Genomic DNA, 57,671 nt, shown 5'->3' with positions numbered 1-57,671 from the left:
AGCTTTATCGACGACAACCTGCTTCAGTTTGGAGCTGCGAATGTCGATGGAGTGGCTTCCTCCACCTTTTATAATGACACTTCCCGTAACCGTCACACCATCCAGCGTCACTCTGCCTTCGCCAATACCTTCGGTGAGCAGCAAATTGCCGCTAACGGTCATATCCTTGAGCGTGACGTCAGATGATCGGATAACCAGATTGCCATCAACACTTGATTCATACGTACCGGGAGCACTTTTCACATCCGTGATCATGTTGGACATCAACGTTGCTGCCTGTGCTCTTGTAATATCCGACTGTGGAGCCAGTTTTCCATTGTATCCGTTTACAATTTTCTCCTGAATCAAATAACTGAACGCTTTTTTGGCGTAGTCTGCCACTTCTTTCTCATCTTTGAAACCGGTTAGCGCTTGTTCGTCCTCTTTGCCTGTCGATAGTTGGAACGCCCGATCTGCCATGACTGCGGCATCCTGCCTTGTGATAGGCAGGTCTGGTGACAGATGTGCAGCATCGGTTCCCTGAATGATTCCCGATCCATTCGCTCGAACCAGGGCATCATAGTACCACTCCTTTTCGCTCATGTCTGAAAATGCTGCTGACGCTGATTGCTGCCCGCCGGCAAAACCAAATATCCGGTCCAGCATCACAACAAACTCGGCGCGGCTGATGCGTTCATTCGGTTTGAACGTGCCGTCGGTATACCCTTTGATCAAAGCCAGATTCTGCATCCGCGTCACGGCATTTTCTGCCCAGTGTCCCGTCATATCCCGATATGGGGCGGAATGCAGGCTGCCCGCCTGCACCTGTCCCGCCTCCGCTTGCTTCGATGTGCTTTCTGCTCCGGCAACCGCCGGACAGACCAGGGAAACCATCATGCTTCCTGCCACGAGACAAGCCAATCCTTTTTTCACTCGTATTCCTCCCCTAATGTATGTTGACATGCAGGGCAGTGCTATTCCTTCACTGCCCCGATGACGATGCCTTTTACGAAAAAGCGTTGCAAAAATGGATAGATCACCAGAATGGGCAGTGCCCCGATAAAGATCTGAGCGGCCCGAACCGTACGCTGGGAAACGTTCTCCAGCATGGACGGGTCTACATTGATTTTGCTGAGATCCTGCTGCACAATGATCGTCTGAAGCAGCGAAGCAAGCGGATAATTTTTAACGTCCGACATATAGATCATGCCGTCAAACCAGGAGTTCCATTGACCTACCATGGTGAAAAGTGACAGCGTGGCAATGGCCGGAAGAGACAGCGGCACGTAGACCAGCGCCAGCGTTTTGATATGACCTGCACCATCCAGATAGGCAGCTTCCTCCAGTTCCTTGGGCAGGCCCCGGAAGAAGTTCATCATCAGGATGACATTCCACACAGACAGTGCTCCCGGCAGAACCAGCGCCCAAATGGTATCCATCAGACCAAGTTTTTGAATCAGGATATAACTTGGAATCAGGCCGCCGCTGAACAAAATGGTAAATACGAAGAACCATGTGTAGATCGAACGGCCCCTAAAGTTGATATCCTCCTTCGATAACGGAAATGCCGTAATCAGCATGATCACCATACCGAGGATGGTAGCGATGACGGTCCGTTTCACCGAGACCCAGAGGGAGTCAATAAAGTTCGAATTGCCAAACGTCTTTACGTAGGCGTCCGTCGTAAAGCCGACCGGCCAGAAGCTGACCAGATTCGAAGAGGCTGGAGCCATGCTGCTGAACGAAACGGCCAAAATATGAATGATAGGCAATATGCAGAGCAGCGATAATACGCCGAGAAAAATATAATTGGCAACGCTGAATATTCGATATCCTTTTGTTTTGTAATACAAGCCCTATTCTCCTCTCTAGAACACGCGATAGTTAGCCAGTTTGTAAGCGAGTCGGTATGAGATAACGATCAGAATGGTCGCAACCACGGATTTGAACAAACCTACCGCTGTGGCAAAACTCATCTTGCCGTTCAAGATACCGAGTCGATATACGAAAGTATCGATAATGTCTCCTTTGTCGTAAACGAGCGGATTGTACAGGTTGAATACCTGATCGAATCCTGCATTCAGAATGTTTCCGATGGAGAGTGTCATAAGTACGATCGTAATTGGCATCAGCGCAGGGATGGTGATGTGCAGCGTCTGCTTGAACCGGTTGGCTCCATCCACTTCGGCCGCTTCGTACAACGCCGGATTGATGCCCGAGAGAGAAGCCAGAAATACGATCGTGCCGAAACCAAATTCCTTCCAGACATCACTGACAATCAGTGTTATGCGAAACCACGTTCCATCCCCCAGGAAAAATATGGGGTCCCCGCCCAGCGCAACGATAAGTTTGTTCACCATGCCTCCTTGCGGAGACAGGATATCCAGCAAAATTCCGCCGAGAATGACCCATGAGAGAAAGTGCGGCAGATATACGAGCGTTTGGCTGACCCTTTTAAAAGCGACCAAGCGAACCTCGTTTAACAAGATGGCGAACAAAAATGGAGCGATCAGCCCTGCAATGATTTTGAAAAAAGCAATCACCAGGGTGTTCCAGATCACTTGCCCAACATCCGGATACAAGAACAAATATTTGAAATTATCCCAACCAACCCATTTGGATTCAGTAAATCCCAAGTAAGGCTTGAAATCCTGAAAAGCGATGACGATGCCGCCCATTGGTATGTACTGAAAAATGATCGCCAGCAAAACAGCCGGTACAAGCATCATATGCAAGGACCAGTTTCGCCGCATATTCCAGCGTTTTTTCGTCTTGGCGGCACGCCGTTTATGCGGCGTTTCCAACGTATGTTCCTTCACCCCAACATCCCCCATGTTCTAAATTTTGTATTTTACAAGTCCGCATGAACTTGTATATTAAAATTATAGCAACGGCCATTTGCGATCTATATCCTAATATTGCAACAACGATAACAATATTTAAATGAGTTGAGGAGGTTGAACGTTGTTCGCCCGTCTGAATGTCTTTACCAAAATCACCCTGCTGTTCATCGTATTGCTGGTACTGGTGCTGTTTCTGTACACGTACTCGAACAGGGAGAGCGTACGCGTGATCGAACATGAAATCCAGAATAATTCGATGAATCATCTATCGACTTTTGCCGATTCGGTAGAATCCAATATTTACCAATTGTCTCTTTACGGCATGTCCATTGGCCAGGATTCCAGCATTCAGGAATACCAGCGTCCGGACTATAAAGATAACCCTTATGAACGTGTCAAGGTAGGCAGCGCCATTCTTGAAAAGTTGAACCTGTACAATGCGGCCAGCAAATGGCATTCAACGATTACGTTGTATTTTCCGCGTTTGCAAAAAGTCATCTCGACGGATTATTATGCTTCTATTCCGTACCGGGAAAACGAATTCACGAAACCGCTCTCGAAATCATGGACGTATGCGCTTAACCAGTTTGAATGGTACACCACGGACCCGACCACAGCGAGCATCAAACCGGACAAAGCCAGATTAATCACAAAGATCAGCTTCCCTGTTCGTCATTTGACGGCGATGCTGGATCAGAACAAGTTAAATAACAAGGGCGATCCCTTCATGTTTCATCCAGAACTCGGCCTGATCAGCAACAGCAGCGGCAATGACACCTTGAAAGCGGTTCAAAGCAAACTGCGGGAGATGGACTTGCAAGGCAAAGGCGGCTTTACTACCAACCTGGATCATACCGAATACTATGTTTCCTATATTCAATCCGGCAGCCTGGGATGGTATTATGTCGATTATGTTCCCATGCAGCAAATTCTGAGACCGATTACGAGCAGCCGCAATCTCTTTTTTGCTTCCATCACGGTACTGATCGCCATGAGCGTTGTTGTGTTGTATGTCTTGTACCGGAGCGTTCAACTCCCGCTTCTTCAACTGGTGAAAGGTACGAATCGCTTGTCGACCGGGGACTTTTCCGTTCGTTTGCAGCATTCGTCACGGAACGAGTTCAGTCTGCTGTTTGCACGATTTAACATCATGGCCCAGCGCATTCAGGAATTGATCGAGAATGTGTACGAGGAGCAGCTGAGAAGACGCGAAGCTACGCTGAAGCAATTGCAGTCGCAGATTAATCCGCATTTTCTTTATAACTGCCTCTTCTACATCAAAAACATGGCCAGGATGAAAAACGAAAAAGCCGTGGTCGCCATGGCTCTGAATCTGGGTGAGTATTATCGATACATAACAAGGTCGGAGAAGGATCAAGCCACGGTCAAGGAAGAACTGACAATGGTCAAAAATTATTTGGAAATCCAGTCGTTGAGACTGGAACGGATGCATTTTACGATCGACGTACCTGATGATATTTTGGACAAAACCGTTCCAAGACTCACGCTTCAGCCTATCGTAGAGAACGCTATCATTCATGGCATTGAGCCTCGATCCGAGGACGGCCATATTACCATTTTTGCAGATTGCAAGGATGACAAGTACAAGATTACCGTTGAAGACAGCGGACTTGGCATGACGGATGAACAGCTGAATCAATTGAAGAGCAATCTGTTGAAACCACTGGATGAACATATGGGTTGCGGCACCTGGAACGTTCATCAACGTTTGTACTTTTTGTATGGTGACGGGGCCGGACTACATTATGAACATTCGCCAACCGGCGGCGTTAAAGTAAGCATCACATGGAACGACAATATCAAAGAGTAGGTGATACGCATGTTACAGATTTTATTGGTTGACGATGAAAAATCGGTCGTGGAAACGTTAGCCGAAACGATTCCATGGGAGAGCTGCGGAATCGGCACGGTTCACGAAGCCTTGTCCGGCGCGGTAGCGCTTGAAATCATGGAAAATCACGATATTGATATCGTTATTACAGACATTCGCATGCCGGAGATGTCCGGCATTGCGCTGATTTCAGCCATTCACGAACGCTGGCCGCATGTGCAGACCGTTCTTTTATCGGGATATGCCGATTTTGAATATGCCAAACAGGCGATGGCGCTGGAAAGTTTCGACTATTTGCTCAAGCCTGTTAGTGATGAAGACCTGATCGAGACCGTGCAGCGACTCGTGGACCGGATCAAGCAAAAATGGGAAACTGCTGCGTCATATCAACGTGCCTTGCATGCTTTTCAGGAGAACCTGCCTCTATTGCAATCGACCATGCTTCATGAACTCCTCACAGGCAAAACCTATTCTCCGCAAGCCCTGTCGGACAAGCTTGAATTGCTGGAGCTGCCCTACTCGATCGGTGAAGAACTGGGCATGCTGGTGATCCGTATGGAGGAGCATTTATCCGAGATGGGCCAGCATGATCTTTCTCTAATGGAATACGCGATATGCAATATCATCAGTGAAGTGATGCAGCATCATTTTCATATCTGGCACACACGGGATGTCCACGATTATCTTGTTGTACTGGCCAGCGTTAAACACGGCGCATCAACAGGGTTGACCAAGGATGAGAAACCGCAAGCCCTGCTGGAGCAGTATGCAGCCCAGATTCAAACGAATGTACAGCTCTACTTGAAAGGCGCCATCTCCATCTCGGTCTCCCATTGGGGCAAGTTTCCTTACGAGATCGGTGAAATTTACGAGGGAGCCGTACGTTCCATGCGCAAGCGGATGGGTCAGGTACGAGGCCTGTTCGTTACGGCTTCGGATGATCCGGATGTGCATCCGGTGCCGGCGATCCGTTCCTTGTACAAACCGCCTACGCTGATCAGTTTGCTGGAAGCCGGACGTTTTGACGAAGTGGAGCAGAAAATCGAGGTAATCTTTGATGAACTGCTGCATTCAGGCGAGCATCATGACATTGCGGAAACGACCATCGAAGTGTATCATGCCTTGGCGGGGGCGTTTGCTTACATCATTCACAAGAACGGCAAACAGATCTCTTCCGTGCTTCCTGCCGAAACGTATCGATACTTTCATGCACCGAGTTATGCCACCGCGCAGCAGCTGAAAGACTGGTCCATCCGGACGCTTCATTCGATCAGTGAGGATGCGGAACAAGAGCTGAAGGACAATCACAGCACGATCGTGCGCAGTGTCAAAAGCTTTGTAGACCATCACCTCGCTGGTGACGTTTCCTTGCCCGCTATAGCAGAGCATGTTCACCTTCATCCGGTGTATTTGTCCAAGGTATACAAGGCAGAGACAGGAGAAGCTCTTACCGCCTATGTGTATCGGTTGCGTATGGAAAAAGCAGCGTATTACCTGCGTTCATCCAGTGCAAAAGTATTTGAGATTGCCGAGCTTGTCGGGTACAACAATACCGCCTATTTTATCCGGGTGTTCAAAAAATTCTATGACGTGACCCCGCAAGAGTACAGGGAGAATCTGCCCGTGTGATACAACGCGGAATCCAAAGGCTGGCTGTTCGATTGCCCGAACCTAGAGATGTGAGACGCGCTTGTTCCAACGCCCGTACAGCCAAAAGGCATTGCCGGAATGATCTCCGACAATGCCTTTTCAATTTCGTTTGCTTCTTGGTCCAGTTGTTCACACGACTTAGTCTATTCATACGAACAAGACTGCTCATGCAGCTGTTGTAATTAATCTTTCGCTTTATTTTCCGCTTGTTACGGATTGATACCACTCGTTTACTTCCTGCGTAATCTGATCCCCGCCGGAAGATTTCCACTTCTCGACAAAGCCGTCAAACGCGTCTACCGGAGCTTTGCCATAAACGATCTGCGAGAACAAATCCTTCTCCATCTTCGACAGAATATCGTTGTTCATTTGCATCGTCATGGTTGGAGCGCCTGTGAACATTTGGTTATAGACGATATCTTTTTGATCCATAACAATTTTGGCTGCTGCAAGCATCGGTTCCGGCACGCCGGATTTCATTTTTTTCTCGAAAGGCGTTGTTGCTTCTTCCCCGCTTGCAAGCTTCGCGAGTGTGGTCATGCTCAGACTTGGAATCCGTGCACCGTCAAATGTCAACGTGTACTTCTCAGGCAAATAACCGCCGGTCGCACCGGCATCTGTAGAAGGTTTGCCGTCAACCATAGCCCAGTCATATCCTTCAGCGAAGCCGTGTTCGAATTCATCGCCTTCTGTTGGATTCGCATAGTGGTCAAAGAGATAGTTCTGGTAGGTGAAGAAGGCTTCCGGGTTCTTCATGTCCTTGTTAATCAGGATCACGCCATTACCGTTCGATGTACCACGTCTGCCTGCTTTGCCGTCTGGTCCGGCCGGAATGGGATAAGCTTTGTATTCAGCTTCCGGATTATTTTTCTTCACATCCTCCAGCGGCCATGACGGCATCCAGTGAGGTCCTACAACAATGCCTGCTTTACCTGCCGTAAATTCTTCCGCAGCTTTGGTCTCGTCATAAACGCCCGCTTCTTCCGGGATATACCCTTTGCTCATCCAGTCCTGCAATGTGGCAAGAGCCTGTTTTGCACCAGGTGTGACGGAGCCATATTCAAGCTTGCCATCTGCATTCAGGTTCCATTGATTCGGCATCGTGCCATACGCTCCGAAAATCCAGCCTGCATCAGACATCCAGGTGTTCAACCAATTTTTGAATCCGATCGTCAGACCATACGTATCTTTTTTGCCGTTTCCATCCGGATCTTTGTTTGTAAACGTTTCCATGATTACTTCAAGATCACTTAATGTTTCCGGTGCTTTCAGATTGAATTTTTTCATCCAGTCTTCCCGAATCCACATCACCGGATCTCCGTTATAGGCATAGTCGAGAATCGGAATGCCGATTCGTTTGCCGTCCTGCATGTACGGGTACCATACGGAAGGATCTTCATTAACGGCTGCTTTCCACGTATCACTCGCATATTGATCAAACAATTCGCCAGCATCTGCAAATTTGCCAGTTTCGATCAACTCGCGCACCAGATTGAACTCCCCGCGATACGAGATAATGTCTGGCATCTCCGCATTGGAAGCAAGCGAGAGGCGCAGCTTGGTTTCGAATGCATTATTGGTGGACGGTGAAACCCACTGATTTTTCAATTCAATGCCGAGCTTGTCTTTTGCCCATTTGGTGTGTACGTTGTTGTCCTGGTCCTCACCTGATTTGAACTTCACATCCGGACCCCATGGCCGCAAATACGTGATGCTGACAGGCGGATCATATTTACCATCCTTCATCTCCAGTGCAGCACTTGGTGTGCTCGACGCAGCTTCTTTACTCTGTCCACTGCTGCCGCACCCGCTGAGTACAGCGGAAAGCGCGAACACTCCGGCGAGCGCCAAACTGCCTATTTTTCTTTTTTTGCTCATGTCCAACCTTTGTTCCCCCTGTCTATGTAGTAATGTTGTTTACAGAGTCCATCATAATGAATGATCCGTATGTATGCCCATACTAATATTACAACATTTATTGCATTAATTTAGGATATTGGAAAATGGATATGAATGTTGTATTAGTGCAATGTTCCTTGTAAAAATGCAAAAAAACAGCCGTTTTTTCGTTTAATCATCTGTATTTTTCGCTTCCGGACTCCCTTTTTTATGCAATTAAAAAGAGGGAAAGCGGAGAGCATACCTCTCCACTTTCCCTTTCATGATTTTACTTTATTGTGCTTTGGCCATTTTAGTTGCTTGTATACTTCACCCAGTCGTATTCGGCATACAGCGGATTGGCTCCATTGTACGGTCCAAGCCAGTGATCCACGCCAGTTCCGTTCCACAGGTTCATCATAATTTTACCCGGCGTCTTCGGAATGTTCGTTGTGGCCGTATGTTTCAGAACACCGTCGACATACCACTTGATATAACCGGGCTGCCAGTCGAATGCATACGTATGAAAGCCTTGGGACGCATCAAAGCCCAGATTGATGATTTTTTCATGACCGCCGACGCCGTTCGTGTAATAATTGAATTGCACTTTCGTCGTGTCTTTTCCCAAAAATTCAATATCAATCTCATCCCACTGCGTCCCGTCCGCAGGCCCTGTATAGGTGAAGAAGGAAGACACGACTCCCGTATTTTTGGCAGGCTTCATGCTCACCTCGTACAGACCATACCCATGTTTGTTGGTTGTTCGGTATTCCCCGCAATCGAATTTGTTGTATGCAGAACTTGTCAAACCCAGCCTCAGTTTGCCGTCACTCGTAAAATTAACATTATTCGCCCTCCAGGTGCAGTTAAACATCGAACCATTGGAATAACCATCAGCCTTTTGCCATGTGCTCGGGTTGTGGTACGTTAGCGGCTCCCAAAATACATACCCCGCGAAAGCGCTTACTGAAAATAATAATGAAACCACTCCCGAAACCATTAACGCAACCCATGTCTTTCTTTTCATCATACACCTCCATTCAAATTCACCCACTTAATTTAAAGCGCTTACATGGGTGTTGTCCCCATTTTATACACTTCTCCTTATTCGAACTATAACAAACTTGAAAGAACAGATATTCATTTTTAAAGATGATTGGTTCAAAATGATCTTTTTAGTTTCAAAGGAAAGAACCCTTCTCTATTGAAGGGACCCCCTTTATTTTCCTCGTACAACCCTCAAACCCTGATCGGGCCCTAAGCCATTAGCATCGAATTTGCCTGGAAAAGAGATCTCCAAATTGTTCATCCCGCTGACCCAGCCTCCGCCCTTGGTTACTCGCCAAGTATTCTCCGGGCTTTCCGGGTGGCTGTGCCATTCCCAGCACCATTCTCTTACATTGCCGGACATATCATGAATGCCCAACTCATTGGCCTTCTGTGTACCGACAGGTTTCGTTTGTGTGCGGTTGTTCTCAATGACCGGCCAGCTCCATTCTCCGGTTAACGGCTTGTCCCCCGCATTCATCCAGTACCAGGCCACTTCATCAGCATTGTTGCTGCCGCTATACGTATAATTCTTGCTTTTCTGCCCTCCGCTTGCAGCATATTCCCACTCCGCCGCTGTAGGCAGGCGATAGCCGTTTGATCCTTCGTTGATGGTAACGGTCCATTTCAGGTTATCATATTCATTTTTATTATTTGGATCGGTTGTATTCTTATCAATTGTATAATAAGGTTTCAAACCTTCTTTGATGCTGCGCTTGTTGCAATATTCCACCGCGTCATACCAGCTTACCCTCTCAACCGGCCGGTCTTCTCCTTTGAAGCCGGACGGGTTATTGTCCATGACCTCCATCCATTGCTTCTGAGTCACTTCGGTTTTCCCGATATAGAAATCAGACAGGGTAACGTCCTTGCCGCTATAAGCGGACTTACTGCTCTTAAACGTACCACCCTCAACCAGAATAAGATCATCACTCACCGTGGAGCCGGCGGTTGAACAAGCACTCAAAGCAGCAACAGCTAGAATTGAAAGCAATATCATCCACTTTCCCATTCAACGACCTCCTTCGAAACTGAAGCTGAGAGCAAGACAGATCGTGGACCTGTCCTGCCTAGGTTCAGTTCAGGAATTCAGGATACGCCTGCTTCCGATTGCCTTCACAAGGAAAACGATTACCAGACGGTTACGTTTGAGCTTCCGCTACTTTGATATCCTTCGGTTGCCATAACCTGATAAGACCAGCTGCTGCCCAAGTACATGCCTTTGCTTGCCCATGCATTCACGTGATTGCTGAACGTGATCGTGGAGTTGACTCCGATGGGACGTTTGGACTGTCTGACACTCCAGTATTGCGGGAACGTTTGATAGCCGTCAATCGAAGGAGCATTGTATCTCATCGTGGTATAGATGTCATACGTGCCGCCATCGCTGTTTACGGTGCCTTTATACGTACCTGTCGGACGGTATGTTCCCCAGTTATCTACCACGTAGTACTCGATCAGCGAATTTCGGGTCCAGCCATAAAAAGTCAGGTATCCGTTACCCGAAGGTGAGAATACACCAGCGTTATAATTTACTACACGATTAGGCGTCCCGTACGTCCAGCCTTTACCCACAACGAAATTCCCCGTATTCTGCCAGGTTACGCTGTAGTTTCCGCCTGAACCGTTCACGGCATTGACCGTACCTCCACCATCTGTCCAGTTTTGCCAATAATCCGTCGCGGCTCCGGAAGTTGCGGCGAAGACACCAAAGCTCATGGAAGCTGCAAGAACAACGGTCATCAATTTTTTCCCAAATTTAAACATATCGGAATACCTCCTGATATTTTTGATGGATTCTGAATTAACATCGTCACAGCAACCTTTACGGACTTCTTTGAACGAGTGATTGAATGCGGGCAATCATTTGAAAAGGCGTTTCGAAAACAGATACAGATCGTTCTTCCACACCGGCCAGTCATGCCCTCCGCTCTCTTCATACCAAATGTGAGGTACTTCTTGCTGCTCCAGGTATTGATGTACGCCGATGCTGATCCGGATGAGATTGTCCTGATCGCCGCAGGAAAGCCATAACAACGAGAGCAGCGAAGACGCTTTGGCCGGATCGGGCACGAGCAGCTCCGGGGCTTTGGTATTCGGAGCTGCCGAAAAGGCGCCGACCCAAGCAAAATGGTCAAGATGGCTGAGTCCGATGTTCAAGGACTGTCCACCCCCCATGGACAAGCCGGCGATTGCCCTGTTTTCCCTGGCTGTGCTTGTAGGATAACTGGACTCGATATAAGGGATAAGGTCATGAAGCAGATCGGATTCAAACCGTTCGAAAGCTCTTATTTTCTCGGGATCAAAAAGGTCTCCCTCCGCGCGATCATTAGGCATGGCGCGGCCGTTGGGAAATACCACAATCATCGGTTCAAGCAGACTGTCGTTGTAGAGATTGTCGAGAATGGTCTGTGGAGCGCCATGGTTGTGCCACTCCGTCTCGTCCCCGCCTATCCCGTGCAGCAGATAAAGGACAGGGTACGTAAGTGCCGAAGAAAATCCTGGCGGCTTGTACACCAATGCTTTACGTACATTGCCGACCGTTGCGGAGTCATACTCCACCGTCTCGACCACGCCGCGCGGTATGTTATCGCGGTATTGGTCAAATCCTTCAGGTGCCGAAGTTATCATGTACAGTGCTCCCTTCAAGGCTTGCGTTCTTCGATCGAACAGCTTTACAATGACAACATTATTCCTTCTCCCTCTGAATTTCGCTTGCAGCAGATCCCCGGTTTCCAGCTACTCCCCTGCATCGCCAAGCACGTTACGACACCACCTTCCTTTCTGCGTGAATTTACATTCCAAGAAAAGCGGGCTAAAGGAGCATGAAACTCGAATGGCCTTGGTTTCGATTCGCTCCTTCTCTCCGAGTGTAGCGCTTACATATTTTAACAGCAACCGGATAAAGTATAGGACTTGGCTGTATCGCTGCAAAACCGGTATGATGATGCCGAGTCCCTGCAACTTGACCCATGATTATAAACCATGTTAAGTTTTCTCTATTGAAATACAGAACTTTTAAAGGGGGGACCAGAGGATGACCGAATTAGAGGTTGTAGATGTTTATGTGGGCCTGTCGCTGAGGATGAACATTGACATGGTCCACCATACGGTTAAATCGGAACTCTGATTAGAAACAAGCTTATTCAGATTATCAAAAAAGGGATCCATGTCATGGTCATTTCCTCTATCATTTAGCCATCTAAATTAAATGAAAAGGATGATCCCTTGTGTCATTAATAAACGTCTCTAACCTGACTTTTGCCTATGAAGGCAGTTACGATAACATATTCGAGAATGTAAGCTTTCAATTGGATACGGATTGGAAATTGGGCTTTACGGGAAGGAACGGCAGAGGAAAAACGACGTTTCTTAACCTGCTGCTCGGCAAATACGAATATAGTGGTACGATATCTGCGAACGTTAGTTTCGAGTACTTTCCTTTCCACGTCGAAAATAAAGATGCGATGACGATCGAGGTCGTCGAGGACGTTTATCCAGAGTACCTGCATTGGAAACTTGTACGAGAACTGAACCTGTTAAAGGTTTCGGAAGATGTATTGTATCGGCCTTTCAGTTCACTGTCGAACGGGGAGCAGACGAAAATATTGCTGGCTGCCTTGTTTATGAAGGAAAATCGGTTTTTGCTCATTGACGAGCCTACCAATCATTTGGACATTCATGCCAGAAAACTCGTCAGCAATTACATCAGCAGCAAAAGCGGTTTTATTTTGGTATCCCACGATCGCTCCTTCCTGGATCATTGCGTAGACCACATCCTTTCCATCAATAAAACCAATATCGAGATTCAGAAAGGGAATTTTTCCGCTTGGTGGGAAAACAAACAAAGACAAGATCAATTCGAGCTCGCAAGCAACGAAAAATTAAGAAAAGACATTAAACGTTTATCCGATTCCGCCAAACGCACGGGAGGCTGGTCGCATGAAGTCGAACGGACGAAAAACGGCACCCGAAATTCAGGCTCCAAGGTGGACAAAGGATATATCGGACATAAGGCTGCCAAAATGATGAAACGCTCCAAAAACTTGGAGCAAAGACAGCAAGCAGCCATCCGCGAAAAATCCAAACTCCTCAAAAATATCGAGAGTGCGGAACGTCTGCAGATCCATCCATTGGATTTTCACAAAGATGAACTTGTGCAGTTGGAACATGTATCGATATCGTATGGCTCCAAGACGGTTTGTAAAGATGTGAATTTCACGGTCAAACAGGGGGATCGCATCGCTCTTTTCGGCAAAAACGGATCTGGAAAATCAAGCATCCTGAAACTGATCTGTGATGAACGGATCACGTATACAGGCCATCTCCGAAAAGATCCCCAAGTTAAAATTTCGTACGTATCCCAGGACACTTCAGGTCTTGAAGGAAGCTTATCCGAATTTGCCGCCGCCCGGCATATTGATGAAAGTCTGTTCAAATCCATATTAAGAAAGCTTGATTTTTCAAGGCTGCAATTGGAGAAGGACATTTCGACGTTTAGCGCAGGCCAAAAAAAGAAAGTGCTGATCGCCAAAAGCCTTAGTGAGCAGGCTCATTTGTACGTATGGGATGAACCGCTCAATTTTGTGGATGTTATTTCCCGAATGCAGATCGAAGAATTGCTGCTCGAGCACGCCCCTACCCTTCTTTTTGTGGAGCATGACAGCGAATTTTGCGAAAATATCGCCACGGATATCGTTGAGCTGTGAGCGCGCAAGACACGTGACATACAGGAAAAAGTCGCTAATTTAGCGGCTTTTTTTGCTTTTGAAATTCCAAGTCATAACACACGTACTGATTTTCCAGCTCATCACATATTGTATAATCGGACATTTTTCAAACCGAATTTTTTGACTTCAATGTCCGGTAACTCTTGGCGATTCAGCATCGCAGCTTTCTTATACATCAGCTTATACAAACTTTAACCATTTACGTGGAGAGGATGAACGAAATGAGTCAAGAGGTATTCAACATCGAAGCCGCAGGAGGCAACAATGTTCTGGCTTTCGTGGATTTGACGATTCTGAACTGTAGTCTCAAAGGCGTCTATCAGTATGAGGTGACCAAGGACGAAAAGAAAACGAAAATCCTCGTCATGCCTACTGATCCTGAAGCCCAGAGCATGACGCTGACGGAGCTGGTCACCGAAATCAATAACATTATCCAGTCGTTCGGCGGCGGTCAGAAGGTCAACGAAGAGAGCATGAAGTCTACGTTGGAATCGCTGGGCCTGAAAAACCTCGCGGATATTCAAGTGCAAATCCGCCAGCTCTTCGTTTACGTCGATTCGTCCAGCATCCAGGCCAATTCCAAGCCTTGCGAGTATGCATTTAACTTTGTCATCTTAAATCCGGTTCATCCCGATGAAAGCTTGAAGCTCTTTAATATCAAATCTCTCGGCATTGCCGTCTATAACACCAACCGCCAAAAAATTATAGAGCGCATGCAGCTTGAAGATATTAACCAGCTCTTAACTTAGACTAAGGAGCCGTCAATAAAATGAAAGCTTACGATGCTGAATCCGTCAAATCACTGACCGCCGTGCTTCACAGCGAGTTTTACATCGGGGAAGCCCTCTTTCAAATTGTTTTTATCAAGAAAAAAGAAGGCCTTGTCGTTGCAGGGAAATGGGTCAACCCGGACATCTCTTTTGAAATGAGTGAGGTGGCCGATAATTTTGGCATCCTGCTTCCGGAGTTTTTGAACTTCGAATTGGTTATCGAATCCATCGGAATCGATTATTTATCCGACGAAAACAAAATCGTCTTCGATGGTGGCATACGTCATTTTGGCCATTTGTTGCTGGAAGCATGGAAAAGTCCGAATAAACCGGCAGATAGTTATAAGCTGGCTTTGGACTTTGACCGGAAACTGGAGCTTTCCAGTCTCCCGATCATCGGCCGGTTCTGTAATCCCGGAGACGGCTTTATCTTTAAAGGGTTGAATTTGAGTTACACGGAAAATGTTGAATTTAAATTTACTTTTCTTGCCCGGCTAGTCATTAAACAGCTTGCCGTTAACCTCGATATAGATTATATCCAATCCTTGAAAAACAAGCTTGCACTTCCTCAGCTACCGGGGAATGCTTCGGAACTTCCGACAAACACCATCCATTGGCTTGACATCCATAAAGGCTTCGGCGTCCTGTACTTCTCCAAAATCGGAGTCAGTCTGATCGAATCCGAGCTTACGTTATATCTCGACGCAAGCTTTACGATCTCGTTCATCCGGCTGGACTTTTTTGAACTTAACGTGTCGACTTCTTTAAAAGACCTGAGCGACTTCGATTTTGGACTGAGCGGTTTGATGGTCACGCTGGAGAAGCCCGGGTTCAGCCTGACGGGCGGATTATATAAATCACCCGAAGAAAAGACGCTTTACAATGGGGTTTTAGGCTTAAAAATCGGTCAATACAGCCTGCAGGCCCTCGGTTCCTACGGCGAGATGCCCGGCAGCGGAGAAATGACCTTTTTTGCTTACCTGATGCTTGGCTTGCCGCTCGGGGGACCGCCCTTCTTCTTTGTTAATGGCCTGGCATTTGGGCTCGGGGTGAATCGGTCCTTAAAGCTGCCCGACTTGACCCAGGTCCGGTCCTTCCCTTTGGTGGAAGCGGCTATGGGAGACAACACGGGACTTCGGCCGGACACACCGCCGATGGTGGCCTTAAGCGCTTTGAGCAAGTCGATCGTTCCCGCCTCGGGCCAATATTTCATATCGGCAGGGGTTCGATTTACGACGTATGGCGTGTTGGAAAGCTTTGCGCTGCTCAATATCGAAATGGGTAATCGACTGGTCATTTCCCTGCTCGGTTTATCCAATGCATCGATGCCGCCAAAATTAACCGGAGTAAGCCCGATTATGCGGGCTGAACTTGCGCTGAAAGCCGTATTCGATCCGGGAAATGGCCAACTGCTGGTCATGGCAGCTTTGACAGACCGTTCTTTCCTGTTTGACCCGGCTTGTAAGCTCCAGGGAGGCTTTGCGATCGGGTTTTGGTTCAGCGGAACCTATCAAGGAGACTTCATCATCACCCTGGGCGGATGCCACCATCCGGCATTCCATAACATCCATTATCCATATATCCCGGCACTCGGTGTTTCCTGGATCATCAATCGCAATATTTCAATTAAAGGGAACGCCTATTTTGCCGTAACCCCTTCCTGTATGATGGCCGGCGTCAGCCTGCAGCTGCTGTTTGAGTCGGGAAATCTGAAAGCCTGGTTCTATGCTGCTGCCGATTTTATTTTGAAATGGAAGCCGTTCTTTTATCAAGCCAGAGTTCGGGTATCCGTCGGCGTATCCTACCGCATCAAAATATTCGGCATCGGCAAAACGTTCAAGGTAGAGATGGGAGCAGATTTGTCGCTTTGGGGACCCAAATTTTCAGGAAAAGTCAGAATCAATTGGACCATTATCTCCTTTACCATCGGTTTCGGGGATGACAATCCGCATGAGACCCGAACCATCGGCTGGGATGAATTCGCGGACAGTTTTATTCCCGGATCCTTCGGAGACGGTAAAGCCAGGCTTGCAGCGTCGGCTTTTGCGGCAGCCGGAGCAGCCAGACTGGGCAGCATCTCCATTACCAGCGGACTTCTCACCCAATATCAAAAAGCGGATGGCAGCGTCGTTTATATCGTCGACGGTTTTAGAGCCGGAATTATGATCGAGCAGAAAACGCCCTGCTCCGATTTGTACTTTAACGGACAAAGGCTGCTGCAGAACAAAACGAAATTCGGGATCGTGCCCATGGGTCTGAGCGATGTTCGAATGGAACAGCACGTCACCATCAAAAGACTGGAAGATGATCAAGCTGTTCCGTTTCTGCAAGCCGTTCCCGAAGTAAGAAACATGCCGTCCGCCTTATGGGGAAACCAGGCGCCGGGACCGGATGCTTCTTTGATGAGGGATATGCCCGTAGGCATGTCCATTACCGTTCATAATCCGGTTTCGTTAATTCATATCCTTCCCCGGGAAGGCAGCTATGCAGAATCGGTTCTAAGCTCATCAGAGCTGATCATCAGAACTGCCGTTTATCACCCTCCCGTATATGAACCGGCAAAGGTGTATCCCGCCGAGCCTGAAACCGTATTGAATATCGTAAAAACCACGATTGGCAGCAATCCCAGACGAGACCGTCTTCTAATGGATACAGCGGAAGCCTTTGGAACTTGGAATCAGGTACAGACGCGAGCTTTGGCCGATAATCCGCAGGCCGTGCTTTTCGCGGTTCCCGTTCTTCGTACCACAGGCAGCCAGGGAAGCTAGATCATGCCAAGAAACAAAGAAAGGAGCCTGTCCATGGGAGAATCCATCCGCTTCGCGCAAAGAAGTGAACCGCCGCTGAAGGCCGGAACCTACCGGGTTCAGGTTGAGCAGGTTACCAATATCAACTGCCGGCTCTCTAGTGAAACAACCGACTTCAAGGTTTCATCCGAAAGATTTTACTTGTCTCCGGATCAAATCTACTCCGTCTATCCCCCTAGGGAAGCTGTGGGCAACTATGCGGAATGTCTTCCCCATATCGTGCTGAACCGCAGAACCCTTCCCTGGGAAAGGGCTTTGCTGAAGGGCCAGTCCCATATGCCCTGGCTCGCCCTCCTTGTGTTCGACGAGACGGAAAGCATCCAGCTCCACGAAAGCACGGTGGGAAACGCGCTGCAGCCGGAAGCCGGCGTTTTTGTTCCTTCTCTCCCGCTGGAAGACCATGAGAAGCCGGAAGATCCGTGCACCTATGTACATATTCCGGCGAATCTTCTAGCAGAAATATTACCTTACCCTGAAGCATTATCGCTGCTGGCTCACGGAAAAGGCGTAAGCCTGGATCGGAAGGTGACCGACGCTTCCGTCAATGACGACTGGTTTGCAACGGTCGTCTCAAACCGGTTCTGCCTGGCCCCCGGCGACGACAGCCAAGCCATTCGGCACACCGCCTGCCTCGTATCTTTGGAAGGATACGAGGTCTGTCTCAGCAGCCAGCAAAGCCGCCGTGACGCATTGGCACATGTCCAAACGGCCAGAATGATCGTGCTGGCAAACTGGAGCTTCTCCATGGCAAAAGCCGCCTTTGATTTCGGATCGGCATTCGCATCCCTGGATGCCGACATGCTGTCTACCCCTTACCAGGGAAGCAGCGAGCAAATTCAGAAGCTGTGCAAGCTCGGGTACTTTCCGATGAATCATGTTGTACGGGACGGAAGTCAGGTTGTTTCCTGGTACCAGTCTCCGCTGATTCCTTATGAGGATCCGAGGACCCCAGTCAAGTGCGCGCGCTTCGCCGACCAGCTGCTGGCCTATGATCCCGATATAGGAATGATGGATATTCGCTATTCCAGCGCATGGCAGATCGGAAAATCGATGGCGCTGGCGGATCAGTCTTTTGCCCAAAAGCTGTATTCGTGGCGCCAGAGCAATGAAACACTGGCCAGGACTTCGGTCTATCAAGGGCTCTTAAGCCTTCACCTTTCTTCACCGTCCAATGAAAAACGGGTTCATGATTGGAAGGATGAGAGCTCCATCGGATATTCTTTTGTCAAAACAGCCCGGTCACCAGAAGGAACTGACCCTCAACCCGGATCCAGCGGAAAACAAATCCTGCTGGAACAGTTGAACGATCGATACAAAACTTTGCTGAATGAGGTGATTTCGGATGCAAGCCCGGATGGATTGGGATAATTCGCCTCAGGTCGTCCGCACGCATATTCGCCGTGTGTTTGGCGAGCTTGCTGCGCTCACGAAAAATCAGCCTGTACGCCTGGAACATCAGGACGATGAATTGATCGGCTGGCTGAGCCAATTAGGTCTGCTGGTGAACCTGCCTTTTCATTACCTGATCCCTACGGAATCGATGCTGCCGTCAGACTCCATCCGTCTGTTTTATGTGAACCCCAACTGGCTTCAGGCGTTGATTGACGGAGCTTGCAGCCTGGGAAGAAACGCTTCCCTGGATCTGACCCATGATCAGGAATTAATCGATGCGGTCATATCCCAAATCGGCAAACGAATGAAGGCTGTCCGTCCCCTGCTTCAAAACAAGTCCGTTACGGCAAAGGAATTGGACGATGAGGTACAAGCCATCGGGGGATTTCTCCTTCGTTCGCCTTTGGTCCCCGGCTGGCGAGGGCTGGAGTTTAGAGCCCTTTCCTCTCAGGGCACCCCCCTGCGGGCACTCCGGATTGAAACTTTGTCCGATGATGTGTTAATCGGTTTGTTTGAGGGGGTCCCGTATACGCTTGAAATGGCTCAACCGCCGGAAGGATTTTTTTTCGGGTTTAATCAGATCAACGGCAGGTACATGAAGCGGATGAGAAATTTGGACAGCGGCGAGCTGCTCCCTGAATCGGATTCGATTGAAGTCGCCGTGCAGAACGAGAATTTGCGAACCATTGATATATATCAAACGGCAAAGCATATGGAGGCTTATTTTCAAAAGGAGATCACATCCGCCGAGTTTGCACTCCAGATGATCAAAACTCCATATATCGGAAGAGTTATAAGAACCGACGAATAAAACGAATAACTTTCGCGGTGTTGAACATGGAATGAGGGCGAGGTGTAAGGGAATGGAAATCCCACGTTTACCTAAAAATAACACATTGTGCGTTCCAATCAAGGTCCAGGCGATGATGGTCGGAACAACTCCGTCGCCCACCGTTTTTGCCGATATCACCGATAATTTCTCCAAAATCGGCAGAGATCCGCTGGGAGATCAGGTTCCCGCTCCGATGATGAGTGAAAAGAACCAGGAAAAGCCAGGAATCCATCTGAGCTGGATTTTGCCTGAGGGCCTGAGACAGGGATATCAAACCCACGAAGAGCTTGAGCCCGAATATCCAAGAGTGCCTAACCGGTGGATCGTCTCCCGGCTGTGGTCATCGAAAAAGCAACCCGATCGGGTATCCTGCAAACACTGGATTGTGGAAAGCGATGCGATGGAAAAAGAAAAAGGCCCGGTTTTCTGGAATGAAGACAGCTTGACGTTTCCCAAGCTTGATGATCCCGATTTTCCATACCGGATCCTGGGCCGGTCCTTTCCGATCGACACGAACGTGAATGAGCCTTTGGAGAGACTTCAAGATCTTCACGCGCTTGGGCCGGGTAATCCCGCTTTCTCTGTCATGTATCCGTATCATGTCAATGTATTCGGCTTTTATGATGATTTATTGGCGGATGACAAATTTGGGAATCGTCTTAAAAATATCAGAGTGAGCTACGTGATACGGGGTTATTATCAAAATCAGCCGGCTTTGATCGAATCGGAGGAAATTTGCAGGTACCGGTTCGGCTGGACCCCCCCGGAGGGTCTGGTTTATCCCGCCTATCCGGTGCTGCACGGAGTTGTAACCGGCCTTCTTTGGGGGGATGACGAACAGGATTATAACGGCCACTTCATCCGCAATCTTCCGATGCCCAAACTGGCCGTTGGCAATTCATCCGTTGAAGCGGTTGCCGCTTTAAATGCGGCACATCATTTATCGAACGAGCGCTTAATGCGGGTGTTACTAAATGATCAAAGTCATAAGCTGATGAACCTGGACGGGATTTATCAGGCAGACTATATGGACCATAAAAAACGGTTTCAAATCGTTGCGGAACAGAACAGTTACTCACTTCAGAGCAAAATCAGCAACAGCGACAGTGATCATCAGGAGCTGCCGGAACTCACCCCTGACGAGGAGCGTTTGTTTAGGAGCTTGCAGCAGGGGCTTGATGAGCTTTATAAGCAGCGATTTGAAGCCGATGCAAAACGATCGTTCATCTATGATCTTTGGTGCAAATATATCATTACAGCCTACACCGTCGAACCGTTAGGAAATGACCAGGCAAGAATAAATATGAGGGAATATGAGGAGGCACTGGCAAAGGAAATCCAGGCGCTGGGCCTTACGGAGTCCGGTTTGGAGCAGCTCGCGGAACACCTCAAGATCCTTGAACAACAGCTGGTCGGTTCTATTCACAGCTTCTATGATCTGGAACAAACGGCGGACCACCGGTTCTACGAGCCGAATTCGCCGGTTCTTCTTCTCTCGGGCGCAAGCCGGGGAAATCTCTTTGATTCAAACGGATCCCAGGGAGAGCTTTTAAAATGCAGACTGCTTGGAGAGACGATCCGCTCCTTTACGATTGACTTTAAATTCAGAGAAAACGCCTATTCGGTATCCTGTCATACCGATCAGCTGCTTGCCCAGAAGCAGGTTAAAGGAAATTATCCTGAGCTGCTGCTTGAGGCGGTACTGTTTACATCGAACTGCGCGGATCTCTTGGTTAATGTCATTGCGCAGCAGCTGGATCTCTTGCCGTTGTCGGAAAATGAATATGACGATTTGCTAAAAGTCTTTAATCAGGCACTGGAGGACATTACGAAAAGAGGCATTTTGGATAAAGGGCAGCAGCTGCCCGACCCGCTGTTTTTAAATGTATGGAGTGAACCTTGGAATCCTGTGATCCTTAGCTGGCGGGCCCTCTACTATCCGGACAAAAAACTTGTCAGCAGTCACCCGCAGCTGGATCACTGGAATTTTCAAGGCACGGACTATGTATATCACAATTCGGAACCGGATACCCATGAGTCTGTGGTGATCGAGGGCAGCATTTTTTTGACCCCTCATATCGCGGAGCAGCTTTATGCGATGACGCTCAAGCAATTGGGCGCAGAGGAAACGCAGAAATTTGGGGACCTGACCCAGTTGGACTATCTCTCTCAGACCCTGGAAGGCTTTAATGAACGATTTTTAATGAGTCAGCTTGCGCTGCGTTTCCCTGTCATGGTGTTTAATATTGGAAGTGCGGAGTTGGCAGCCCGGGTCAGGGAGGCATTAGGAGAGTTTGCCGTAGAAAAGCCGCTGTTCAATACGTTCTTTTCTCCTTTAAGGGGAGGTTGGTGTAAACTGGATAAACTCAGACTGATCGATACCTTCGGTCAATTCCAGGAGGTTCAATGCAGCCAATATGCCATCGCTGAAAATATGAGAATGCTGCCTTTCCCGATTGGACAGTACATGATGCTTCCTCCGCGCTTTATGCAGCCCACCCGGCTGGATTTTAACTGGATTCAGGGCCGCAGCGGAGAAAACTGCGACTTTAATCTTCCGGATTCCCCCATTTGCGGCTGGATGATTCCGAATTATATGGATCAAAGCTTGTTGATTTACGATGAGGACGGCTATATGCTTGGAAGCCTGATCGTGACGGCCTACGACGGAGATCGGGTCCATTGGAGAAATGCGCCGGGCACACCGGAGAGAGAGCCGTCGGGAGGAGGATCTGCAGAACTGCCCGATGGAATAAATCCGGATTTGAAGGCTTTCTTAAGTGAGTTTCTGCGCCGAAGCCGTGAACATAAAGAGGATGTGCTCACCCCGTTTCTTGACCTGGTCGACTCGGCCATGTGGGAGATTCATCAGCCCGAGTCCACAGGCTCAACCGGTTTAAGCCAATATGCCGGAAAACCGCTGGCATTGGTGAAGGCACATGTCAAGCTGGTGCAGGCCGGGCCGCCTGCGGCTTATAAATTTTTTGAAACCTTCAAGGGCCCGGATTCCCCTCCGGATATCTCCATTAGTCAGTTTAAGATGCCGTTATGGATTGGCGAAACCCATCATACGGGGGATGGTATGATCGGCTTTTTTGTTCGTGACGACCAGACTGGTTATAAGCAGTTCAACAGCGCTTTTGCCGATACAGGGTACACCTCCGATTATTTCAGGCATAATCATCGGGTCGATGTTCCCGCTGGCGACCGTACGGACGGGACGGCCTTGTCCCTGATTATGGACCCTTATGCAACGATACATCTCATAAGCGGCATGCTGCCAGTCGCTGAACACCGCCTTCCGCCGGATCGGATCGAAGCTGCTTTAAACAGGCTTTATCTGACCTTTTATTTAGGTCCGCTGCTGGCCGGAGGAGAAAGCTATGTTATGCCGTTGACGCAGCTGCCTAACCGGGAATGGGAATTTATCACGCCCGGAGAGGATGGGGCATGGGTCGAAACTTCGAATCTCCATCCATCCAATGGAAATGCCTTTCTGGTTCCACCTCCATTTCGTGCAGTAGAAGGCTGGCTGAAATTAAAATTGGGGGAATCACCTGACTCAGAATCCCAATAAAGAAACCGTTTGGTATCAAGAATCCCCTCCTCCGATAAGATGGTTATCGGAGGAGGGGATTCTAATTTTTTATGGGTAACACTAACCGTTTGCTGCTTTTACCGTTTCGATTTGTAAAGCGATTTATTGAAATGAGCGCTACTTTTCCTTTGGAATTTTTTGAGAAGTTATGCAAAAAAATATTAAATAAATCCCGTCACAACAGGCAACAGTAAACACGCAACCCAATTCCGCTAATTCCGAGGAGGAAAAATCCATGAAAAAATCAAGCATTACGGCGATTGCTGCTTGTATGTTGTTTGCTGCCACTGCTGCTTCCGCTTCAGCTTATACAGTCCCTGAAGCAACGCACAAAGCAGAGCATAAGCTGCACAAGACAGAGCACAAAATGAAAACAAAAGCGCACGAAAAAGCACACAAGCTGCATCAGAAATCGGCTGGCGGAGAGCATAAGCTGCATTCGAAAAGCGTTAAAGAGGAACACAAACTGCGTGCAAAAAGCGTTAAGCCACATGCACTTCCGAAATCCGGTTACGGCGGAGTAAGCGAGTAACAGCCGACGAAAGGACAAAGGGAATCCATTTTGCCTTTGTCCTTTCAAACATTGAGGATGGGAACAATGACAAAACGATATCTTTTATGGTTTCTGTTTCTCGTGATTTGTCTTAGCCTTAGCATTGGGTTATGGTCAACAAGCCAGGGCCAATTTCAGGCTCACCATGAAGCATTTCAAGCAAAGCCTGATCCCGATCATGAGCAAGAAAACATGGATTCTACATCATGGTCTGCACTTAAACCTGTACGATTGTGTATCCCCTCGGTTAACCTTAGTGCACCAGTCGTTCCTGTCGACGTTCAAAAAGACGGCCGGCTCGGTGTTCCCAAATCAAGCGAGATTGCCGGATATTTTGCTGGAGGCGTGCTGCCAGGAGAAGCAGGCAATGCGTTAATTTCCGGACATGTGGATGATTATAAAGGTCCAGGCGTCTTCTATCCGCTCAAAAAACTGAAACCCGGCGCTTTTGTGCTTTTGTTTGATGAAAGCAATCGTTCTCTGGTATATCAAGTGGAATCCGTTGAATCCTATTTTACGGATGAAGCTCCCTTGGATCGGATTTTTGGTGAAACGTCCGACTTTCGTTTAAACCTGATTACTTGTACCGGGATATACAACCGTGCCAAAAAAGAGCATGAACAGCGCTTGATTGTTTATACGCGGCTGATCCAATAATTTATGGAAAAGGGAGCAGGCAAATGCAGTTACGTCACATCATTGGTTGGATTGCCATGTTGTTGATCTCAACATCTTTTTCATTTGCAGACTACCCGTCGTCCGCAAATGCCCAAGATGCATCCGACATGGAGACAAAAGAAGTAGAAGTGTTCCTGAACGATCTTTTTCACACGCGTTCCAAGCATCTGGCCGGAACAAGCGTCAAACTGGAGAAGGATTACGACCTCGGTTCCAGTTCTGGACGGCACGCCCTCAACATTCAGAAAATCAGAGCCACCTATTTGCATGCTTGGGCCGACCACCGCAGCATGGCCGTCGTCGATGCGCAATCGAAGGTTCGGATTGGCAGGATGAAATTTACGGGCAACCAAGTCAAATTAACTTTGGGACATTCACAACAAATCGCATATACGTATCATGATACTCCTTCCAAGATGAATTGGTTTGGTCTGGGGACTTGGCATGTAATGACGCTGACCAAAAAAGACAACCGCTGGGTTGTGGCCAAGGAATGGTTTCTTGATCCATTGGAGGAAAACCCCAAGAAAATTCCTGCAGGCGTGTTACCACCCTCTCCATCCGACCGGAGCATCCCTTCAGGCAAACAGTATAATCGCCAACGTGCAGTCGACTATGCGAATAAGTATGCCGGCTTGGCATGGGGAGCCGGAAACGAAGGAAAATATAACCGGAAATATAAAAATTATAATCATTTGGGTGGAGACTGCACCAACTTTGCATCCCAGGCTTTGGGTGATCCCGAAGAAGGAGGCGGCTTAAAGATGAGGGGACCATGGAGATATCATTATCCGAATGGAGGTACCCGTACCTGGGTGCAAACCGATTCATTCAAGCATTTTCTTCTAAACAGCGGGTATGGAACGGTTATCGCCAGAGGGCATTTCGGTGATCTTACACAGCGAACAGACAAGCGTCCATACGGAGCCATCGGTGAGCTGGTTTCAGGTGATTTGATTGCCCACGTTATGCACAACGATGTGGATCATTTCTCGATCGTCACCGGCTTTGACGATCACGGCTATCCGCTCGTTAACTCGCATACGGCCGACCGATACAAGGCTCCCTTTGATCTGGGATGGGATGACGAAACCCAGTATCTGTTCATTCATATTCGGGACTAGGTGACGCATTCCCTATGTTCTTACTTGTTCATAAAGTTCATATATTTGAACGGACAAGTTAGAACAGGAGGACCAGAGCAATGGACAAGTCGTCGCTCATGATGCAAACGGGAATGCGGCTTGGCGCCATCGCGTTGACCAAAGCCATAGGGTTTACAGGCAGAGTAGCGTTAACACGGATGATCGGTGCCGAAGGGATCGGCCTCTTTCAGATTGCTTATGCTTATTTCGGATTTGTGCTTATGCTGATCACAGGCGGCTTCCCTACATCGCTAGCGTTATACACTGCCAGAACGAAACATCAAGGATGGACATGGTTTAAGCGGCTGGCGGTTCTGCTTATGATCGGCGGAGCCCTCGCCTTCTTGCTGACCCTTGCGTTTACAGCAGAGCTTTCGCATGTTATGGGAAGCGCAGACAGCTACTTTTTTATTCGCGCATTGGCGCCAGCTTTTGTTGTTGTTCCGCCCCTTGCCCTGCTGCGGGGATATCTCCAGGGTCTGGAACATTATCAAGCGGTAGCCTTTTCCGAGGTAGCTGAGCAGTTGGTCAGAATAGCAATGATGTTAACGTTATGCTTTCTCCTGTTACCTAAAGGTGCGCACTATGCCGGCGGGATGAGTATGATGGGGACGACATTGGGGGGAATTGCCGCTTTTGTCATTCTGCTTGCCTTTACTGCAAGGAATACTGCTGAAATCGGCTCTCCGTTCTCCCCGTCGGGGACGGATAAAAAATGGTTCCTTCAGAGTTCTTTCGCGATTTGTCTGACACGTCTGCTCATACCGTTTTCAGACATGATCGATGCCATTATTATACCTGCAAGGCTTCAGAGCGCCGGGTATTCCGTCAACCAAGCTACCGCCCTTTTTGGTTTGCTGACAGGTATGGCCCTTCTTGTCGCTTATATGCCGACTATTGTTACAGCGGCGATCTCCCATACTATGACCATGAAACTTTCGGCAAGCTGGGAAAAACAACAGGAAAACCTCTTTCAGGCATACAGTTTCAAAGCCATCCGATATGCATGGAATTGGGGCTTGGTATCCAGCCTCTTTTTTTGGATATATTCAAGAGAGCTTTCATTGTTATTGTTTAATTCTACGGATGCCGCCCAGTTGATCCAATGGCTGTCCCCAATCCCGTTAATTGTCGGCCTAAGAGAAATCACGACCAGCATTCTATGGGCTCAGGACCGAAGAAAAATCACGTTCATCAGCACAGCAGTCAGCATCGCTTTTGCCGTATGCTGCCACTACATACTTATTCCCTACCTGCATTTGAACGGAGCCGTGGTTGGCATTCTGCTTATGGAGCTGATCGTCCTCTCAGCCAATGTCTTTGCGCTCAGAAGGCTGCTGAAATGCACATTCTGGAGCAAAATGGCTGTATGGGGCTTCGTCATATTATTCATCGGCATACCGCTGGGCTATTCGTCCCGGATGGCCGCACATACCTTTTTCCCGGGTACTCCCGGGGAAGTAACAGCAATGGTATTGTATGGTGTCTGCCTCCTCGTTTTGCTGCAAATGGTTAAACCGTTAGGATGAACCATAGGATGAACCAAATGAAAAGGAGCCGACGCATAAAGTTGGCTCCTGCTTGGGCGTTAACCCAAATAAATGATATCCAATTCATTACAAGCCCATATCATCGGCAAGCGTTTCAACTCCGGTGAAGATGGAATCTCCATAGCCCCAGAAATTGTTGAAATCAATAACGTAAATTTTCTTGTTTTTGACTGCATTAACGCTTTGTACCTGCTTGTTGGCTAACAGTTTTTCAATCGTTTGCTGCGGGTCGATGCCACCGGCATATTTAGAAATAATCATGACATCCGGATTAATTTCGATTAATTTCTCCAAGCTGAGCGTACCTGTTTCGTTAATAAGCATATTATGCATATTTATTAATGACATCGCACTCTCAATAAACGTATCTCCGTTTCCATTGTAAATGCCGATGGTTCCATCCCCATTATCAAAGAAAGATGCATAGTTGATCGGTTCGGCGCTTGCTCTCGCTTTGAGTGCATTCTCGCGAACTTTAAGCTTCTCAACATATGCTGCTGCATTTGCCTGTACGTTAAAGATTTCGCCTAGCTGAGCAATATCCTCATATAGACTATCTAGCGATGCATCCGTCACGCTGGTCCGCTGCACATACGTTTTGATACCCATTTCATTCAAGCTGCTTACCGTGCCAACGCCCCAGTCGGCATCCTCAAACAATCCGCCACGTCCCATGACCAGATCGGGGGAAGCGCCGATCGTTACTTCCTTGCCAACATAACTATCAGCCAATACAGGGATTTTCTTAAACTCCTCAGCAATGTCTTCAGGGACACTACCGAACAGCGCTGCCACGCCGACAATCTTGTCGGTCAAACCGAGGCGAATCAACAGTTCGGCAGCACCTTGCGTATTCGCAACAACTCGTTCGGGTGCCTTGTCAAAAGTTTGTTCGTTGGCCACCCATGCACCGTTTTCTGTTTTATAGTTTGAAACGGTTAGCGGGTACGCTGTTTGGGCCGCATCCGAACCATTCCCGCTCGTTTTTTCCTCATCCGCTGCAGCTTTTGCAGAGCTATTCGTCAATGCTTGCTGTGAGCTGCTGCTTTCAGCATCGCTGCTGCCATTATTGCTGGAGCAGGCTGCAAGCACAAAAACCATTACAGCCATTAAACTAATGAACATTCCTTGTTTGATCCTTCCCGACATTTCAATCCTCTCCTCTTTTATTTACCGACATTATGTATAGCAATCATTGTCAGTATACCGTAAATGTCGAAGTTCGTAAATGAGAATTATAATCATTCTCAAGGTTGAATAAGTGACTTACTTTTGATATGTTAAATCAAAGCGAGGCGTTCTACCTTCAACCTCCTTAAATAAAAACGTAAAGGTGATCAGGATGTCAGTAATTATTGCAACAGACGATTTGGAGCTCCCCTGCCCTAACTGTAACGGAGAAAAATATGTTGTTCTCAATGACGAAAAAGAACCTTGTTCTAAATGTGATGGCAAAGGCGTCATTTTAACAGCGTTGGGACAAACATTGCTTCATTTTATCAAAAAACACGCTTAGCTTTGGTTAAGGCAACCAATAATTTGGATAGAACGTACAGCTTGTACTTGGTAAGCAATTAACAACAATGAAGGAGTCCATTTATACTTACTACAACGGAATATTACACCTAAAATCACTTGGAGATGTGGACTTTTGTGGAGACAAATCTCCATTTTCGCCACACAAAGGCCTTATACAGGACATTTGTGTGGTTTTTTTGCATTCAAAAACAGGAGGAGACGCTGAAGGGTGTAGTTGCGGTACTTCGCCCTTACTAAACGAAATCCGATGAAACCCTCATTAACTTGTCACCCCGTCATATGTTAGAACCCAGTACTTCTCCCCCGGCTTTCCTTCTTCAACAACTTTCCTCCAACCGCATTTTTCATAAAAATTCATCGCTTTGTGATTTTCGGACACACATTTCAATGTTACAGGCGTACCCATTTTCTCTATGGCCTTCTTGAGCAACTGAGCGCCAACCCCTTTGCCGGCAAAATCGGGGTGTACAAACAAATTATGAATAAAACGATCAGGCAAATATAAGGAAGCAAATCCAAGAATTTGCGAATGTTCCTCAGCTAACAGGATATGTTCTTCGACGGTATCCCGATCGAAATCATTTAAACCCATCTCTTCTGCATTCGCCCAGTGAAAGCTCTTGCGGCGGGATTCAAGATATATTTGTCTTAACTGTGGATAGTCTGTTTTACACGCTTCTCTGATAATAATAAGATTCATCCCCTAACCCAAAATAAGTTGTTAACGACAGAGCTTTTTAGCTTTTTTCCATCATGACATAGTTAAAGCAAATTTCCAACAGGGTTACTGTAATTCACATCGCTTCTCATAGAGGCAAACACATTGCTCGCCGCTTTATCAACCGGCAAAAACACCCCGATTTATGCAGTGACACGGTAATCGAGTATAAAAAAGGAAAAACAAGCTGTCTTGAGGCAGCTTGTTTCTGTGATGATCGAATATACCTAAAAATCAAGATCAGACTGGGCATGTTGAGGGACATCCTGCGAAACCTTTTTAACGAGTACAAAATAAGTGATGATTGCAACAATACTGGTCCCCAATAAAGTCAGACCCAACGGAACCGCAGTGTCCTCGCCTGCCACCCCAACCAAAGGAGCGACCAATGCACCTAACAGGAAGGGAACGACCCCAAGCAATGCTGCAGCGCTTCCGGCACTTTTGGCTTGGCTTTCCATGGCCAGCGGGAATGCCGCAGTTGACGTAATACCAATCGAACACACAAAGCAGAACAATGGAATGACCAAAGCGAAAAGCGGGCCATGAACGATGGTTACGACCAGTGCGGCAACGCTTGACGCCAGGGCAACCCACAGTCCGGATAGCAGTAAAGTCTGCTCTGGTATACGTTGTGACATCCGCCCCACGATTTGCGAGCCGATCATCAAGCTGATGCCGTTCGATGCGAATAATATGGCAAATACAGTGGGCGTAACGCCATAAATATTTTGATATATAAAAGGCGTTCCCGCTACATAGGCAAAGACTCCGGCCGTCATGATGCCTTGAGCCAGCATGTAGCCGACAAACTTGCGATCACGCAGAAGCTGCCCGTAACTACGCAGCTGTTGTTTGAAGTTGGGGGCCACACGTCGTTCGGGTGGATTCGACTCCTTCAAAGCCCATTTGGTCATCGCTAATAAGAAAATGCCTAGAATAGCCAGTGAAATAAACACGCCCACCCAAGTCGTAAATGAAAGAACTCCACTGCCGGCGATCGGGGCAGCCAACGGCCCCAGATTGCCTACAAGCACAAGCAAAGAAAAGAATTTGGTGAGTTCATGTCCGCTGTACAAGTCACGAGCGATTGCGCGAGAAATGACGATACCAGCCGAAGCTGAAAATCCCTGAGTAAAACGAAACAGAATCAACAGCCCGATATTCGGGGAATAGGCGCACGCTACGGAACAAATGATGTAGGCAGCCATGCAAATCAGCAGCGGTGTACGTCTGCCATAAGCATCGCTCAAAGGACCCATAACAAGCTGTCCCACAGCCAGGCCCAATAAACAGGCAGTAAGACTGAACTGAACCAGAGAAGCGCTTGTATTAAGATTTTCGGCAATCTCGGGAAATGCCGGTAAATACATATCGATGGTAAACGGGCCTAACGTCGAAAATAAACCCAGCAGCAATGCCAGGCCAGCCACATTCCATTTATGGTTGGTTGTCATTAATGATTAAATCTCCAATTCCTCTTATGTTTTTAATAACTGCAGCTAATTTGTTCGGAATTCTAGGATGACTGACCTCCTTCTGCTCCTCGGCTTTCTATTGAAATTGAAATTTTGCAGCTCTCTATGCCCCTTCTTGCCAAGCTCCATCATAATCGCCAAATGATCATGAATCAAGTACAAATCCAATATGATTATCCTCCTTTTAAAATTGAAGCGTGCTATGGAACAGCCTCGATCTGACGGCAAGTGTTAAGAAAATGTATATATCCATCAACTATACTTAAAGGATCATTGTCTCTAGGGAAGGTTTGTCGTTCTCTTGGACGTGTCTGTTACATGAAAGTATGTTTATCCTGGAGGTGCTTTTCGAATGCACACAATGTATGTCAGAGATTTTAATGCTCCACCCAAAAATGACACCAAATGCCTGGACCTGCAATCTTTTAAGGAAGTAGATACCCGCGGAATCGATGGCAATGCATTCATCCGTGGCTTTTATATGAATTTCGAGAACGGCTTTACCGGCATTGTTGGCACGAAGGACGGACCGATGTATTTCTGGAGGGAAAAGTTTTACCTTCTAAGGAAGGGAAATTTTTCGTTCGGTTTGGAAAACAAAGGAATAAAGCAGCGTTTTACGTTCGAATGGAAGAACATGTATCAACATAGTGTCATGTACTCCTACTCGATCGGCAAAAACAGGCTTAGCAACGACTTTTTTTATTGGCTTGCACAGGCAGCACTGCAGGATAAATTCTTTCGCTTTTATGCCCCGCGTGCCAGTCAAAAATATGAGCAGATTATTGAGTCGCTCTCTGTTGATTACAAAAAAGTGTATACCTGAGTCCAACTGCATAAAGAAAAAGGCATTGCAGATTCATATGGGGGTCTAATAGAGTGAACATGGAAGAAGTTTTGAAAAGACGGCTGGAAAAACAGAAGCAGCTGTTCAAGCAATTAGGCATAGGCATGGACGCTCAGCATATTCACGAAAAACAGTTTGATTATAAGCTGCGCGGTTATGATACCGAGGCGGTAGACCGGTTCCTTGACGAAGTCGTCAAGGATTATGAGCGTTTCTATGCACACATCGCGGACCTGATGGATAAACAAAAAGAGTATGAAGAGCAGATTCGATCTTTGAAGGAATCCGGAGAGCAGGAATGGCGTCAACATTTCATTGAGCGGAAGCAGCTTGAAGATGTCATTGAACAGCTCGAATTCAGTGTTCGCCAGTTGAGTCGATTAACGAAATCATAACGACGATCACCCTTTGAAAAGGGTGTTTTTTTATTTTCAGCCCCTTTTCCCTGATCTTGTAGAAATCCAAGTGAAAGCTGTAATATACTTATCACCGAAATACGATGATACGGCACGTACAGGAGGAATTTATGCAGCATTATTATAGATCGCTTCACAATGCGGCTGTTCAAGGAGGCATCTCGCCCCGAGAGTGGGAATGGTTCGTGCAGCGGACTACGATCAGACATATCCCTAGCGGCTTCACTATCATTCAAGCTGATGAAGAAGTGAATCATGCCTATTATTGCGTGCAGGGATTATTTCGGCTGTACTATGCGCTGCGTGACGGAAAGGATTTCAACGTTGCCTTTACGTTGGAGGACGACTATGCCACATCCTATGGTGCAATGGTGACGGGCTCGAAATCATTATTCAACATCGAGGCATTGGAGGATTCTGTAGTTATTGAAATTCCCTATGATACGCTAAAGCTGATTATGGATCGAAGCCACATGTGGGAAAGATTTATTAGAAAGGCCGTGGAACGGTTGTACATTCGCAAAGAAGAGCGGGAGAAGGAACTGTTATGCCTGTCAGCGTTGGAACGGTACCATGCCTTTTTGGCAAAGTATCCCGGCTTGGAACACAGAATCCCCCAATATCATATTGCCTCTTATATCGGCGTCTCCCCCGTATCTCTCAGCCGCTTGCTTCATGGATAAACTGGATTAACCTATGTTAATGCCGAACGAATCGGGTCAGGGTAAAATGGGTTGGCAGCAAAGCGAAAACTTAGTTGAGCGAGGAGAATGAATATGCGTCAAATGATGATTGTATTATTGGAGTTCTACCCAACCTGGTTGGCGCTGCCGCGGGAGGAGCGAAGAACATTTGCGGGTGGCTTGCAAGAGATCATATCCAAGTACAGTCCATCTGTGCAAGTGAGGTTTTTTGATGCGGAAGCTCTGCCTGGCAAGGATTTTACTGATTTTGTAGTGTGCGAGACCGAGGACTTGAAGCAATATCACTATATGTGGGAGGAAATTCGGGATTCGGAGCCGTATACCAAAGGATATATGAAAATTAAAGACGTTATTATGGGCATAGAGAATGCGTATCAGGCCTATGAAACGGAAGCACTGCAACTGCCAGAGACGGAAGTCTGAACTGCAGGTGATCGTTGATATTCGGCACACGTACTGGCCCTCATCTCGGGTTAAGTACGTGTCCGCAACATCAGAAAGCTGTTCCATCAGCCATCTTTAATCCGAGATCCCACTCAACAGACTAAGATGTTGATTTTTTGATATGAGAAACAATTCGTTCTGCATCGTATTTTACCCAGCCTATAAGTGCTGATCCCCTGGCTGTTTGCCAAGGTAATCCGACAAAGTAAAGGCCATCGATCGGTGATACTCCCTCGTTATGTACAGCCTCACCATTGGAGTTAAGTGCTCCCTCAATATCCATCCATGAGGCGTAATTTTGTTTAAATCCCGTAGCCCAAATCACATTATCCACAACGAGTTCGTTCCGGTCCTCGAAAATGACGCGTTGTCCTTCAACATGCAATGTCCGAGGGTACACACGGACTTTCCCCTTATGCACGAGTTTTTTTAAATCGTATCCATAAACGTATTCAGGTTGTTTGCGCAACCACGCTCCCCTTAAGGTATCCGCACCCGCTCGGAGAATCCCGAGTTTTTCAAAATACCAGAATATGCTTCGTTTCATAATATAAAGAGGTTTGTACTTTATTGTTCCGGAAATCGATATGGCCACGGATTGTTTGGCATGCAATGCAATCTCTGCCGCGATTTGTGCTCCTGAATTACCGCCGCCTACAACGAGTGTGCTGCCTGGTGATAGCTGTAAAGGATTTTTGTACTCAGAGGAGTGGAATTGAATTACATTTTCGGGTAACTGTTTTGAAAAATCAGGAATGTTTGCCCTATGAAAAGGTCCTGTGGCAATGACGATACTCCGGGCCTCAAACAGGCCTTTTGTTGTTTCAAGGCAAAAGATGCCGTCTTTTTTCCACAACCGTCTGGCGAGAACATTCAAAACGACGGGAAGTTTAAAAAAAGCGGCATAATCTTCCAGATAGTCCGCTATTTCATTTTTGCTTGGGAGCGTATTTTTATGGCCACGAAGCTGCATTCCCGGTAATGCGTCATATTCTCTCGGAGTAAACAATTGCAAAGAGTCGTACCGATTACGCCAAGAGTCGCCAATGGAGGATCCTGCATCGATCATTAGATAATTCACCCCGGCTTCTTTCAAATAGTAGCCCGTTGCTAAACCCGCCTGCCCCGCTCCAACAACCAATACATCATACATCATTATCATACTCTTTATAAATATATGATCAACTATTCATATATTATAAAATGTTGCTCCTCATTTGACAATACCATCGGTTGTGCAATCAGGTAATGCTTCATGCTCTTGAAACTCTTGTTGATTAAGGATGGGAAATAGTGAACATAATATCCGGATGGCAGCAAATTAATTTATTAATTTCCAAATGGAGGTAGATCGTTTGAAAGGGGCAAATGTTGCATTTCTGTCTGTCCTGAGCAACGCCTTTGTCGTTTTATCCAAATTCGTTGTTGGGCTTTTGACGGGGTCGGTGGCCATCATTTCCGAAGCGATCCATTCTGCTTTGGATTTGGCGGCTTCCCTCATTGCATTTTTTTCGATCCGTATTTCCGGACGCACCGCAGATCAACAGCATCCCTATGGACATGGCAAAGTAGAGAACGTCTCCGGAACGATCGAAACCATACTCATTTTTGTGGCAGGCATTTGGATCATTTATGAGTGTGTTCATAAAATCATCCATCCGAGTCCCGTAGAACTTCCCTATTTAGGAATCATTGTTATGCTTATTGGAGCCGGCATCAATTATTGGGTTTCGCGAAAGCTCAAAAAAACAGCGGCAGAAATGAATTCAGTCGCCATGAAATCAAATGCACTGCACTTACTTACGGATGTTTTCACCTCCCTAGGAGTAGCGTTTAGCTTATTGCTCGTTACGATCACAGGCTGGCATATATTGGATCCGGTCATCGGGATTATTCTGGCGTTCTATATCATGCGAGAAGCTTACAAATTGATGAAAGAATCCTTCCCACCACTGATCGATGCCCGATTGTCCGAAGAGGAGGAAGAGAACATCCTTCACATTATTCAATCGTTCGAGGAAAAATACATCGAGGTTCATAACTTTCGTACCCGGCGATCCGGTCCGGAGGAGATTATTGATTTTCACCTTGTCGTCCCGTCTACCATGAGCGTGATCACTTCCCATCAACTTTCCGATGAAATGGAGCAGGCCATTAAACAAGTTTTTCATCGTGCCCAAATTTTGATTCATATTGAACCCGAGCATGAACGGATGTAGAAAAAACAAAAATTCGGATAATCCGGAAACGATACGAATGGTCACATTCCCATGTTTTCACCATATACTATCGTAATCTTTCTCACCTGAAAAAGCTGATATCAGGATACTCAACCGTTTACCTCCAGTTCCAAGCCGTTTTGCAGGAGTGAAACATTCATGATGTCGTTTTTTTAGACTGATCATGTTCCGGACAGAACTTCCCCTTGCTTATGTATCTTGTCCAGCTTGAACGTGACCACGGTTTCAGTAACCTTCATATCTTCGGTAGTTGCCGGCACCGGGATATTCTTACCAGATTTTGAGGGTTTGCCTTCGGTAACGGAGAGAGCAGCGGGCGATATGTTCTAGCTTTTTCGCCCCGCCGCTCTCCAGCCCCCGATCATTCAGACTATCTTTTCGAATAAATAGACTTATTGACCGGATAAAAGACATAATCTTTTATTTTTATGCAGACATAAACTATATTGAGAATCGAAGTTAAGGAGCCAGTTTCAGAATGGTCACAGTGGTATTTAGATTGTTATGCAACTGTACAGGAGTTGCACTCGCGTTTACAAGCTGGATCGTCGTCGGAACTGTTGTGACCGTAATAATAACTTCAGCAGATATGGGTCCTCCTCCATTACCCGTGAAAGGCACGGGTGTTATGGGCGTTCCATTCACTGTGAGGTTGAAATCAGCATTGCTCTGATTATGAATGGTGAAAGAGATCAGGTAGCTTCCTGTTTCGTTGATGGTGATCGTCGGGGATGGCGGCACGAAGGTAAATGCACCTCCAACATTAGCCAAAACGCCGGTTAAAGTTATGGGCGCGTTTCCTGGAACGGTGTCCGTACCTGTGCCCGGATCTGCCCGGAATACGCTCAAGAAATCGGATATTCCGGCTCCAGTAGGGCCGGCAGGACCGGCAGGGCCTGTTGCTCCGGCAGGGCCGGCGGGGCCTGTTGCTCCAGCAGGGCCGACGGGGCCGACAGGACCGACGGGGCCAGGAAGTCCTTGCGGGCCGGCAGGGCCTGGTATCCCTTGTGCGCCAGTGGCCCCGATTGGACCTATTGGACCTATAGGTCCTTGCGGGCCAGGAACCCCTTGTGCGCCTTGCGGTGCATTAACAACAATTTTTGGTCTAACTTTTACCACCTTAACCTTAGCACAATGCACATGTTTTTTTAATTTACGTTTACCAATCAGTTTTCCATGACGTTTTATCAATGAACTCACCTCCGTGATATTTCTCCACATACTATGTGTAAAAATCACGGGGGGGCATAGACAATTAACTATAATTCTGATAATTACAGGCCCATTATGGGAATAGTTGTCTATATTAAACCGCCCCCGCCTTCAAGGCGGGGGCTTTTTGGTAACAACCCGGACTTATCCCGGATGGGGTACATCGAGGCAGCGGTTTGGGCTTATGAACCAAAAGCCTCCGCTTCCCTGCAGTTTGACGTTTCTTTAGACGGTTCTCGGTCAACAAATTTAAAAAGCAGGTGATTCAATCCGTTTGCACCGGCAGCACCCCGGTCGCTTCCAGTTGGCCAAGCAAGACTTTCGTTCCGGCTGCCGTATTCGGCTCCTGCTTCCCGTAAACGGCAAGCGCGGAGCGCACGTTTTGCAAATAGACCATCTCGTATGGGTTCCCTAGCGATAACAACGTGTAACGCTTATTCCGCTTGTTCATCTCGTCGATCAAGGATTGAACCTCATTCCATCCGAACTGGCTGGCCACATTGCGGAATTGGTAGGAGGCCAGAATAACGTAATCAGCCTGATTGATCGCTTGCATGGCAGCGTTGGTTTGTCCTTGGTCGATCACGGAAATTGCCGTTTTGAACGACAAGTCATCTGTGGCTTGCTTCAGTTGTTTCTCCAGCTGTTTTGCCTGCTCTTCCTCGGCTGCAACGATCACAACGCGGTCGCCCTGATGGATCGGGTCCGGATGTAAACCGTCGCGGCTCGCCAATAAGGTGACGGCTTTTTCTGCAATTTTCCGCTCCACCGTGCGATGCTCCTCTGTTCCGATGACCTGTTTAAGGTCGGCTAACTTTTGAGCAAGGCTTGGGCCAGGTTCGAACAAACCATATTTCGATTTCAGCTCCAAAATTCGTTTAACGGACGCATGGATGGTTTGGGTCGGGATCGTCCCGTCCTTCACCGCGTTCACCAGCGTCTGATGAGCGGCTTCCGAATCTTGCGGCATCAGGATGATATCCACGCCTGCAGAGACGGCGCGTTCCACCGCTTTATTTTCCCCGAAATGCGCTGCAATGGCCTTCATGGTGAAGGCATCGGAAATGATGAGACCCTCATATCCCATCTCTTCGCGAAGTAACCCGGTGAGCACTTTTTTGGATAATGTGGCAGGGATCGGCACACGGCTTCCGTCTTTGAGCGAAGTGACCTGTTCATTATCGATCGCAGGAAAAGCAATATGCGCAGTCATGATCATATCCACCCCATTCTCGATCGCAGCCTGGAACGGTTTCAGTTCCACCGCATCAAGCCGTTCCCGATGATGCGTCAACACAGGCATTCCGAGATGGGAATCCACCGTTGTATCGCCATGGCCCGGAAAATGCTTGACTGCCGCGATCACGCCCGATTGACGCAGTCCCTTGATCGTTGCGAGACCAAACCGCGTCACCAAATCCGCACTAGAGCCGAACGAACGCATGCCGATGATCGGATTGTCCGGGTTGCTGTTTATGTCAAGCACGGGCGCAAAGTTGAGGTTCAGTCCGAGCGCCTTCAGCTCTTCTCCTGTCAGCTGTCCGGCCGCTTCGGCCAGTGCCGCATCCCCTGTGGCGCCAAGGGCCATTTGCCCCGGCAGATTCGTCCCGCCAGGAATTCGTTTTATGACGCCGCCTTCTTGGTCGATACCTAGAAACAACGGAATGTCGCCTGCTTCGTTTTGCAGATTGTGCGTGAATGTTGTGACCTGTTTAGCGTCTACAATATTTTTATCGAAAAGGATCAAACCGCCCAAATCTTGATCATGGATGCTGCTTTTCAAACCATCATTAACAGTTGTTGTCACCTTACCGTTCCATTGCCGAACGTCAGGCATGAGCATTTGGCCGACCTGCTCGCTCACGGTCATATATGAAATCAACTTGTCCCAATCTTGTGCCCGAATAGCTGCTTCACGTTCAAACCGAATCACGCGCGACATAAATACGGCAAACTCCGCACGCGTGACCGTACGATTCGGACGATAGGTTCCATCCGCATATCCGCCGACCAAACCGTTCGAGCTCATGATGAGAATCGGCGCTGCGGCCCAGTGCTTTTCCGTATCCGACCAATTGGCAGGCTGCTTGCCTTCGACGAGTAAATATGCGCGTGTAAGAAATGCCGCCGTCTCTGCGCGGCTAAGAGGTGCATCCGGATGGAAGGTTCCGTCTGGAAACCCGCTGGCAAGCCCGTTTTTGGCCGCGATGGCGATTTCCCGGTAAAAGGGGTGTGTTGGCGGAACATCTCCATATGTCGTACCCTGCACCGGCTTCTCAAGCTGCTGCGAATAAAGCTCCCGTACCATAAAAGTGACCGCTTGCGCCCTTGTCACAGGCGCTGCGGGCTTGAATTTCCCATTGCCGTATCCGGCCACGGTTCCCCGTTTAGCCATATATTCGATACCGTCTTCGGCCCACTTCGAATGCTGCAGATCGGTAAAGCGCTCGTTCGCAGCCACGCTTCCTGCCCATAAAAACATGGAGCCGAGTACGGCACCGATGATCGTCAAACGTTTGATATGCATCTGTTTCACTCCCGTTGATGTTCTCTATTTATGCTCAATAGACGCTGTTGAACCGATTTTGTTGCGTTCAGCCATTTTGCCATTCCGAACACTTGACTGTGGCGGCGGCTTCAAAGATAATTAAAGTTTCACTATAAATATCCATAAAGGATGATTTTCATTTGGAAAAGAGGTGATCGTTATGAATTGGTTAAATGAACTCTATACTTCACAGAAGCGGGAGCCGAAAAAGGACCTCGAGCGCTCGTTGGTTGAAGCCATCTTCCGAGTGTATGACCGGTTTCCCCGAATGGGCCTCCGAGAGCGGGTCGGGCAGCAGGATATGTCACTGGATATAGCTGATGCTTATATTAATGGACGCAACGCCATGATCGAAGCCGGGGTTGGTATCGGCAAGTCCTTCGGATATCTCATTCCCGGCCTGCTCATTAATCAGGTATCGCGCCAACCGATTATTATCGCAACATCCTCCATTCAGCTTTCGGAACAGATACATAAAGACCTTAGGGCATCGGCAGCCGGTTAGGCTTTACAACGGTTCGCTCTGTCGTAGGGAAAGGCATGGGACAGTATGCCTGCCGAAACAGGGCAGCGGAATTATTCAACCCTGATGATCCAGGCTCCCCCTTCTCTACCCTTGCACAGCGTGTATTAAATTTTGAGATTGACGAAAGAGCGGATATAAAGGGCGGCATTCGTGATGCCGAATGGTCCAATGTTTCCGTGAACGATTGCAAATTCGAACGCTGCCATCATAAAAATGGCTGCTTATTTTACGATATGCGTGCCAAAATCAATGCAAGGGTAAATGAAATCGATTTTATAATCGTGAATCAGGACCTGCTCATCCGGGATTTGATGAAGAAAAAAGAAGGAACCCGAGGCCTTATTACGGAACGGCCGGCTCTGATTGTCATTGATGAAGCTCATAATCTGGAAGCCAAAGTTAGAGACGCACGAACTCTGGAGTTCACTTTTCGAGGAATCTGCCGCATTCTGGACGATGCTGTGCAATTGCTCATGAAGAAATCCGGGGATAAAAGCCTTCTTTCGCAATCCAAATTTCTGAAAAAATGCGTTGAACGCATTTTCAAACAGATCGGCACGGACTTGTTCCGTGCGGCCAAACAGGACAGCGACCGGATCAAAGTATCCGAGATCAAAGAAACGCCGTTGACTCGAGTCTCGCATGTGTTGAAAGACCTGAGTCTCAGCCTATCGGTTTTGACCTCCCGCAACGAACGTGAGATCGATGACGTTTATGAAGCCATGAACGGGCTTATCTCTCTCATCGATGTTCTGGCTGGAGCGGAGGACAACTATCTCATATGGGCAAGCAAACCTCTGCAGGAGGCCACGGTCAGCATCTGTCCCAAAGATATTAGCCAGTTTCTGAAACATACTTTATTTCACGGCAAGACTTCGGTGATCCTCACGTCTGCAACGATGTGCCAGGGCGGGGAAACGCTGGAAGAACAATACTCTTATTTGACGCAATCGCTTGGTTACAGGGGGGATTATATGGACCGCAAACCATCCCCTTTCGATTACACCAATCATGCCATGATGTACATTTCGAACCATGTTCCGCACTATCATCATGATCGGCGTGAAATCTACCTTGAATCAGCCTACAAAGAAATGGTCAAACTCTGTAATCTGACGCAAGGACGAACATTGGTCCTTTTTTCAGCCAAGGAAGACATGAAGTATATTCACAAGAAGCTGATGTCGAGTGCCAATACGCATGCATGGGCAGTGCATGTTCAAAAAGAGGGATCTTCCCAGGACGGCGTGATCGCTGAATTTCGGGCAAGCAAAGGTGTGCTTCTGAGTACCGGTGTTTTCTGGGAAGGCGTGAATATCGAAGGCTCGGACCTGTCGCAGGTCATTATTTTCCGGCTGCCCTTTCCCGTTCCGTCGGATCCCATTTATGAATATAAGTCATTGGTGGCGGAGAATCCGTTCATGGACGTATTTGTGCCGGACATGCTTCTTCGGTTACGGCAAGGAAGCGGACGTTTGATTCGCAGCGAAACGGATCTTGGCGTACTTAGCATCCTCGATTCGCGTCTCAGCGGAGCGGCAAAAAAAAATTACCGGGAACAGGTGCTGGAAACATTGCCGTTTAAGAACGTGACCGAGGACTTTTCCGTTCTGGAGAGGTTTGTCCAACAAAAGAGCATAAAACGCCGTGTTTGAGATGGGAACAAACCTGCTAAATTTGTCTGTATCGTTATACGCCGGAGGGTTCTGACTTGCAAACGTTGAAAATACCGCCAAGCAGGCGATGGCATGCCGCAATTGGGGGAATTGAGAAAAGACACATGATAAAGAGGGCCGCTTTAGAGAGCAACCCTCTTGTTTTTCCGGTCCACCTCGAATGGTAAGATTGGCTATTCCTTCGTTGTGCCGATCGTAATCTGCTCATTCGCGGCAAAATTTTCAACATAACCGCTTTTCTCGTAAAAATGGATGGCATTCTGCTGGACGCCTGCTCGCGTGTAGAACGGATCGCCAGCGACGAGTGGAAGCTTGACATTCTCTCCGGTGCTCGCCGATTTGTAAATGGCCATAATCAGTTCCAACGTACTGCGGCCGCTACTGCCGTCAATCAACGGCGGTTCCCCTGACTCGATGGCATGCAAGACATTGTCGATTTGGGCGGAATGCCCCTCGTACGGCAAATTCGGTAAACGGTCGTATGCTTGTTGAAGCTGCTCTTCGAGCTCGGCATTCTTATCCGGAAAACCATTGGGTCTGGACAAGGAAGCGGTGATTTTCCAAGGCGCAGAGATTCGGGCATCCCGCCCTTGGAAGATGAACTGCTGCTGTTCGCCATGATGGATGACCGAACTCGTGATTTGTCCCAATGCACCATTCGGGTAACGAAGCATCGCAATGGATAAATCTTCGACTTCCGCATTGTCGTGCGCCACATTGCTCATGAACGCCTGAACTTGATCGGGGCGTCCCATCATCCAGAGCAAAGCATCAATATGATGCACCGCATGGTTCAGCGTGCAACCTCCTCCCTCTTTTTCCCATGTACCACGCCACCAGAGATCGTAGTAGCAATGACCGCGCCACCAGAAGGAATCGACCTGAGCATGCAGGATCGGACCGGCAAGTCCGGTATCCAGCATTTGTTTCAGTTTCATGATCGGATTGGTGAACCGGTTCTGCGCCACAACCGACAGTATTTTGCCGCTCTTCTGCGCTGCTTCGATCATGAGATCGCATTCCTCCAGGGAAGATGCCATCGGCTTCTCCACCAGAACATGACTTCCTGCATTCAGAAAATCCACCGTAACCGGTGCATGCGCATAAGGAGGTAAACAGACCGAAATCAGATCGATTTCCTTATCAAGCAGTTCTTTGTAATCGCTAACAACTTTGGCGTTCAATCCAAACTCGTTTTTCTTCGCTTCGGCCTTTTCAGGATACATATCGCATAGGGCCACAATTTCGCATCGTTCCTTAAATTGCAAATAACTGTTGATATGCGCGTTGGCAATGGCTCCTGCGCCTATAATCGCAATCTTTAACATGGTGAATCCCTCCTCTTACTCCATTGATGTCTTCAACAAAATAGTACCTCAGGGAGAGGGTTCATTGTGATCCTGTAATGTGGATAAAATAACGCTATATTGCTGTTTTTGGAACGCTTCGTTATAGTGAACTCATGGAAATATAAACCGTGCAAAGCGAGGTAATCCGATGTGCGATATGATCTCTACGATTTCAATAAACACTCCATTCATTTCGCGTATAGACGCAAAAGCGCAAACAACGAAACGTTCCATTCCCATTTAGGCATTGAATTGTTATTTATCCATGAAGGAAGCGGAACGATGATCGTTAATAACCGCAGCTATGAGATTAAACCGGGCATGCTTTGCATTTTTCAGCCTTTTCAGCTTCATCATCTCAAATTGGACTACTCGAATAACCGATGTTTTGAACGGTCTTTGGCCGTTTTCGAACCCTCCATGTTTGAAGCCTACTTCGAGAAATGGCCTGTTTTACATGCTTTCTTTAAGCATATTTATTTAGGGAAACTCCCCTCCCCCTGCCTCTACGACCTGAGCGATCAGCATATCTTGGTGCATCAATTTAAAAACTTTCAGGAGCGTATACCTTATTTGGACGAATCGAATCGTACGGAGGAAATTTCACTGTTTCTTGTGAATTTCTTTCATCATCTCAAACCGTTATGGAATGACTTTGAGGGAAATTCGGCAGCTTCTCCTGCGGGACGCAAAAACCACCAGGTCGAGCGCATCCTGAACTGGATCGAAAAAAACTACCATGTGCCCTATCGCTTGCACGATCTGGCTCAATCGCTGCACCTTTCTTCCTATCACCTTTCGCATTTATTCAAAGAAGCAACCGGAGTCAGCATATCGCAATATATTGCTGCTCGCAGGATTCATCAGTCTGTTCAATTGCTGACGACGACAAACAAACCGATCACGCTCATTGCCGAGGAAATCGGTTTGACCAATGTGTCGTATTTCTGCAAATTATTCAAAGAACAGATGGACGTCACGCCCCATCAGTACCGTAAAAGGTGGGTCGACCATTCGTTTCATCTTGAATAAACGTAACCCCGTTACTTCCCATCGTAACTGTTCAACGTATTTGAAGTGTTCTGTTTGGTTTGCTTTCTCCAAACAATCTGCTTTCGTCCGATCAAAAATGCGATGACGATGCACCACCCCAATGTCATGAGCAGAAAAGTCAACAGGGATGCACCGACCTCTCCCTGGCTGATGATTGAGCCGATCATGACAAAGAAAACAATTTTAGGCAGCGAACCGAGCGTGGAAGCGATGATGTACGGTTTATACTTCGCCCCGGCAGCTCCTAACAATAAACTGATTGCTTCAATCGAGAACGGAGTAAGCCTTGCCCAGAACATGCCTGAGAATTCATGTTGTTTGTAGGTATTGAACCATTTGCTCCATTTGTTTTCCTTCGATATGAAGCGAGCAACCGTTTTTCTCCCAGCCTTGATGCCTATAAAATAAGTGATCGTCATCTCCAGCACCAGGCCCAGCAGGCAAAGAAGTGCTGCCGTTTCCATAGGAAAATATATTCCAGAAGTAACGTAAACCAGTTGAATGGGCAAGAAAAAAAGGATGGATTTAACGAGAGACAGTCCCCACAGGACGGCCCAAACGATCCACCACTCCTTGGGTTCCAACAGCCACCCTTTAAGATCAATATGCTGGAATGATTCCCAGGAATAAAAAAGTACGATGAGTCCGATCAATAGTAAACCAAACTTGACTAAACGGGAGTTCAGCATCCATTTAAACATGGGGTACACCATGCCTTCTCTTCACGTGAGCCACCTCCAACAATGATGCGCGGTCCCTTTTTAATAATCCATGTACCATACCGACACTGGCATACAATGAAATTTTCTTAAGATGTCGATGGTTTCCTTTCTATTCTATGCGAAATTTAAGGGGAATGTATACAAACTGTGCTGTTGACCTGACTAAGGCATCCATCTCATCAATAGAGTCACCCAAAGGATCGCGATGAACAAACATAGCGGGGAATAAAGTCGTGTATCCCAATGTGCAAACAACGTTCCTTTTTTCTTTTTAAAGAAACCGACCCAATGAAAGTCTCCAATCGTTCTGATGAAAAACACGAGCGCGATGATCCAGCCGCCGGTGCTAACCATCCATTCTGCCAGAATGAAGGTATGAACAACCTCCCCAAGAGCTAATGCAATGTATCCTGAAAAAATTAATGCTCCTGCCACAAAGGCCGTGCCTGCTTTCTTCGGTTTGAACAACAATTCCGAGCCATTGCTTGGAATAGCCGCCAAAGCTCCGAATTTCCCGCCTACGATCCAATAGATATGTAGACCGCCGAGTAAAAATAAAATCGTTCCCAGCATCCATGCCATCACATTCATTGTCATCCCTCCAAAGATGAACTCAACAATTGAGCTTTCAGCGTGTCGATATGCTGTTGCAATTCGTCCTTTTCTACCTGTCTGTTTTTGAAACGCTCATACCAGCCTAAATAATAGTGGTATAGGATAAAGGCTTTTTGTCGGGCGTTTAAGGTCGTCATCCCCATGCTTTCTAAAACTTGCACAGCGTAATCGATCCTTGTTTGCTCAATCTTCTCCAGCATTTCTTGGAAGTTTGCATGGTTACTTCCCAGTTTTCGGAAGAAAAACAAAAAGTCACCTTTACCCGTTGCAGAGAACATTTGCTGGAGCAAATAAGTTAATCGATCCTCCGGATTTATGGCCAAGGAGGACTGAAGGATGACCTCATTGGTCGATAGCTCGACCCATCGTTCCACCAGTTTGGTGATATACTCGTTCCGATTTCTGAAGTACCAATAAAAACTGCTCTTGCTGCAGCCCAATTCCGATGACATTCTCTCGATGACCAGGCCATCCAGCCCGGATTGCGAAAATTTCTCGATTCCGAGCTGGATCCATTGCTCTTCTGTAACTAGCACCTTTGGCAAGAAGTTCCTCTCCTTTTTCTGTACGGTATCGTACAGAAATTTTGGGATTATTATACAACGAATCCAGCTTACTGTCCAACTGCTCCATGAGCATGGTGTCCTTTTAAACGAGAATACGCCGCGACCACAGTAAAAAAAGCCGCTAAATTAGCGACTTTCAATGGAATCACGAAGCTCTCTCTTACATCATGCTGATCAATTTTTCTTCCGTTTTTTTGTCAGGCGTGTAAATGCTGCAGCGCAAATCATGTTCACCGTACACTTGAAGGGACGTAAGCTCAAATATCATTTTTCCTGCTTTGGCATGCCTGAACTCCAGGTGCACATCCGGGGCATAATTGACAGGGCTCTGCTTCCACATTTCATCGAATTCGGGATGACGCTCTTTCATGTTATTCAGAAACTGTTCATACCACTCATCTTCAACATGCTGGCCATAATACGAACGAAACATCGCAAGAAATTCATTGGCAAATTGCTCCCAATTCACGGCCAAACGTTTAAATTCCCGGCGGGAGAACAGCAAGGATATCATATTCCGTTCTTCATCGGGAAGCTGATCAAAGTCCAGAAATACATAGGCGGCGGCCCGATTCCATCCTACAATTCGACACTTTCGATCCGAAATGATGGCCGGACAATAGCTTAACTCCGTAATGATTTTTTCCAAAGAAGGACTTACGATTGGCGGCCGTTCTTTCATGGGAGAAGAAGCTGTACTCCCCGCCTCCAAAGATAAGGAGTATACATATCTCCGCTCATCTGCTGTTAATTGGAGCGCATTAGCCACACTGTCCAGCACGGAAGAAGAAACCTTGATCTCTCGCCCTTGTTCAAGCCAGGTATACCACGTCGTGCTTACCCCTGCCAGTTGGGCGACTTCCTCTCTTCGCAGCCCTGGCGTTCTTCTTCGCTGACCTTCCGGAAAACCTGCGGATTCGGGAGAAATCCGGGCACGTTTCGCTTTTAAAAATGTCGATAGTTCCTGCAGTCTGACTTGACGATTCATTACTGGCCTCCTTGTACGCTTTTATACGGAAATGATGATAGTAGTAATTATACTAGGATAAACTACAACTTGTAATAGGATACACACCATGACATGATATCCGTAAATCACAAATTTATTTGCGTTCAGGAGGATCTGATTTATGGAAAGAGTCGTAATTACAGGAATGGGCGTAATCTCCCCTCTCGGCAACAATGTAGAACAATTTTGGTCTAATCTTATTAAGGGTAAATCGGGGATTTCTGCATTGGATATATTGGATTCATCCGATCATAAAGTGAAGATTGCCGGTGTCGTTCGTGATTTTGATCCAACGTTGCTCTTTGGCATCAAAGAAGCCCGCAAAATGGATCGATTCTGTCAATTCGCCCTTGCAGCTGCGGAAGAAGCCATACAGCATTCGGGTCTGGATCTGGATACGGTGGATAGAAATCGAATGGGCGTCTATGTTGGATCAGGCGTCGGAGGAATTCAAACGTTGATGGATCAAAGCCATGTCCTTAAACAGCGGGGACCGGGGCGAATTAGCCCCACCCTTGTGCCCATGATGATTTCAAATATGGCGGCGGCATTCATCAGCATTCGATACGGAGCGAAAGGCTCCACCATGTCGCCTGTAACCGCGTGTTCGATTGGAAATACCGCGATCGGGGAAGCCTTTTACAATATCCAATCCGGACGTTCGGACGTCATTATCGCAGGTGGAGCGGAAGCGGCCGTGACCGATATTGCTTTGGCCAGTTTTGCCAATGCAACCGCATTGTCCACGCGAAATACGGAACCGGAACGGGCGAGCCGTCCATTCGATGCCAGTCGTGATGGGTTTGTGATGGCAGAAGGCTCCGGCATCCTGATTATCGAATCACTCACGCATGCTCTGCGAAGAAAGGCCAATATCCTTGCGGAAGTCATCGGTTATGGAGCTAGTTCAGATGCCTATCACATGGTTGCTACGCCGCCGGACGGCGAAGGTGCAGCAAGAGCGATGAGTTCTGCTTTGTCGGAAGCACAGCTTTCCCCCGAGCAGGTAGATGTCATCAGTGCCCACGCAACGAGTACAGTGGTTGGAGACCGCTCTGAAACAGCAGCATTAAAACAGGTTTTTGGCAAACAGGCTTATCACATCCCCGTGACTGCAAATAAATCGATGACAGGCCATATGTTTGGCGCTTCGGGGGCGGTAGAAGCCATTGCCCTCGTAAAAACCTTGCAACAGGGTGTCATCCCGCCGACGATTAACCTGGAATCGCCAGATTCCGAATGCGACTTGGATTATGTTCCGAATCGCGCCAGAACGGCAAATTTGAAGATCGGTATGTCAAATTCCTTTGGGTTTGGCGGGCATAACGCCTCCATCTTGTTAAAAACCGTTGATGATCTTATGATTTAAAGAAACTGCAGCCGGTTCCGACTTGCCTTTCCGTTAACGTGTGTATGTTTCTTGCGGATTATATCATTGCAAAATTTCATAACAACCGCCCATCCGATCGCCGGATGAGCGGTTTTTTACGTTCTATTTCTTTTCATGCTCCTTAATCACCTGCTCAATTCCCAGCAGAATCAGCTTCAGGCCGAATTCAAACGCCTGATCGGTCCCCATCACCTCAAACAGCCCGCTCTTGTACATCCCACGGAACAATCCCGCTTCCGCTTCGCTCATCGAGTCCAGAAGAGCGGTCATCTGCCCGCCCGGCACAACTCCCTCGTCCTCCAGCATCACGGTAATATTGCGCTGATGCTGATAATCATCCAGAACGAAGTAGAACACATAGTTCGTAAGCGTAATCACGGCTTGCAATTTCTGCTCCTGCTCAAGTGGCGTCGATTCGATGCAGAGCAGCATCCTGTTGGTGAATCGGATCATGTCCGGCTCATGAGGCAGCGTCATCATCATGAGCTGTGTGGAGCAGGGATACCGGCTGAGCACATTTCGTATCGTGACGGCAATTCCCTCCATCTGCTCTTTCCAATCCCCATCGGAGTGGAACTCCTCCAGAATGAGTTTCGATATCTGGTTGGCCAGACGTTGGTAGAGATTCTGCTTGCTCTTAAAGTACCAGTATATGGACGGAGCCTGTATTCCCAAACGGTCGGCCAATCGTCGCATGCTGAATTTCTCGATGCCCTCCTCCCCCAGAAGCGCCCACGAAGCTTCCAATATTTTATCTTCCGAGATTTGAGGCTGTTGTTTTTTCATCCATTACCCGCCCTTTTATCTAACAGTGTAAGTTTTACTTTACAGCTTCATACGTTCATGATATCATCTTACACCGTAAGGTACAATCTAACACTGTTAGATTGCCATAAGAACAAAATACATGAAGAAAGTAGTGATCCGCATGGATGCAGAACATCTCCATTACTTTGAAAAAGCACCGATCACCAAAGCCGTAGCTCATTTTGCGATTCCCATGATGCTCGGCACATCAATGAATGTCATATACTCCATCTTGAATGCCTATTTCCTGGGGACGCTGGGCAATACGGCCATGTTAACCGCCCTTGCGCTTACCTTGCCTTTATTCGCCGCCATTATGGCATTAGGCAGCTTGATTGGCATGGGCAGCGGTACCTTCATCTCCCGTCTATTGGGTGAACACAAGTATGATGACGTAAAACATGTGTCTTCCTTTGCCTTTTATAGCAGTTTAGTTCTCGGTTTGATCGTGATGGCCGTCGGCCTTCCGTTAATCGATCCGATCGTTCATGGTTTGGGAGCAACGCCGGAAGCTTTTGAATTCACGAAACAATATGTCACCGTGATGCTCATCGGCTCACCCTTCGTGATTTTATTTTTCACGCTGGAAAATATCGTGCGCTCGGAGGGAGCAGCCATCACATCAATGGCTGGGATGATCCTTAGCGTGGTCGTAAATATCATTCTGGATGCCGTGGTCATCTACGTCTTTCATTGGGGCATCATCGGCGTGGCATCGGCCACGGTCATCTCCAACCTGGTTGCGAGTGCGTTCTACGCCTTCCATATGGGAACAAAAAGCCGTTTCCTGACCATCTCGGCCAAATGGTTCAAGGTCAGCAAGGACATTCTCGGCAATGTGCTCAAAATCGGCGTTCCCGTGTTTATTATGAGTATCTTCCTGGGTGCGATGTCACTCGTGCTCAACCATTTTCTTGCCGATTATGGGGATCAAGCCGTGGCGGGGTACGGAATATCATCACGTTTGCTGCAATTCCCCGAGTTTATTTTGATGGGTTTATGCGAGGGAGTCGTGCCGCTCATCGCTTTCACTTTTACGGCGAATAAACTGCGGATGAAACAAACGATCGGATTTACGATCAAAACCATGGTTGCGTTAGCCGTCGGCTTCGGCGTCATCGTTTATCTGATCTCCGATCATTTAATCGGGTTGTTTACGAGTGATCCGCAGCTCATTGAAATGGGCAGCTACATTCTTCACGTAACGTTTTTATCCCTGTTCATCTCAGGAATGACGACGCTGTTCACGGGTATTTTCCAGGCAACAGCACAAGGAACCGCCGCATTTATCATGTCCATTATTCAAGGCGTTACCTTGATTCCGGTGCTCTATATCGCCAATCATATGAACGGTTTCCACGGCGTGGTCTGGTCGCTCGTCATTGCCGATGCTGTGGCATTCCTTGTGGGTGCGATCATGATGTTTCTTCTGCGAAACAAATTGCAGCCGGAATTTGAAGCTATTGCGCAGTAAAATTTCCATCGGTAAAGGCGAACGCTTCGCTTCTCCAGATTGGTACTGCCTTTCCGTTTAACGTGTGTTTGTTCTATTTTGGCTTATATCATTGAAACAAGTTCTTGTCCCCAATTGGGGATTGGAGCTTGTTTTTATACATACACACAAGTGTAGTCCGTAAAGAAAAGTATGGAAAAAGTAAAAAAAGTGCATGCTCCCCTATTTGTATTGTTCCACGTCAGATCAACAGGTAAAAAAAGTTGTGGATATCCGTCAATAACTTTTATACCACTCTGTCCCTTCCACCTTTACAATGTGTTCAAGCAAGTCTTCACTGAAATCATTTCATAGGGGGAACGAGCATGGCCAAGAAAACGAAATCCTTGATTTTGACTTTATGCATGTCCACCATTCTTATGACCGCGTGCAGTAATGACGGCAGCACCGGCAAAAATCCGACAAGTTCGGACTCGGGTAACGCTGAATCAGGAACGGTAACCATTCACACGGTAACCTCCGAGTACACGTCCGCAAAGTATCCGAAGGGCGATGATATTACCAACAATGTTTGGATCCGGCGATACAAAGAGAAACTGGGTGTTGAAGTCAAAACAGACTGGGTGAGCGATGAGTATAATACCAAATTGAACTTGGCCATTTCCTCGAACGATCTGCCCGATGTATTCAGAGTTAATCCATCCCAACTGCAGCAGTTAATTGAAGCGGATATGATCATGGATCTTACGGATGTCTTTGAGCAAAATGCTTCGGAACGTCTTAAAGGGTATATGGAGGCGGATGCTGACAGTTTCGAGTCGGGGAAAAAGGACGGCAAGTTATATGGAATCCCGCAAATGCACTGGGGATTGATCGAACAGCCCGACTTTATCTGGATACGGAATGATTGGAAAGAAGAACTTGGTTTGGAAGATCCGAAAAATATGGACGACGTCAAAAACATTGCGCTGAAATTGATGGAGAAACACGGCGGGTATGGCATGGCGGTTGACCAATCGTTGGATTACCTTAACTTGCTCGCCATTGGCTGGAACGCCCATCCGGATCTGTGGATCGAAGACCAGAGCGGGAGCTTGGTATACGGTTCGATCCAACCTGAAATGAAAGCGGCGTTAGCCGAATGGGCAGAATGGTACAAACTCGGCATTATCGATCCGGAATTCGCGATCAAAGACTTCAACGCCATGAACGCAGATATCGTCGCCGGCAAGGTTGGCATGCAGCCGTATTATCAATGGTGGGGGTACAATCCTGGTGTAGATACGGTGGCCAATTTGGGCAAGGACGCCATCTTTTACCCTTATACCATTCCTACCGTCGACGGAAAAGAAGCCAAACAATCGATTTTCTTTGCAAATAACAATTATGTGGTCATGAAAAAAGGCTTCGCGAATCCAAAAGAGGTCATCGACATCTTGAACGATTATGCCTATATCGTCGATGAAGGTCAGGGCAAGGAATCCAAGGAAACGTTATCCGCCCTACTGGACAACGATATCGCTCATGTCGTCGGTGCCTTCCGTGTGCTCAACCCGAACTCCGACTACGAGCAATACGAGGCCGTATCCGCGGCACTTCAATCCGGAGACAGCAGCGGCCTAACCACTTCGGGCATGTGGCAGAAATATAACAATAGCGTCGAGTTCATGAAGAATGCAACGCCAGGAGCCGTCGGCGATTATTTGCAGCAAGGTGCTCCAAAGAACGCGTACGGTCTTGCCAAGAAAGTCCTGGACGACCAAAACTACATTAAGACGGCACTGTGGGGAGTAACCCCCGAAGTGCTGGCAAGTTACGGCACAACTCTGGATGACCTTTTGACGGAAGGGTTTACCAAGATCATCATGGGTACGGAAAGCATTGACTATTTCGATGTGCTCGTCCAGAACTGGAGAGCAGCTGGCGGTGACGAGGCTACCAAGGCCGTGAATGAAGCCTACGGAAAATAACGAGCCATACTCCAAACGGGATGAGCCTGTTCTCGTCCCGTTCTCTATTTGAAGAACAGAAGCTCATCACATCAGAAACGGAGGAATTCGAATGCTGAGAAAATGGAGACAGCAAAGCTCCTACCATCTCATGCTCATCCCAAGCTTGGTCTTGGTGTTCATTTTTAGCTACATCCCTTTCTACGGACTAATCATTGCGTTTCAGAAATACAATCCGGGCCTTGGATTCAATTCACCTTGGGTGGGCTGGGACAACTTTACACATGTGTTTAGTCAACCGAATTTCGTGAGAACCATCTGGAATACGCTGTACATGTCCGCGTTCAAAATCGTCGGAGGTATTGTCGTTCCCGTTATTTTCGCTTTATTGCTGAACGAAGTGATACACAGTGCCGTCAAACGTACCTTCCAAACGCTCGTATATATTCCGAACTTCCTGTCTTGGGTCATCATGGCCGGAATCATGCTGGACATCCTTAGCGCCGACGGCATTATTAACACGTTTTTGAGCATATTCGGGATTGCCCCCATCTCTTTTCTCGGCACACCCTCGATCTTTCCATGGACCATGATCGTGAGCGACATCTGGAAAGGCTTCGGCTTTGGCACCGTGGTGTACTTGGCAGCGCTGACCAGCATTGACCCGGGGCTTTATGAGGCCGCAGTGATTGACGGAGCCAAACGCTGGAAACAAACGATATATATTACACTGCCTCTCCTTATGCCTACGATTGTGTTAATGACCGTACTATCGCTCGGCAACGTGCTCAACGCCGGCTTTGATCAAATCTATAACCTGTACTCCCCTGTTGTGTATCAGACCGGTGATATCATTGATACCTATGTATATCGTCTAGGGATTCAGCAGGCACAGTATTCCATCGGCACGGCCGTCGGGTTGTTCAAGTCCGTCATTTCCAGCGTGCTCATGGCGCTCTCTTATTTTCTGGCTTACAAGGTAGCCGGCTATCGTATCTTCTAAGGAGGAACCCTCATTATGATCAACGATAAAAGCATGGGCAGGCGCTTGTTTCATATTGTGAACTACACGATTCTGATTGTAATTTCACTCCTCTGCATTCTGCCGTTTATCAACCTGTTGGCGGTTTCGTTCAGCAGCAGCTCGGCCGTCTCGGCCGGCAGCGTTACGTTCTGGCCTGTCGATTTCTCGACAAAGGCTTATGAATTTGCATTATCCGGAGGTTCGTTCTATACCTCTCTCTGGATCGCCATTAAACGCACCTTGCTTGGTATGCTGGTCAATCTCGTTTTAATGGTACTTACCGCGTATCCACTCTCGAAATCGAAACAAAAGTTGATGGGACGCAACATGTATATGGGATTCTTTATCATCACGATGTTATTTAACGGAGGGTTGATTCCAACCTATCTGGTTGTGGTCAAAATGGGCTTGATCGACTCCATCTGGTCCCTGATTCTGCCCGGAGCCCTTCCGGTATTCAGCATGGTCATTCTGATGAACTTTATTAGAGGTTTGCCGGAGGAAATTGAAGAATCGGCCATTATCGACGGTGCGGGACCGATGCAGGTCCTGGTTCGGATTTTACTCCCCCTGCTCAAACCCGCTCTTGCAACCGTCGGTTTGTTTAGCATCGTCGGCCATTGGAATTCATGGTTCGATGGCATCATTTATATGAACAATCCGGATAACTACCCGTTACAGAGCTACCTGCAGACCCTTCTGCAGAGCTTTGAGCAGATCATGTTGAAATCGGGAAGCGATTACACTCAGCTCCTTTCCATGATGAATGCTAGAACCGGACGCGCGGCTCAAATGTTTCTCGGCGCCATTCCGATTTTGCTCGTTTATCCGTTCCTTCAGAAATACTTTACCAAAGGGTTGGTGCTTGGCAGCGTCAAAGGGTAGGCAAAAAAGCTTGCAGCATGGTCTGCAAGCTTTTTTTCAAATTCAATATTACCCAGCCTGCCGATCCATCTTCGGATTCCATCCACAGGCTCATGATTTCGTTTCCGGCAATTCTGGTATGGCAGGCAGCAAAATGGTAAAAACCGTACCTTCGCCAAGCTTGCTGTTCACCTGCACTCCATAGGGCCTGCCAAAGTGAAGCTGAATGCGCCGATGCACATTATGCAGGCCGATCCCCCTCGCTCCCGTATCCCTATCCTCCCTTTCGTCCATCACGTTCCGGATCGTATGATGGTCCATACCGACACCGTTATCGCAAACTTCGACGGCAATATCGCTGCCCTGCGCTTGGATTCGAATGGTGATCACCCCATCCTCTTCAAGATCGGCAAGGCCATGGAAAATCGCGTTTTCGATCAGCGGCTGCAAAATCATTTTGGGCATATAATACGCCGACAATCCATGTTCGATCTCGTATTTCATTTGAATGCTGCCATAGTACCGCACGTTCTGAATGGTGGCGTAGTTGGCGATGTTTTCCAACTCTTCGCGTATCGTTACCAAGGTCCCGTCAGACCTTGTCGCGTACCGAAGCATCGAAATCAGCGCATCCGTCATGTCCACGATTTTGTCAGCCTGCTGCATGGAGGCGATCCATTTCACCGAACCAAGCGTGTTATACAAAAAATGAGGGTTGATCTGGGCATGCAGCGCCCGCATCTCGGCTGCCGCCTTCTCCATTTCTTCCTGCTGAACCCTCTCAATCATGCGCTTCAATTCATACGACATTTTGTTAAAACGAATGGACAAGTGTCCAATTTCATCCCGGGAACGGATTTGTTCGACTTGATCGAAATGTCCCTGTTCAACCAAGGTGATATTACGCATTAGTTTCTTTATGGGACGTGTTATGACATGGGATAAAGAGATGGAAATAATCGCAGCAAAGAGGGACATGACCATGGCCAGCATGACCAGATTGCGGCCCAGTATTTTGCCGTCGGCAGTCAACTCATCCAGAGGCATGTACAAGTAGGTCGTCCATTTCTGCTGGCTCAGCGGACTGGTCACTACGACATTTAATGCTTCATCTGGCCGAACATTGTCTCGGAACAACGTGCCGATCAACCTCTCATTGACGTTATATACAATTTTGTCGTCCGCGTCGACGATCATGAACCTTGAACGCAGACCTTCCTGCAAGTTGCGATTGACAATTTCGATAAACTTGATGTCGATGCTCACAACGATGACGCCAAGCAGCCTTCCGGTAGTCACATCATGAATTTTCCGAGCATGCGAGACGGCTAATATTTTATTTTTCAACTGTTGATCGATTCGGGTCGTTAGCGTAATGGTTCGATCTTTGGTATGCATGAATTTTTTGAACCACAGCTCGTTCTGCATGTTGAAGTTTCGGTCGATCGGCTGATTCGGGCTGACGAACAAATCTTGCCCCCCATTCAGGTTGTACAGGTAAATCGAGAATACACGGTCCTTCATCATGATGTAATTCATCAAAATGTCATAAGCGGCATTTTCATTCTGCTCACCCCCGTCCCTCAAAAAATCCTGAATCGGAAAACTTCCTTCATGGGTCGCAGATAAACTGCCGCTAAGTCCGTTGCTGGCCAGCAGCGAAATTTTCTCAATCTCTTTAAGAAACTCGTCAATGCGAATGTTCGTCTGCTTGGTCAGATCGCTGAGCAGCGTGGTATAATTTTGTGCGAGCAGCCGTTCGGAAGAATAATACGAATTAATCGTCATGACGAATACCGGAAGAATAATGACCGTTATGCAAATCACCATAATTTTGTATTTAATTTGAACCAGCCGGACATGCTTCCTCACGATGCACCTCTATTCGCGAATCACATGGGAGCCTTGCTGCATTTCTCGATACTCCTCTGGACTGACGCCTACCGTTTTTTTGAATATTTTGCTGAAGTAGGTGTAGTTGTGGTACCCTACCTTGTCTGCAATCTCATAAACTCTCCATTCCCTGCTCATGAGATAGCTCTTTGCGCATTCGATTCGAACCCGGGTTAAATAAGAGATAAAGTTCTCCCCTTTCTCCTGTTTGAACATTCGGCTGAGATACGACGGGTTGACGTTGATTTGGTTGGCTACGCTGTGCAAAGAAATGTCCTCGGCATAGTATTTGTCGATGATCTCGATCGCGAGGTCCGCGTAGGTACGCTCCTGCATGACCCGGGAATCGGCCTTGAAATAAATTCCGATCTGAGCCAGCAAAGCTTGATGAATATCATCCCAGCACTCCCCTTTCAGGACGGTTTCGTAGGGCGACTTCTCTGCAAAAGCAGGTTGTGTCCGTTGTGCAGTCCGGGATACATGTGCGTGTATCATTTCCATAACCAGGATGTAGTTTTCACGAATGCTATTTTCATCCGCATGCAGCGCCTCCAGCTCCGAACGGACGGCTTCAAGAAATGCCGCCGCCTTTTTCTCGTCTTTGCTTATCCATATTTTCAAAAAATCTTGTTCCTGCTGCGCGTTCAGGATCGCATTCACTTCTTTCCGGGGCGGAGCATGGACCACATCTTCATAAAACAGTACCTGTTTGCTGCCTGCGTAGAATCCCTGGCGGAGAGCAGATTCCGCCTCCTGATACGCCTTTCTGATGCTGCCGAAACCCGTTACGGCAGTGCTTACGCCAGCCGTGAGCGTTACATTCATCAAATCTTTGATGGAAGAAAGCAGCTTGTCGCACAGTTTCCTGATATCGGTGCCTACTGATGCACGATCCGGAGGAATGTTGACGATGACCCAATATTCAGATGAACTATCAACGACGATCTCCTTCTCCCATCTGGATGGAATGATCTCCTCCATAATATTTAGAATGGAAAAACGGAGCAGCTTTTCCCCCTTCTCGACATATTTCTTCTTTGTATCCTCGTAATAGTTTACGATAAACTTGATGACCACCAACTTGTCCGATCTCACGCGTACACGCAGCTCTTCGGCCTTCGCGGCAATATCCCCCTCCTCTATGAATCCGCTTACAAGATCATGAAAAAACGTATCCTTTAAATGGTTGAGACTCTGCGTGTACGTATGTGGATTGACGGGCATACCGGCTTGGCTTCCAAACTCCTTCCGCAGCTTCTGACGAATCGAAGCAAGCAGTTCTGCGAGCGTGGTCTCTGTGATCTCGCTTTTGATCAAATAATCGG

48 protein-coding genes (2 of these 48 cut by a window edge) are annotated in these 57,671 nt (G+C 47.6%); 26 read left to right on the top strand and 22 right to left on the bottom strand.

The window, feature by feature from the left end:
- The 3 genes in view from L6H98_RS07850 to L6H98_RS07840 are tightly spaced (at most 41 nt apart) and all read right to left on the bottom strand, a layout consistent with a single transcriptional unit that may run on beyond the window.
- Nucleotides 1–912 carry the 5' end (the start) of a carbohydrate binding domain-containing protein gene (locus L6H98_RS07850; RefSeq protein WP_236414114.1) on the bottom strand. Its footprint begins 3,552 nt before the window's first position, so only the first 912 of its 4,464 coding nucleotides appear in the window; the start codon lies at nucleotides 910–912; its stop codon lies off the left edge, out of view.
- Between the two features lie 41 nt (nucleotides 913–953).
- Nucleotides 954–1,832, bottom strand: a complete 879-nt coding sequence (locus L6H98_RS07845; protein WP_236414113.1) for a carbohydrate ABC transporter permease — start codon at nucleotides 1,830–1,832, stop codon at nucleotides 954–956.
- A gap of 15 nt (nucleotides 1,833–1,847) precedes the next feature.
- A complete protein-coding gene (locus tag L6H98_RS07840) occupies nucleotides 1,848–2,732 on the bottom strand; it encodes an ABC transporter permease subunit (protein ID WP_236414365.1) in 885 nt (294 codons plus the stop codon).
- A 211-nt stretch (nucleotides 2,733–2,943) separates the two neighbouring features.
- On the opposite strand from L6H98_RS07840, the gene L6H98_RS07835 reads away from it, so the two are divergent.
- Nucleotides 2,944–4,653: a histidine kinase gene (locus L6H98_RS07835; protein ID WP_236414112.1), complete on the top strand. Its 1,710-nt coding sequence runs from the start codon at nucleotides 2,944–2,946 to the stop codon at nucleotides 4,651–4,653.
- 9 nt (nucleotides 4,654–4,662) lie between these two features.
- A complete protein-coding gene (locus L6H98_RS07830) occupies nucleotides 4,663–6,303 on the top strand; it encodes a response regulator (RefSeq protein ID WP_236414111.1) in 1,641 nt (546 codons plus the stop codon).
- A 216-nt stretch (nucleotides 6,304–6,519) separates the two neighbouring features.
- On the opposite strand, the gene L6H98_RS07825 is transcribed toward L6H98_RS07830, so the two are convergent.
- The 5 genes from L6H98_RS07825 to L6H98_RS07805 all read right to left on the bottom strand — a co-directional run bounded on the left by L6H98_RS07825 (nucleotide 6,520) and on the right by L6H98_RS07805 (nucleotide 11,880).
- Nucleotides 6,520–8,208 (bottom strand): extracellular solute-binding protein, encoded by a 1,689-nt coding sequence (locus tag L6H98_RS07825; RefSeq protein ID WP_236414110.1) that lies wholly within the window; start codon nucleotides 8,206–8,208, stop codon nucleotides 6,520–6,522.
- A 307-nt stretch (nucleotides 8,209–8,515) separates the two neighbouring features.
- Nucleotides 8,516–9,229, bottom strand: a complete 714-nt coding sequence (locus L6H98_RS07820; RefSeq protein WP_236414109.1) for a glycoside hydrolase family 16 protein — start codon at nucleotides 9,227–9,229, stop codon at nucleotides 8,516–8,518.
- A 192-nt stretch (nucleotides 9,230–9,421) separates the two neighbouring features.
- Complete coding sequence (locus L6H98_RS07815; protein ID WP_236414107.1) at nucleotides 9,422–10,261, bottom strand: SUMF1/EgtB/PvdO family nonheme iron enzyme; 840 nt, start codon at nucleotides 10,259–10,261, stop codon at nucleotides 9,422–9,424.
- A gap of 119 nt (nucleotides 10,262–10,380) precedes the next feature.
- Nucleotides 10,381–11,016, bottom strand: a complete 636-nt coding sequence (locus L6H98_RS07810) for a glycoside hydrolase family 11 protein (protein WP_236414105.1) — start codon at nucleotides 11,014–11,016, stop codon at nucleotides 10,381–10,383.
- Between the two features lie 96 nt (nucleotides 11,017–11,112).
- Nucleotides 11,113–11,880 carry an alpha/beta hydrolase-fold protein gene (locus L6H98_RS07805; protein WP_236414104.1) on the bottom strand — a complete coding sequence of 256 codons (768 nt, stop codon included), beginning with the start codon at nucleotides 11,878–11,880 and terminating at the stop codon, nucleotides 11,113–11,115.
- Between the two features lie 599 nt (nucleotides 11,881–12,479).
- Here L6H98_RS07805 and L6H98_RS07800 point away from each other — a divergent pair.
- The 10 genes from L6H98_RS07800 (at nucleotide 12,480) to L6H98_RS07755 (ending at nucleotide 27,283) form a co-directional block, all read left to right on the top strand.
- The gene (locus L6H98_RS07800) at nucleotides 12,480–13,958 is read left to right on the top strand and encodes an Lsa family ABC-F type ribosomal protection protein (RefSeq protein ID WP_236414103.1); all 1,479 of its coding nucleotides are present in this window, start codon (nucleotides 12,480–12,482) and stop codon (nucleotides 13,956–13,958) included.
- A 242-nt stretch (nucleotides 13,959–14,200) separates the two neighbouring features.
- A complete protein-coding gene (locus L6H98_RS07795) occupies nucleotides 14,201–14,728 on the top strand; it encodes a hypothetical protein (RefSeq protein WP_236414102.1) in 528 nt (175 codons plus the stop codon).
- 20 nt (nucleotides 14,729–14,748) lie between these two features.
- The gene (locus L6H98_RS07790; RefSeq protein WP_236414100.1) at nucleotides 14,749–17,517 is read left to right on the top strand and encodes a DUF6603 domain-containing protein; all 2,769 of its coding nucleotides are present in this window, start codon (nucleotides 14,749–14,751) and stop codon (nucleotides 17,515–17,517) included.
- Between the two features lie 3 nt (nucleotides 17,518–17,520).
- Nucleotides 17,521–18,924 carry a hypothetical protein gene (locus L6H98_RS07785; protein WP_236414098.1) on the top strand — a complete coding sequence of 468 codons (1,404 nt, stop codon included), beginning with the start codon at nucleotides 17,521–17,523 and terminating at the stop codon, nucleotides 18,922–18,924.
- Nucleotides 18,899–19,759, top strand: coding sequence for a hypothetical protein (locus L6H98_RS07780; RefSeq protein WP_236414096.1), 861 nt, complete (start codon nucleotides 18,899–18,901; stop codon nucleotides 19,757–19,759). Before L6H98_RS07785 ends, L6H98_RS07780 begins: the two co-directional genes overlap by 26 nt.
- 52 nt (nucleotides 19,760–19,811) lie before the next feature.
- Nucleotides 19,812–23,357 (top strand): hypothetical protein, encoded by a 3,546-nt coding sequence (locus L6H98_RS07775; protein ID WP_236414095.1) that lies wholly within the window; start codon nucleotides 19,812–19,814, stop codon nucleotides 23,355–23,357.
- Nucleotides 23,358–23,613: 256 nt separating this feature from the next.
- Nucleotides 23,614–23,910: a hypothetical protein gene (locus tag L6H98_RS07770; RefSeq protein ID WP_236414094.1), complete on the top strand. Its 297-nt coding sequence runs from the start codon at nucleotides 23,614–23,616 to the stop codon at nucleotides 23,908–23,910.
- Between the two features lie 213 nt (nucleotides 23,911–24,123).
- Entirely contained in the window at nucleotides 24,124–24,588 is a 465-nt protein-coding gene (locus L6H98_RS07765) for a class F sortase (RefSeq protein WP_236414093.1), read from the top strand.
- Between the two features lie 23 nt (nucleotides 24,589–24,611).
- Nucleotides 24,612–25,733 (top strand): amidase domain-containing protein, encoded by a 1,122-nt coding sequence (locus tag L6H98_RS07760; protein ID WP_236414092.1) that lies wholly within the window; start codon nucleotides 24,612–24,614, stop codon nucleotides 25,731–25,733.
- An 80-nt stretch (nucleotides 25,734–25,813) separates the two neighbouring features.
- On the top strand, nucleotides 25,814–27,283 hold the full coding sequence (locus L6H98_RS07755; RefSeq protein WP_236414091.1) for an oligosaccharide flippase family protein: 1,470 nt from the start codon (nucleotides 25,814–25,816) through the stop codon (nucleotides 27,281–27,283).
- Between the two features lie 87 nt (nucleotides 27,284–27,370).
- Here L6H98_RS07755 and L6H98_RS07750 read toward each other — a convergent pair whose 3' ends face one another.
- The gene (locus L6H98_RS07750) at nucleotides 27,371–28,453 is read right to left on the bottom strand and encodes an ABC transporter substrate-binding protein (RefSeq protein WP_236414090.1); all 1,083 of its coding nucleotides are present in this window, start codon (nucleotides 28,451–28,453) and stop codon (nucleotides 27,371–27,373) included.
- 193 nt (nucleotides 28,454–28,646) lie between these two features.
- Here L6H98_RS07750 and L6H98_RS07745 point away from each other — a divergent pair, with 193 nt between their 5' ends.
- The gene (locus L6H98_RS07745; protein ID WP_236414089.1) at nucleotides 28,647–28,820 is read left to right on the top strand and encodes a tryptophan RNA-binding attenuation protein; all 174 of its coding nucleotides are present in this window, start codon (nucleotides 28,647–28,649) and stop codon (nucleotides 28,818–28,820) included.
- A gap of 282 nt (nucleotides 28,821–29,102) precedes the next feature.
- Here L6H98_RS07745 and L6H98_RS07740 read toward each other — a convergent pair whose 3' ends face one another.
- Both L6H98_RS07740 and L6H98_RS07735 read right to left on the bottom strand, forming a co-directional pair.
- Nucleotides 29,103–29,534, bottom strand: a complete 432-nt coding sequence (locus L6H98_RS07740; protein WP_236414363.1) for a GNAT family N-acetyltransferase — start codon at nucleotides 29,532–29,534, stop codon at nucleotides 29,103–29,105.
- Between the two features lie 254 nt (nucleotides 29,535–29,788).
- Nucleotides 29,789–31,018 (bottom strand): multidrug effflux MFS transporter, encoded by a 1,230-nt coding sequence (locus tag L6H98_RS07735; protein WP_236414087.1) that lies wholly within the window; start codon nucleotides 31,016–31,018, stop codon nucleotides 29,789–29,791.
- Between the two features lie 373 nt (nucleotides 31,019–31,391).
- Between L6H98_RS07735 and L6H98_RS07730 the strand changes: the two genes are divergently transcribed.
- The 4 genes from L6H98_RS07730 (at nucleotide 31,392) to L6H98_RS07715 (ending at nucleotide 33,429) form a co-directional block, all read left to right on the top strand.
- Nucleotides 31,392–31,865 (top strand): hypothetical protein, encoded by a 474-nt coding sequence (locus L6H98_RS07730; protein WP_236414085.1) that lies wholly within the window; start codon nucleotides 31,392–31,394, stop codon nucleotides 31,863–31,865.
- A 59-nt stretch (nucleotides 31,866–31,924) separates the two neighbouring features.
- On the top strand, nucleotides 31,925–32,281 hold the full coding sequence (locus L6H98_RS07725; RefSeq protein WP_236414361.1) for a DivIVA domain-containing protein: 357 nt from the start codon (nucleotides 31,925–31,927) through the stop codon (nucleotides 32,279–32,281).
- A 131-nt stretch (nucleotides 32,282–32,412) separates the two neighbouring features.
- Nucleotides 32,413–32,985, top strand: a complete 573-nt coding sequence (locus L6H98_RS07720; protein ID WP_236414084.1) for a Crp/Fnr family transcriptional regulator — start codon at nucleotides 32,413–32,415, stop codon at nucleotides 32,983–32,985.
- Nucleotides 32,986–33,078: 93 nt separating this feature from the next.
- Entirely contained in the window at nucleotides 33,079–33,429 is a 351-nt protein-coding gene (locus L6H98_RS07715; RefSeq protein ID WP_236414083.1) for a darcynin family protein, read from the top strand.
- Nucleotides 33,430–33,550: 121 nt separating this feature from the next.
- Here the strand turns inward: L6H98_RS07715 and L6H98_RS07710 are convergent, their stop codons facing one another.
- Nucleotides 33,551–34,606 carry an NAD(P)/FAD-dependent oxidoreductase gene (locus L6H98_RS07710; protein ID WP_236414082.1) on the bottom strand — a complete coding sequence of 352 codons (1,056 nt, stop codon included), beginning with the start codon at nucleotides 34,604–34,606 and terminating at the stop codon, nucleotides 33,551–33,553.
- 199 nt (nucleotides 34,607–34,805) lie between these two features.
- Here L6H98_RS07710 and L6H98_RS07705 point away from each other — a divergent pair, with 199 nt between their 5' ends.
- Nucleotides 34,806–35,669: a cation diffusion facilitator family transporter gene (locus tag L6H98_RS07705; RefSeq protein ID WP_236414081.1), complete on the top strand. Its 864-nt coding sequence runs from the start codon at nucleotides 34,806–34,808 to the stop codon at nucleotides 35,667–35,669.
- A 480-nt stretch (nucleotides 35,670–36,149) separates the two neighbouring features.
- Here the strand turns inward: L6H98_RS07705 and L6H98_RS07700 are convergent, their stop codons facing one another.
- Together L6H98_RS07700 and L6H98_RS07695 are read right to left on the bottom strand one after the other, a co-directional pair.
- On the bottom strand, nucleotides 36,150–36,881 hold the full coding sequence (locus L6H98_RS07700; protein ID WP_236414372.1) for a collagen-like protein: 732 nt from the start codon (nucleotides 36,879–36,881) through the stop codon (nucleotides 36,150–36,152).
- 286 nt (nucleotides 36,882–37,167) lie between these two features.
- Nucleotides 37,168–39,429: a glycoside hydrolase family 3 N-terminal domain-containing protein gene (locus L6H98_RS07695; protein WP_236414080.1), complete on the bottom strand. Its 2,262-nt coding sequence runs from the start codon at nucleotides 39,427–39,429 to the stop codon at nucleotides 37,168–37,170.
- A gap of 181 nt (nucleotides 39,430–39,610) precedes the next feature.
- On the opposite strand from L6H98_RS07695, the gene L6H98_RS07690 reads away from it, so the two are divergent.
- Together L6H98_RS07690 and L6H98_RS07685 are read left to right on the top strand one after the other, a co-directional pair.
- Entirely contained in the window at nucleotides 39,611–39,955 is a 345-nt protein-coding gene (locus tag L6H98_RS07690) for a hypothetical protein (RefSeq protein ID WP_236414079.1), read from the top strand.
- Between the two features lie 35 nt (nucleotides 39,956–39,990).
- On the top strand, nucleotides 39,991–41,631 hold the full coding sequence (locus L6H98_RS07685) for an ATP-dependent DNA helicase (protein ID WP_236414078.1): 1,641 nt from the start codon (nucleotides 39,991–39,993) through the stop codon (nucleotides 41,629–41,631).
- Between the two features lie 194 nt (nucleotides 41,632–41,825).
- On the opposite strand, the gene L6H98_RS07680 is transcribed toward L6H98_RS07685, so the two are convergent.
- Nucleotides 41,826–42,980, bottom strand: a complete 1,155-nt coding sequence (locus L6H98_RS07680; RefSeq protein ID WP_236414076.1) for a Gfo/Idh/MocA family oxidoreductase — start codon at nucleotides 42,978–42,980, stop codon at nucleotides 41,826–41,828.
- 171 nt (nucleotides 42,981–43,151) lie between these two features.
- Between L6H98_RS07680 and L6H98_RS07675 the strand changes: the two genes are divergently transcribed.
- Entirely contained in the window at nucleotides 43,152–44,033 is an 882-nt protein-coding gene (locus L6H98_RS07675) for an AraC family transcriptional regulator (RefSeq protein ID WP_236414075.1), read from the top strand.
- 11 nt (nucleotides 44,034–44,044) lie between these two features.
- Here L6H98_RS07675 and L6H98_RS07670 read toward each other — a convergent pair whose 3' ends face one another.
- The 4 genes from L6H98_RS07670 to L6H98_RS07655 all read right to left on the bottom strand — a co-directional run bounded on the left by L6H98_RS07670 (nucleotide 44,045) and on the right by L6H98_RS07655 (nucleotide 46,945).
- Nucleotides 44,045–44,755 (bottom strand): VTT domain-containing protein, encoded by a 711-nt coding sequence (locus L6H98_RS07670; protein ID WP_236414074.1) that lies wholly within the window; start codon nucleotides 44,753–44,755, stop codon nucleotides 44,045–44,047.
- Nucleotides 44,756–44,938: 183 nt separating this feature from the next.
- Nucleotides 44,939–45,367 (bottom strand): DUF3995 domain-containing protein, encoded by a 429-nt coding sequence (locus tag L6H98_RS07665; protein WP_236414073.1) that lies wholly within the window; start codon nucleotides 45,365–45,367, stop codon nucleotides 44,939–44,941.
- A gap of 2 nt (nucleotides 45,368–45,369) precedes the next feature.
- The gene (locus L6H98_RS07660) at nucleotides 45,370–45,936 is read right to left on the bottom strand and encodes a TetR/AcrR family transcriptional regulator (protein ID WP_236414072.1); all 567 of its coding nucleotides are present in this window, start codon (nucleotides 45,934–45,936) and stop codon (nucleotides 45,370–45,372) included.
- A gap of 181 nt (nucleotides 45,937–46,117) precedes the next feature.
- The gene (locus L6H98_RS07655; RefSeq protein ID WP_236414071.1) at nucleotides 46,118–46,945 is read right to left on the bottom strand and encodes a helix-turn-helix transcriptional regulator; all 828 of its coding nucleotides are present in this window, start codon (nucleotides 46,943–46,945) and stop codon (nucleotides 46,118–46,120) included.
- Nucleotides 46,946–47,087: 142 nt separating this feature from the next.
- On the opposite strand from L6H98_RS07655, the gene fabF reads away from it, so the two are divergent.
- Nucleotides 47,088–48,335, top strand: a complete 1,248-nt coding sequence (fabF, locus tag L6H98_RS07650; RefSeq protein WP_236414070.1) for a beta-ketoacyl-ACP synthase II — start codon at nucleotides 47,088–47,090, stop codon at nucleotides 48,333–48,335.
- 123 nt (nucleotides 48,336–48,458) lie between these two features.
- Here fabF and L6H98_RS07645 read toward each other — a convergent pair whose 3' ends face one another.
- On the bottom strand, nucleotides 48,459–49,142 hold the full coding sequence (locus L6H98_RS07645; protein WP_236414068.1) for a TetR/AcrR family transcriptional regulator C-terminal domain-containing protein: 684 nt from the start codon (nucleotides 49,140–49,142) through the stop codon (nucleotides 48,459–48,461).
- A 142-nt stretch (nucleotides 49,143–49,284) separates the two neighbouring features.
- Between L6H98_RS07645 and L6H98_RS07640 the strand changes: the two genes are divergently transcribed.
- The 4 genes from L6H98_RS07640 (at nucleotide 49,285) to L6H98_RS07625 (ending at nucleotide 54,474) form a co-directional block, all read left to right on the top strand.
- Nucleotides 49,285–50,637 (top strand): MATE family efflux transporter, encoded by a 1,353-nt coding sequence (locus tag L6H98_RS07640; RefSeq protein ID WP_236414359.1) that lies wholly within the window; start codon nucleotides 49,285–49,287, stop codon nucleotides 50,635–50,637.
- 344 nt (nucleotides 50,638–50,981) lie between these two features.
- The gene (locus L6H98_RS07635; RefSeq protein WP_236414066.1) at nucleotides 50,982–52,586 is read left to right on the top strand and encodes an extracellular solute-binding protein; all 1,605 of its coding nucleotides are present in this window, start codon (nucleotides 50,982–50,984) and stop codon (nucleotides 52,584–52,586) included.
- 91 nt (nucleotides 52,587–52,677) lie between these two features.
- Complete coding sequence (locus tag L6H98_RS07630) at nucleotides 52,678–53,568, top strand: ABC transporter permease subunit (protein ID WP_236414064.1); 891 nt, start codon at nucleotides 52,678–52,680, stop codon at nucleotides 53,566–53,568.
- A 15-nt stretch (nucleotides 53,569–53,583) separates the two neighbouring features.
- Complete coding sequence (locus L6H98_RS07625) at nucleotides 53,584–54,474, top strand: carbohydrate ABC transporter permease (protein ID WP_236414062.1); 891 nt, start codon at nucleotides 53,584–53,586, stop codon at nucleotides 54,472–54,474.
- A gap of 90 nt (nucleotides 54,475–54,564) precedes the next feature.
- Here the strand turns inward: L6H98_RS07625 and L6H98_RS07620 are convergent, their stop codons facing one another.
- Both L6H98_RS07620 and L6H98_RS07615 read right to left on the bottom strand, forming a co-directional pair.
- The gene (locus L6H98_RS07620) at nucleotides 54,565–56,325 is read right to left on the bottom strand and encodes a sensor histidine kinase (RefSeq protein WP_236414060.1); all 1,761 of its coding nucleotides are present in this window, start codon (nucleotides 56,323–56,325) and stop codon (nucleotides 54,565–54,567) included.
- Nucleotides 56,326–56,334: 9 nt separating this feature from the next.
- On the bottom strand, nucleotides 56,335–57,671 hold the 3' portion of the coding sequence (locus tag L6H98_RS07615) for a response regulator (RefSeq protein ID WP_236414058.1). 298 nt of this gene lie beyond the right edge of the window; only the last 1,337 of its 1,635 coding nucleotides appear in the window; its start codon lies beyond the right edge, outside the window; its stop codon occupies nucleotides 56,335–56,337.

The organism is Paenibacillus sp. JJ-223 (assembly GCF_927798175.1).
GTDB classification, from domain to species: Bacteria; Bacillota; Bacilli; order Paenibacillales; family Paenibacillaceae; genus Paenibacillus; species Paenibacillus hubeiensis.
This window is presented reverse-complemented; position numbering and strand designations above follow the sequence as displayed.

What these genes read in the sequence shown, in the direction of transcription:
- L6H98_RS07840 (WP_236414365.1), bottom strand. Translation starts at nt 2,732, where the DNA reads ATGCGGCGAAACTGGTCCTTGCATATGATGCTTGTACCGGCTGTTTTG.
- L6H98_RS07830 (WP_236414111.1), top strand. Translation starts at nt 4,663, where the DNA reads ATGTTACAGATTTTATTGGTTGACGATGAAAAATCGGTCGTGGAAACG.
- L6H98_RS07820 (WP_236414109.1), bottom strand. Translation starts at nt 9,229, where the DNA reads ATGAAAAGAAAGACATGGGTTGCGTTAATGGTTTCGGGAGTGGTTTCA.
- L6H98_RS07815 (WP_236414107.1), bottom strand. Translation starts at nt 10,261, where the DNA reads ATGGGAAAGTGGATGATATTGCTTTCAATTCTAGCTGTTGCTGCTTTG.
- L6H98_RS07810 (WP_236414105.1), bottom strand. Translation starts at nt 11,016, where the DNA reads ATGTTTAAATTTGGGAAAAAATTGATGACCGTTGTTCTTGCAGCTTCC.
- L6H98_RS07805 (WP_236414104.1), bottom strand. Translation starts at nt 11,880, where the DNA reads ATGATAACTTCGGCACCTGAAGGATTTGACCAATACCGCGATAACATA.
- L6H98_RS07795 (WP_236414102.1), top strand. Translation starts at nt 14,201, where the DNA reads ATGAGTCAAGAGGTATTCAACATCGAAGCCGCAGGAGGCAACAATGTT.
- L6H98_RS07790 (WP_236414100.1), top strand. Translation starts at nt 14,749, where the DNA reads ATGAAAGCTTACGATGCTGAATCCGTCAAATCACTGACCGCCGTGCTT.
- L6H98_RS07785 (WP_236414098.1), top strand. Translation starts at nt 17,521, where the DNA reads ATGCCAAGAAACAAAGAAAGGAGCCTGTCCATGGGAGAATCCATCCGC.
- L6H98_RS07780 (WP_236414096.1), top strand. Translation starts at nt 18,899, where the DNA reads ATGCAAGCCCGGATGGATTGGGATAATTCGCCTCAGGTCGTCCGCACG.
- L6H98_RS07775 (WP_236414095.1), top strand. Translation starts at nt 19,812, where the DNA reads ATGGAAATCCCACGTTTACCTAAAAATAACACATTGTGCGTTCCAATC.
- L6H98_RS07770 (WP_236414094.1), top strand. Translation starts at nt 23,614, where the DNA reads ATGAAAAAATCAAGCATTACGGCGATTGCTGCTTGTATGTTGTTTGCT.
- L6H98_RS07765 (WP_236414093.1), top strand. Translation starts at nt 24,124, where the DNA reads ATGGATTCTACATCATGGTCTGCACTTAAACCTGTACGATTGTGTATC.
- L6H98_RS07760 (WP_236414092.1), top strand. Translation starts at nt 24,612, where the DNA reads ATGCAGTTACGTCACATCATTGGTTGGATTGCCATGTTGTTGATCTCA.
- L6H98_RS07755 (WP_236414091.1), top strand. Translation starts at nt 25,814, where the DNA reads ATGGACAAGTCGTCGCTCATGATGCAAACGGGAATGCGGCTTGGCGCC.
- L6H98_RS07750 (WP_236414090.1), bottom strand. Translation starts at nt 28,453, where the DNA reads ATGTCGGGAAGGATCAAACAAGGAATGTTCATTAGTTTAATGGCTGTA.
- L6H98_RS07745 (WP_236414089.1), top strand. Translation starts at nt 28,647, where the DNA reads ATGTCAGTAATTATTGCAACAGACGATTTGGAGCTCCCCTGCCCTAAC.
- L6H98_RS07735 (WP_236414087.1), bottom strand. Translation starts at nt 31,018, where the DNA reads ATGACAACCAACCATAAATGGAATGTGGCTGGCCTGGCATTGCTGCTG.
- L6H98_RS07730 (WP_236414085.1), top strand. Translation starts at nt 31,392, where the DNA reads ATGCACACAATGTATGTCAGAGATTTTAATGCTCCACCCAAAAATGAC.
- L6H98_RS07725 (WP_236414361.1), top strand. Translation starts at nt 31,925, where the DNA reads ATGGAAGAAGTTTTGAAAAGACGGCTGGAAAAACAGAAGCAGCTGTTC.
- L6H98_RS07720 (WP_236414084.1), top strand. Translation starts at nt 32,413, where the DNA reads ATGCAGCATTATTATAGATCGCTTCACAATGCGGCTGTTCAAGGAGGC.
- L6H98_RS07715 (WP_236414083.1), top strand. Translation starts at nt 33,079, where the DNA reads ATGCGTCAAATGATGATTGTATTATTGGAGTTCTACCCAACCTGGTTG.
- L6H98_RS07710 (WP_236414082.1), bottom strand. Translation starts at nt 34,606, where the DNA reads ATGATGTATGATGTATTGGTTGTTGGAGCGGGGCAGGCGGGTTTAGCA.
- L6H98_RS07695 (WP_236414080.1), bottom strand. Translation starts at nt 39,429, where the DNA reads ATGCATATCAAACGTTTGACGATCATCGGTGCCGTACTCGGCTCCATG.
- L6H98_RS07690 (WP_236414079.1), top strand. Translation starts at nt 39,611, where the DNA reads ATGAATTGGTTAAATGAACTCTATACTTCACAGAAGCGGGAGCCGAAA.
- L6H98_RS07685 (WP_236414078.1), top strand. Translation starts at nt 39,991, where the DNA reads ATGGGACAGTATGCCTGCCGAAACAGGGCAGCGGAATTATTCAACCCT.
- L6H98_RS07680 (WP_236414076.1), bottom strand. Translation starts at nt 42,980, where the DNA reads ATGTTAAAGATTGCGATTATAGGCGCAGGAGCCATTGCCAACGCGCAT.
- L6H98_RS07670 (WP_236414074.1), bottom strand. Translation starts at nt 44,755, where the DNA reads ATGTTTAAATGGATGCTGAACTCCCGTTTAGTCAAGTTTGGTTTACTA.
- L6H98_RS07665 (WP_236414073.1), bottom strand. Translation starts at nt 45,367, where the DNA reads ATGAATGTGATGGCATGGATGCTGGGAACGATTTTATTTTTACTCGGC.
- L6H98_RS07655 (WP_236414071.1), bottom strand. Translation starts at nt 46,945, where the DNA reads ATGAATCGTCAAGTCAGACTGCAGGAACTATCGACATTTTTAAAAGCG.
- fabF (WP_236414070.1), top strand. Translation starts at nt 47,088, where the DNA reads ATGGAAAGAGTCGTAATTACAGGAATGGGCGTAATCTCCCCTCTCGGC.
- L6H98_RS07645 (WP_236414068.1), bottom strand. Translation starts at nt 49,142, where the DNA reads ATGAAAAAACAACAGCCTCAAATCTCGGAAGATAAAATATTGGAAGCT.
- L6H98_RS07640 (WP_236414359.1), top strand. Translation starts at nt 49,285, where the DNA reads ATGGATGCAGAACATCTCCATTACTTTGAAAAAGCACCGATCACCAAA.
- L6H98_RS07635 (WP_236414066.1), top strand. Translation starts at nt 50,982, where the DNA reads ATGGCCAAGAAAACGAAATCCTTGATTTTGACTTTATGCATGTCCACC.
- L6H98_RS07630 (WP_236414064.1), top strand. Translation starts at nt 52,678, where the DNA reads ATGCTGAGAAAATGGAGACAGCAAAGCTCCTACCATCTCATGCTCATC.
- L6H98_RS07625 (WP_236414062.1), top strand. Translation starts at nt 53,584, where the DNA reads ATGATCAACGATAAAAGCATGGGCAGGCGCTTGTTTCATATTGTGAAC.